Source organism: Streptomyces sp. NPDC037410 (assembly GCF_055602235.1).
This window is the reverse complement of the sequence record NZ_JBVJWR010000035.1, coordinates 1-51,313: the sequence shown is the minus strand read 5'-3', so window position 1 is coordinate 51,313 and position 51,313 is coordinate 1. Positions and strand designations below refer to the sequence as shown.

Here is a 51,313-nt window from a genome sequence, read left to right as displayed (position 1 = left end):
CCCCAAACTCTCAAGAGAGTTTGGGGTAAAGCCCCAAACTCTCATTTTCTTCACCCCAAACTCTCATTGAATTTCAATTTTCCTGTTTTCTCAATTCCCAATCCAGCCCCTTTTTCTAATTCCTCCTCACTCATTTCGTGGGCCCTTCCGAACCTCCGTCACCCCGTTGTTTGTTGGGGGAAAATGAATGGTTAGACTCTTGACGCCCTATTACTTGAATTGCCGTCACCTTCTTCGTTAATGCCTTGCCTGAATCCCCTTCAGCTCATCCCTAGATAACAGGCGTGAAGGTTTCCTGGGGGTTGCTGGGAGGCCGTTGAGCTCACCGTGGGAAGTGTTTTGGGGTGGGTTCTGTCGGGCCTGGCAAGGTGAGTCAGTGGGAAATGGTGGCGCTGTTGTCGGCCCTCCTGGCCGGCTGCGGGGACCAGGGCACCTAGCCAGTGCGGGTTCCGGCCCTCATTGTGCGGAGGGTTATTGTCAGGGACCTGACAAAAATCTTCGGGTGTATCGGGGACCTGAAGGAACGATGCCGGGCTGGCCCTCCCGGGCCCTGGGGTGCTGGCTCTCGCCGCCGGCCCGAACGAGGGCCATCGGCCCCGGCTCAGCTGCTCCGCGACGGCCAGGTGGCGGCGGTAGTGATCTCGTCGGGGCCACGGAGCATGCGGTACGGATCCTCCGGGCCGGGATCGGGGTGGAAGCCGTGTCTCGTGTACCAGGCGCGCAGGTCAGCGTGTGAGAGGCCCGCTTCCCGCCAGGAAGGGAAGGGAGTTGACGCCAGGCCAACCGGGCAGGTGCGCGGCGTGGGCGAGCACGGCGCGCAGCAGCTGGGTGGCGTGTCCGCGGTGCCGGTAGCGCGGATCGACCCCGATGTGGCTGATCCAGAGGGAATCGCCGTTCAGGGCGTCGAGGTATCCGACCCGCTCGGCCCGCGTGTGCAACTCCCACACCAGGTGCGGGGTGTCCGCGCTCATGCGGACCAGATGCACACCGTCGTCCCACCACGTTGCTGCCCCCTCTCTTCGTCTGTCTCTCTTCGTCTGTCGTGCGCATAACTAGGGGTTTCGTTTTCTCTTTTCTTTGGTGGAATTCACGATGCCGCAAAGGGGTATTAATTGAATTCGATAGAGGGGTGACGGGATTCACTTCTGGGGTGAATGGGAATTTCCGGTATGATGTCAGGGGCATGACAAAATTTCGAAAGTTCACACACGCTCGGAATGGGAGTCTGCTCTTCTCGTCAACTCTCCCTGTGTGTAGGTGAGTTGGCTGTTAGAGGGCTCCTCGCTCAGGCCTTGCGGGCGTGCCCGTGACCTGTCGATGCCAGCGCCGTTAAACCATGAGGATCTATCTGCCCGTTCCTCTGCGTGTGGGAGCCGGTCTCGGTCCTGTGACCACGGTGCTGGCGGCCCGATGTGGACCCCGTGGTGGGGTGGTTGGGGTCAGACCCGGCGTCCGCGCATGACTGTCGGAAACCGGCGAGTCTACAACTGGGCCTTCACCGCCGGCCTTTGGGCGGCTGGCAAGGCGATCCGCCACGTGACGAACGCCGTGCGTGGCTGGGAGTACGGCCACCCCGCGGACAGCTTCCTCGAGGAGACCGTACGTCTCTCGTCGCTGCGGCGGTGAACGACGAGGGCAAGCGTGTCAGCGTGCACTGGCTGACCAGGACGGGATGCTCCTCGTCGTCGTCCTCAGCCGCTCCAGGAGTGAAGGCGACGGCACTGTACTGACCTCGCTCTCCACCGTCACAGGCAGGCACGGTGAGCTGCGGCGCCGACGCTTCCGACGAAGGCCGCAGGCTGGGCGCTGCTCTCCACCGAACCTCCTCGCAGCCGCACACCCGCCGCCTGACCCGACTGCCGGCCGGTGCGGGCTTCGCGGGCGGCTGCTGGGGTTACTTCTTGCGCTGTCAGCCCATCAGAAGCTGCTGGAGTCGGCTCGGGTTCGTACGGTCGTCATGGACACCCCACTACAGGACGGGTGCCGCTGGTACCGGTCCCGTCGTGTCCCCGAGCACGCCGGGACCGGCCAATTCTTTGACTGTGTGTGAGGTCTCGACGGACAGCTTCGCGGCTCAGCGGGCCACGCCCTGGTCTGGGGCGGTCAGGCCGGCGTGGGCCAGAAGCGGCTGGGCAGCATCATCGTCATCGCCGTGCGCTCCGGAGCGATGAGCAGGGGGAAGACCGACTCGTTCAGTACTCGGCCCGGCAGATGCCTGCGGGCGACGATGATGTCGGTGCAGTAGACGGTGGCACTGCCGGTCAGCCGCCGGGGGACTTCCAGCCGCATCTCCCGGTCCATCTCGCCGGCGAGCATGCGTGAGAACGCGTCGAGTTCCGGATCATGCTGGCGGGTCCCCTTCAGCCGGTACAGCTCCTGTGCGATGTCGAGGAGCAGGTCGGGGCTGTCGTCGAACACCGCGGTGTCGGGGCTGTAGATCACGGCTGCCGGAAGGTCGTCCCGGCCGCGTTCGAACAGGACGCTGTTCGCCTGCACGAGGGCGCCCCAGACCAGGCGGCCCTCGGCCAGCAAGACGTTCTGGGCCTTCAGGATCTCCGCGAGCGGGTCCTCGCGCTCTACCCAGTCGGACCTGGGTATGCGCAGATACCTGAACTTGTCGAACCAGGAGAAGCGGCGCGGCGCCTCCCCGAGAGCTGCCCTGCACTGGCCGATGGCTGTCGTTGGTCCCGTCACGCCGCAGAGCGTAACCACCGGCCCCAGACAGTCTCGCAGGGGTCTGGCGTCAGCCCGCGCTGGTCGGCCGGCGGAGATCGTCTGGAGCCGGACCTGTGTTCTTGGGCAATGGCGTGGGGCACCTCGGGGTGCGGGCGCGGTAGCGACGCTGTTGCTGGGAGGCCGGCGCCTTGCGTGAATCGGGCTGTTCGCCTCGTATGGCTGTGTCATCCTGATCGGCTGGCCTGCTCAGGACAGGCCCGGGAAGGGTGTGCGATGACCACCGCGAAGAAAACGTTCGATCCCTGGCCCGCTGCCACGGTTACCGCTGTCGCGGACGTCCTCGCTGACACGGTGGACGGCCTGTCCGGTCGCGAGATCGGCCTCCTGCTCGAGCGGATAGGCATCGCGGACACCGACGGGCCGAACAAGCGCGAGCGCCTCGCCCGGGCGCTGCTCGTACGGCAGGACCGCGACCGGGCTTCAAACTGTGTGGTCAGGTTCATCACCGAAGCGATGGCGCCTGTGCGCTACGCGCGACAGCCTGAGGTGTTCTCCCGGCGCCGCGACGACCTCAACGAGGTGCTCGTCCATGTCGGGCTGCGCGTCAACGACGCGGGCAAACTGGCCCGCGGCACGGCCGCCAGCACCCTCGACGAGGCCGCGCAGCACGCCAACTCCCTGCGCGCGGAACTCCGCCGGCGCGGGACACACCCCCAGGTCCTGACGTATTGCACCCAGGAGATCCTGGCCAAGAACGCCTTCCACGCCAGTCTGGAAGCGGCCAAGTCCGTCTTCGACCGCCTGCGGCAGCTCACCGGCGAGCAGCTCGACGGGGCCCGGCTGGTCGACGCCGTCCTGATGCCTGGCGCCGCCGGAACGCCGCGGGTCGCCATCAATACCGGCGTCACGGCGACGGAGAGGGATGAGCAGAAGGGTTTCGCCGCGCTGATCAAGGGGCTGGGGAGCATGTACCGCAATCCAGCGGCTCATGATCCCCGGCTCAACCGCTCGGTCGGCGATGAGGAGTTGCTGGAGCTGCTGACCACCTTGTCGATGGTCCACCGCCGCCTCGACGCTGCCCGTACACAGCCCTGACCGTCCGCGGCAGCTTCGTCGACCGGGCGGAGTCGCTCGATGCTTCCTGGGACTGTGGCGCCGTGTCGAAGGCGCAGCCTGTCCCGTCGGTGCTGTCGCCTGCCTCGCCCTGCCGCTGGCCACTGCGCGTACGGGCACTGTCTGCGCTGACCTCGCTGTCAGGAAGCGGGGGTTGGCAGGGCCGTGCTGAGGAAGGGCTGCACCTCGGCCATGGTCCTCCACTCTCCGTGGAAGACCTGGCCGCTTCCGGTGTGGGCGAAGGGGCGCACCCTGGCGACCGTGTTGCCGAGGGCTTGGAGGGACACGGCGACTTCTGGTGCGTTGGCGAGGGCTTGGCCGGCGCCGTAGGCGGTGAGCTGGAAGGGCAGCTGGGGCCGGTGGGCCGGGCCTCGTGCCGGGAATCGGTACGAGGCGGCCAGGATGCCGTCGGAATGGAGCGCCTCGATGCCGACGGCGGCGATCTGAGGGCCTTGGTCGTTGCGGCTGGCCACGTTCACGGCGAAGTAGTACGGGGCGGTGGGGTCCGGGCTCGGCAGCAGAGCGCCGGCGGCAAGGGGGGTGGCAAGGACGCCTTCGTGGGCCCATCGCGCGGCCAGGAGGTCGACGGTGATGTCGAGGGGGCTCTTGGGTGCGGGAGGGAGGAGATTCTTGCGGTTGAGGAGGTTGATCATCCGGTCGTAAGCGGGGAGGAAGCCGTCTCGGGCCTGGCATACCTGCCGATGGAGGGCGTTGCGTGCGCCAATGGTGCCGGGGTCGCTGATCTCCAGGACGTCTTGTCCTTCGTCGGAGATGTCGGTCATCCCGTTGAACTCGTAGGTCAGGGCTCCGAGGGTTGCGACGAGTTCTTGGTGAGCGGCGTGGAGCTCGGGGTCGACGTAGTCGGGGCGGTCGTTCTCCAGGGGGCGGTGGGCGTCGCACAGGGGGTCGCTGACGATCAGCGGGACCTTGAGCATCGTCTGGGCGTCCTGAAGCCAGCGCAGCCAGTAGCCGTCGAGCGGGAGACGGCTCAGCAGCCTTGCGGCCTTGTCCACGTCCCCCGGGTGCGGGGCGGCTTCGGCCTGGGTGACGGGCGGTGCGGTGCGGGCCGGCGGCTTCGGTGCTCCGGTCGCGGCGCGTTCGCCCGCGGCTTCCTTCTGCAGGGCGCGCCACCAGGGCAGGCCGCGCACGGTCACACCCGGCTTGTTCCGCGCGCGGGCCTCGAGCAGCTGGACCAGCAGTGCGAACGAGGCGTTCGCCTCGGGGACGTTCGTGCCCATGAACCAGTTGCTGAGCTTGCTCTTCGTCAGCCTCAGGCCCTGCTTCGTCGCCTGGCTCTCGATCTGGGTGTACGTCAGGCCTGAGGCAGCCTTCAGCTTCCGCAGCTCTTCGGCCAGCCGATCACGCGCTGACGTCTCCCCCATGGGTCTCCCTGTTCAGTCTGAACCCTCGCTGAACACTATCTTCGCCTGCTCTGGCCTGGCCCGACAGTCGGTTCAGGTGTTCAGGGCCGTCGCTGAACACCCCTGCGTCTTGGCTTCCTTGCGGTCGTCAGCACGACCACGACCGAGGGAGCAGGAGATGACGGACATCACGAAGCAGGCACCGGAGCAGCCGGGGGCCGGACGCCGGATCGGCCGGGTGGCGAAGAAGCTGGGCGAGTGGGTTGTCCAGGGGGCCGCCTCCGGTGTCGTACGAGAGGTGATGCGGTACGCCCTGGACCTGTGGGCCCCGATGTGAACCGCCCCTGAGTGGTCCCTGGCACGCCACAGTGAGGTGGCAGCCCCGGGAGCCCTCGAGGCGAAAGAAACGCGTCATCGTTCTGGCCTTCAGCGGCGTGATGACCGCTTAGGCCCTCATCACCGAGCGACCTTTTGGCCTACTGGGAGCCGTGTTGCCGCGCCGGCCCTCACAGATGCGTGCCTGACCGGTGGGGTCGCATGGCCTACTCCAGACCGAGAGGACGCTCGTGGGACGAAACAAGCCTGGCAAGCCCCGACGCCGCCGCCCCGACGAAGTGCCCGACAGCATCCAGATCAGAGAGACCCGCCCCGGGGAGGGCAAGACGTTCACCGAGCTCGCCGCGCTCGCCATGGAAGGACACGGCGACTTCGACGACCGCGAGGCCATGTGCGAAACCATCGACGCAGCAGGGCCTTTCACCAGCCAGTTCGGCGCCGGACGGTTCGTCTTCCTGGTCGCCGAACACACGCCCACCGCGCGTATCGTCGGCGTCTCCTCCAGCATCCCGCCCCTGTCCGTCCTCGGAGGCATGGAACGGGACGGGGCAGACCCCGTTTCCCTGGGGGCTACCGCTCTGGCTTACGCCAAGCTCCGGGCCCTGGCCGTCGCAGACGACTACCGGCGCCAGGGCATCGCCTCCGCCTTGATCACCAGGGCCATGGCAATCCACCGTGAGCACCGCGCGTTCTTCATGTACGGGCAGTTCACCGCCGAAGATGCCACCCTGGCCCGGTTCTACCGGCGCCACGGCTTCACCATCCACGCCCCGGGCGAGCCGGTGATCCTTCCCGGCAGCTCCAGGTACCGCGACGTCGGCGCGGCGCCGCTCCCCGGCGAGCAGATGTTCTCGCGCGCGATCTGACCCCGAAGGCCCGGCCGCCTCCTGATCCTTCCAGGGGGCGGCCGGCATGTTCTGCTCCGGCCACCGCCCTGGGTACACAGATGTCTGGCGGTCGGTCGCCTCTGCCCGCTCAAGTTGTCGGTCCCTGCTGGCAGGCTCTCCCTGCAGGCCGCCCGTCGGCGGCGTCGGTTCCTGCATCCAGGGGTTGAGACCATGAGCAGCAGCCCGGCAGACGTCCACGCGTGGTGCTTCGACCACGGGCGCGCCCATGTCTTCGCGGCGGGCACGACGCCCTGGTGCAGTGCGGCGTGGGTGGGGTTCGTCGCGGCCTCCGCCGGTCCGGCCCTGGAGGCCAAGCAGGCCGCGTACGGCGACGCGCAGTTCTTCGACCAGCTTTCCGCGGTTCACCAGCTGGAGGTCATCGAGATCTGCGCGGCCGGGACCGAGAAGCCGACGGAGCCGGAGATGTGACACCGGCGACTGCGGCCGGGCGGTCACGGCCCGCCGGGGCGCGGCCGGGCGGTCACCGCCGGCAAGGCGGCCGGCTGAGAGGCGCCAGGAGGCCTGTTCGTTTGCGGGGGCGGGCCTGCTGCGTCTGCGCTGGGAAGAGTGTCAGTCCCAATCGGGCTCGTCGGTGGCCCCCCGTCCGACGTCGCGCTGCTGGGCGCGTCTGCCGTCCGTCGTGGCCCAGCCGGAGTCGATGCTGTGGCCCCAGCCGATGTCCTGGGTCATGGTCTCTCCTCGTGGTGCGCGTGTGGCGCTGCCTTGCACCGGTGAAGTGACCGTATGGGCAGGTCGGGTGCCGGTCCGGACCTGTGGGCCGTGCACACCGGTGCGGCCGGGCCTATTTCCCCCTGGCCGGTGCCGGGTCCGGAAGGTCTGTCAGGCGCGTGAGGATGACACGGCAGGTGTGCTCGACCTCGAGGTCGAAAGCGACGGCGCCTGACCACATGTGGTTGGCGCGATGGGGTTGCTCAAGTGCGGCCTGGATCTGGGGCAGGGCGGGGCGTGCGGCCGGGCCCATGCGGTTGAGGCAGGCGAGGACGTCGCGTGCGGTGGAGTCGTTGTCCTTCCAGGCGGCCAGCAGCGCCGGTACGACGGTGCCGGCCTCGCTCGTGCCGGCGATGTCCCACAGGGCGGATGCGGCGTGGACGAGGGTCCACGAGTCGTTCAGTACGGCCGAGCCGTTCTGCTCGTTGCGCGCGTTCTGCTCGACCCGCTCGTTCAGGATCTGCCGCAGGCGCGGCAGTAGTGCTGCGGCGCCAGGGCCGATGCGGCCGGCGAGGTCGATCGCGTCGAAGTTCCGGTGGCCGTCGAGGAGGCGTTCCACCAGCGGCACGATGTTCTCGGGGCGGCGTTCGAGTTCCCAGACGGCGCCCGCCGTAGCGGTGTGCAGGGAGACATCGTCTGCGTCGGTGAGGGAGCGGACGATGTCCAGGGCGGATGCGGCGCGGGGACCGAACGAGGCGAGTGCCTTCAGGACAGGCTCCGCGGTGCGCCATTGCTTGTGCCGGACGGCTGCTTGGATGGTCTCGGTGAGTGCGGGTACGGCTGCCGGGTCACCGAGCTTGGCGAGGGCGGCGGCGAGCGTCGTAGGGCTGACATCGGGCCACTCGCGGGAGTGGTCGACGTCGGCGAGGCGGCGGATCAGCCGGGGTGTGAGTTCCGCGGCGCACTGGGGCAGATGGCCGACCGCGCCCAGGGCGCGCCAGGCATCGGTGTCGGTGTCCAGCGCGGTCAGCAGGCTGGGCAGGGCCCGCTCGTCTCCGAGGCCGGCCAGCGCTACGACGGCCAGCTGGTGGGCTCGGCGCACGGCACGGTGGGGACTGGCCCACGCATCCGGCCGGTGGGTGGTGACGTAGGCGGCGAGGGCTTCGCGGGCGGGTTCGGCGAGGGTGGCGAGGGAGTCGAGCGCCTCGGCTGCGGCTGCGGCGGTGTAGGCGTCGTCCGGTAGCAGGCAGTCGCCGATGAGCCGCACCAGAGCGGTGCGATCGCCCCGCAAAGAGGTGATCAGACTGCGTGCCATGTCGATGGCGTCGTAGCGGGTGCCCGGGTCCGGGCTGGACAGTTGCTCGGTGAGCAGAGCCGTTCGGTCCTCGGCACGCGTGCCGAGGGCGGTGTGGAAGGCCATCAGCAAGGGGGTGGTGGGGGCGTGGACGCGTCCGTGCCGTTCGAGGTCGGCGAAGGCGGCCGCGATGTGCCCGGGGACGTTCGGGTCGGGCTCGGGCTCGGGCTCTGCCTCGCACGCACACGGACGGGACGGATCCCGTTCCTCCTGTGCCTCGTCCTCCTTGGGCCGGGGTGCGGGGGTGACCTGGCGGAGCAGGTCGATCGCGGTCGGCGCCGTCTGGTCGTCGATGGAATCGGGAGCGCAGCGGGCCCGGTGGACGAGCGCCGCCAGGCGGGTGTCCGGATCGGTCGTATCGTTGTCGGCCAGCGTGTCCAGCCACGCCCGTGCCGGCGCTGCGGCTGCGGGCAGACGGAGCGCCAGGTCGGCCATCGTCCGCACCACCAACAGCCGCTCAGCAGTTCCGCTCTCTTCCCGGAGGCGGCCTCGCAGGAGCGCCACTGCTTGTTCGGCGTCATCCAGGAAGAGCCCCAGGCCCTCGATCGACGCCCTGCGCACCCGCACATCGGGGTCACGGGCGTAGGCGATGAAGGCGTCGGCGTGCTCGCGCATCAGGCGTGCGGTGTCCGGGTAGATGGTGGACTCTTCACCGTCTTCGCCGCAGATGACGGCGTAGATCTCTTCGGCGTCGACCGCTTCGCGCCCGATGTTGAGCAGCAGCGCGACGACTTGCCCGCGGTCAGGAGTCGCAGGGTCGTGGGCCATCGCGAACAGGAACGGCAGGCTGGCCACCGTGCTCGAATAGATGCTCCCTTGATGGAGCGCTGCGCTGTAGAAGCGGGCGAACGCTTCCTTGCGTACGTCAGGGTCGGGCGACACCATGCCGCGCAGCCATCCCGGCACGTCGTCGGCCGCCCCGTAGGCGTGCCCCAGGGACGTCCAGTCGGTCCTGTCCAAGTCGTTGATCATGACCGGCACTATGCAGGGCAGCACTGACACCCGGGACAGGACCGACCCTGACATCGTCCTGCGGCAGGGGCGGCCTCCCTGAGCGGCCTGGAGAGGTCGGGGGCGGGGCGGGACTGCAGGCGCCCGTCCCGTGGTGGGTGCCGTCCACTGTTGCCGTTGCGGAATCGGGCGCCGCAGGGGCGGGGTTGACGTTTCTGCAGTGAAAACCGCCACCCGCCCGGGTGAGTCGGCTCGTAAGCGGCTTCCCAGGGGAAGAAAGCTGCGGCTACAACGCGAAGCATGATCACCACTCTCGTGCGGCGTGCTCTGCCCGCGCTCGTCCTTGCCGCCATTCCTGTCCTGATGCCGCTGTCGGCAACGGCCGCCACCCCGGCTGCGCCGCCGGCATCTTTCACCCCGCGCGCTGCGCTCCCGAACACGGCCGGCTCGCCGGCGCGGGCACGTGTGCTGCTTCCCCTGTTCGAGGCCGTCGGGCAGATTCCCGTCGCCGCCGAGCACCGCGAGGGCTACAGCCGGACCCTCTACAAGCACTGGAACAAGGGCCTGAACGCGACCGACGGCTGCAACACCCGCAAGGAGGTCATCCTCGCCGAAGCTGTCGAGGCGCCCCAGGTCACGGCCGGCTGCCTGCTGAGCGGCGGGTCCTGGCTCAGCAGGTACGACAACGTCGTGGTCACTGACGCGGCCCGCCTCGACGTCGACCACTTCGTGCCGCTCGCCGAGGTCTACGACTCCGAGCAGACTCCCTGGAGCCCGGCGCGGCGCGAGGCGTACGCGAACGACCAGGACAGCCCCGACACCCTCATCGCCGTCACCGCGGCCTCCAACCGGTCCAAGGCCGACAAGGACCCCGCCGAGTGGCTGCCCTCGGACACCTCCTACCACTGCACCTACGCCGCGACCTGGACCGGCACGAAGCTGCGCTGGGACCTGGCCGCCGACGAAGCCGAGCGCCAGGCCCTGCTCGCACTCGCCGAGGACTGCCCCACCACCCTCGTCAACTACGAGCCCGTTCCGTAGCCGCCCAAACGGACTGGAGCAGCCGGATGCAACGGCCGGGACTGGGGCAAGAAGCCGGCGGTCCTGAGCGGAATGTGCAGGGCTGGTGGGGCAAGTTCGTCCCCGTACGCCCCGGCGCTTCGGCTCCGCCGGTTCGGTGAGCGCTTTGTGCCCCCGCACCGGGCCGTCAGGTGCCAGGTACGGGGGCACTTCGGGAGGCGGCACCAACGACCAGTCGACCCACTCCCCGGACTCACCGTAGTGATGCCGCGGGCGCGCCGCAGCGGGGTTCATTTTTAGGGGGCCCGTCACCGGCCCTGTGCCATGCCGACGGGGGACAGCCGTCACATCGGTGGTGACGCGTGTGGTTGACCGCGGGATGAGAGTCGTCCGCTTGGGCCGTGCCGCGTTGGTGCGCCCGGCGCGGGCGCGGCGTCGTAAGCGCGGCCCCGTGGAGTCCTGTCCTTGCGCTGTGTGGTGCTGTCGGCCGCTCGGTGCGGTCCGCAGGGCTCAGCCGGGGGTGATGTCGGCGGGGCGGCTGCGTGGCGGGGTGGTGGTGAAGAAGGCACGCAGGGGGCGGTCGATGTGTTCTTCGCGGCCGGTGCCCTGGGCAGCGGCATCGAGCAAGGGTGCGAGGTCGTCGGTGTCGGAGGGTGTCAGGACGAGCCAGCGCAGCATGATCTGCAGGGTCAGGAGCCTGAGAGTGCGCAGCTCCTCCTGCTTGTCCCTCTCCGTCTGGTTCTTGATCACCTTGCCGTGGACGTAGAGGGAGCGGGCGGTGTAGGCGTCATCGATGACGGTGTGAGCCTGGTCCTGGTGGGCGGGGGTGAGGAACAGCGCGGACGCGCGGGTCCTCAGGCTGCGCACGATCCCGCCGCGGGGGTCGTTGGGGCTGCGGAGCAGGGCTTCCAGGGCGATGACGTAGTCGAGAAGCAGTTCGTCAGCGTCCACTTGCCAGACGCCGTAGTCGTGGTAGGTGCGCTGGTAAGCAGCCAGGAGGTGTCGGGCGGCGCGGTTGAGGCGCCGGGCACGCTCCTTGGGGAGATCATCGTCGTGATTCTCGCCGGCCATGATCGTGTCGATCTTCGCCGAGATCGCGCTGCAGAAGGTGGTCAGGGCCGGAAGGTCGGCGGCCTGAACGTGGAAGTCGCCGGTGGCGTGGACCTCGGCCTCCGTCTCCCTGCCGTGGTGGTCTTCGTAGGTGTGCATCCTGGTGGGGACGGTGAAGGGGTTCAGGGCGAAGCGGCGGCCGCGCTGGACGGTGAAGACCGAGTCCATGCGCAGGAGTTCGGTGTCCCACAGCATCAGCGGGAGGAGGCCCTGCCAGTGCGGGGCTTCCGCTCTCGGGCCGGTGGCGTCGAACCAGGTTGTGCGGCGGGTGACCATGCGGCCGGGGTCGGGCAGGTGGAGGAACGGTGCGCCGGCGATCAGCCCGAGATCGAGACCGTCGGGCGTGAGCCCGTGCAGCACTGGCATCGGAACCCTCTGGAGGAGCTCGTCCTGGGTGAAGGTCTGCAGGGTGTACTGCCCCAACGGAACCCGGCTGCCGTGGGGGAAGGTGGCGTTGAGGAGGAGCCATCGCTCGGGGACCGGCGCCGGGTGGGTACAGAAGGCGACGAAGCTGTCTGCGACTTTGGTCTCGGGCACGGCTGTGTTCTGGGCGATCAGACGCGTCGCCTCGCCCAGTCCCGACTCCCCCAGCAGCGTCCGGTGGTTCGGTTTCCAGTCCCCGTCGACCTTGGCGTAGAGGTCAGGGTGCTCATCCCGTGGTGCCGCTGCGGCCACCGCTTCCTCCAGCGCGTCCCACTCGGGTCCGTCCGCCAGCTCCGCGTCGGTGATCGCCTGAGGGACCGGCGGCAGGGTGCGGGCGTGCTCGAGCCACAACAGGATGGTCTCGCGCAGGGAAGAATGGTTGCTCATACGGCCCGAACGTAGTTGGCCGCCATACCCGTGGGCAGCGGTTTTCCCACACCGAGACCGGCCGGAGACCGTGGCCCCGGCCTGCGGTCTACGGGGTGCGGCGGGCGGGGCGAAAAGCGCAGGACGCCGCGCTCTGGACGGCTGCACACTGGCGGACATGCCTATGGAACCGGCCGGCCTGCCGATCGTCGACGTGGATGTCCCTGCCACCTGGCCCCGTCCGCTCGCCGGCCTTGTCGGCCGGCTCGCTGACGATGCCCGCCGCGCGGGTCACGCCCCGGAGTACTACCAGGACCTCGACCTCCTGTCGCATGAGGACACCGTCCTTGCCCACCTCGAAGGCCACCTCGTCCGGGCCCGCCACCACACCCGTCTGCTGGACCACGAGAAGGACGCGATCCGCGCCCAGGGCCTGCGGCTGCTCAACGCCCAGCTCGTCAACGACCGCCTGGACCAGGCCCACGCGCTCGGATACCTGACCGAGGCGGAGCACGGGGTGCTGCGGTCGGTGAACGAGACGGTCCCCGCACAGCGCGGGTGGGGCAGGCGTGAGGACCAGGTGTGCCTGACCCTGTCGGCCGCGCCCCAGGTCCACCACGTCGGCGGAATCCGCCGGCTGCTGACCTACTGGGGCGGCGAGGCGATCTACTGGCAGCACTGCGAGGGCTCCCCCGCTCTCGCCGCGAAGCTACGCAGCCTGGGAGTCCCATCGGTCGTCACCGCCCTCCTCGACCTCACCACCACCGTGCGGGAGGGGTACAGCGTCTTCCCCTCCGTCGTCCACGTCTTTGCCGGCAAGGCCCTGGGCTACGGACCGGCCGATGCCGACGTCTTCTACAGATCGCCGATCCCGTCCCAGCGGATCGAGTCCATCGCGTCTCCTGGCGATCCCGACTACGACCGGTTCCCCGACCTGCCCCGCAGTTGACACCCCCACCAACGGGGTGAGCGCCATCTGTCGGACCCGTGTGCGAGCGTGTGAAGGCGGGGAAGCGGTGTGGTCGGGCGTTGGAGGGGATCGGTGGCAGCGGTGGATGACGGCTGGAGCGGCATGGGCTGGGACTGGACGAACCAGGACGACGTTCGTCGGCGCCTCGACAAGGGTGCTGATCCGGAAAAGTGGAGCGGGGGCCGGCCGCTGCACCGTGCGGCGTGGTCCGGTTCTCCGGAGGTCGTCGCGGAGCTGGCCGGTCGCGTGGCGGACGTGGACGCGCTGGAGGGCGGGGTGACGGCCCTGTGGGAGGCCGTGCTCTCCAGGAAGCCGGAGAACGCGCGGGCCCTCGCCGCTGCCGGGGCCGATCCTTGGCGGCCGTCGATCGGCGGCTGGTCACCGGGACGGCTGAACCTGGCGGGCCCAACGCCGGATCTCTTCCCGGTGCCGGCGGGCGTGCGCCTGACCGCCACCGAGCAGTCGGCGGCGAATGAGGCCGGCCGGCTCATCGCGGCACTGGGCGAGTTCCACTACGACGGCACGGGGCTGGCCTGCGTGTCCGGGATCGACGCGGCCGAGGCGGTTCACCGTCTGGAGGCGACGTTGGTGGAGGACGAGGTCATCGACGAGCTACTCGAAGACCCGTACGCGTACGACATGGACGAGAGCCTGCGGTTCATCGGCGTGACGTCCGTGCCGGGCGGCTGTGTCGTGACCCAGCCCTGGGGGTACGCGCCGCAGATGCCGGGCGTGCTGACCCGGCTGTCCGCCGGCACCGTCTGCTACGGCCTGTACGCCAATCCCAAGAGCGGCAACCAGGGCAGCATCGCCCGTCACGGGACCCTCGAGAGCTGGGACCTGCACCCGGGCGGCGGACCGTACGAGAACGACACCCCCGAAGAAGTACTGGACTCCTACCTCTACCAGTACAAGGCCGTGGCCTACTCCTGCGCCTTCGCGGGACTGCGTCCCACCGACGCACGCGCCGTGGTCGGACCTCCTGATGTGTGGGTCGAGCTGCCGGACCATGACTACTGGAGTCACTGACCCGGCAGTCCTGACCCGCAGTCCTCAACCACGTGGCCCCCTACGCCTGGGAGGCGGTCTGCAAGCCGCTCAAGGAGAGGGCCGAGGCAGGAGTGGAGGCCGCCGACTCCTGAAGACCGGCGCCTTAGAGGTCATCTCATTTGGTTGCCGGCGATATGGAAAGTCGCTGGTAGGGGCGTCTCGATCGCTGTTCAATGCCCCGATGAGCGACTACTGGACACCAACCCATCACGCGGTCGAGCACGAGGATGTGGAAACCCTGGCCCGTCTGCTCGCCCACGGCGCCGACCCAGATGAGGTCTTCAGCAACATGACGCTGCTGACACACGCGATCGACACCGAGGGGGATGGCGCCCTGCAGAGCGGCCAGCCGTTGACGGTGCACACCACTGCCGTCCTGCTGGCGTTCGGCGCGGACCCTGAACTCGCTGATCCAGACGGTCACACTCCCCTGGACCTGGCCACTTCCTACGATCATGAACTGGCCATACAGCTGCTGCGTACCCACATCAACAAGCGAGCCGTCGGTAGCAGACGAGGACGCAGGCGATGGTGGTGAAGGCGAGGAAGTGGTCGGCCTTGCGTTCGTAGCGTCGGTGGAGCCGGCGGCAGCCGGCGAGCCAGGCCATGGTGCGTTCGATAGCCCAGCGATGGCGGCCCAGCCGCTGCGAGGACTCGACGCCCCCTACGAGCGATGCGGTGGGTGATACCACGTCCGCGTAACCATCGCCGCAGGTGAGAGTAGTCATAGCCCTTGTCGGCATGGAGCTTGCTCGGCCTTCGCCGCCGAGGCCCACGGCGGGACCGGATCGGCGGTATGCCCTTGACCAACGGGATCAGGGCCTGACTGTCGTGCAGATTGGCTGCCGAGATCCCGACAGAAATGGGCAGACCGGTCTGCTCGGTGACCAGGTGGATCTTCGAGCCGTACTCGCCCCGATCGACAGGATTCGGACCTGTCAGGTCCCCCTTTTCATGGCCCGCATGTTCACCGAGTCGATCGCGCAGCGGGACCAGTCCAGCTCACCTCGCGAGCCAAGATCGTCGAGGACCAGGCGGTAGAGCTTGGCCCACACTCTGGCCTTCGTCCACTCAGAGAAGCGTCGGTGGGCTGTCGCTCCCGACGGCCCGAACGACGCGGACGGCAACTGCTGCCACGTGCAGCCCGATGTGGCCACAAACACGATCGCGGCCAACACCTCTCGGTCACCATGCCGACGCCGGCCACCGCCCTGAGGGCGCGATGGAGCCTCCGGCACCACTCGCTGGAACAGCTCCCACAACTCGTCCGGCACCAGCCGCTCAACAATCCCCACCACGGCCGGCAGCCTACCGAACCGGGCCAAATGAGATGACCTCTTAGCCGTCCGAAGGACTCCTCGGGCTTCGTCGTGCTGCCCCGCCGTCCGGTCGTCGAACGGACCTGGGCCTGGATGATGAACGCCCGTCGCCACGCGCGGGACTACGAACGGCTCGTCCAGCCGAATCCGTTCGGACCGGGTACTGCGGCTACCGAAGCCGCCCAGGATACGGGGGACCAACGGCCGGCCTCCCAAGCACGGCCCCGAGTTCGCGCTGAACAAACCGATCACCTGGCCCGAGCCCCAGCACGCCACGACCACCGAGACCAGTCGCTACGGCACCGCCAAGGCCAGCAGCTCCTCGAAGATCCATCAGCAGCCGGGTGCCCTTGGCGCAGTGCCCCGTCCACGTTGCGTACCTCAAGGCTCCTCCTCCGCCGCAGGGTGTGTCGGGGTTGCACTGCACCCGCCCGGTACGTATCTTTGGGGCATAACCCCAAAGATACGTACCGGACTTCCCGACCTGCACCTGCTCGACAAAGCCACCCCGGGCTACCCCTCCCCCAGACGACCTCGACTCGAAGGGCCTCGCCATGCTGACCCCCGCAGACAAAGAGCGGATCGACCGCTTCGTGGCCAAGATCCGTGACATCGGCTCCGCCGAGCAGAAGATGCACATGGCCGTGCTCACCGAACTGTCGGCCATCCACCGGCGCGTCAATCCGAAGACCGGCACGCCCTACGCACCGACCACGAACCGCAGCCTGATTACCGACTACCGCAACGTGATCAAGGCTGAACTGGGCGAGGGGGCCCCCGTCCTCGAGAAGTTCAAGTACTCGGCCCCCCGCGTGACGGAGTACCGCCAGCACCAGCAGGAGCAGCGCGAGGAACGGCACCGCAACCAGCGGCCGCTGAACGCGCAGGAGCACGTCGAGCGGGCCGTGGCGCTGCTGAGCTACAACGCGAAGGTCCGCTGGTCCAATGCCGCGGCCATCGCCGGTGTCGTGGCCCTCACCGGGCGCCGTCCCTACGAGGCCGGCTGCGTGGGCGGCTTCGAACCGGACCCTGCCGGCGCCCCGCGGGTGCTGTTCAGCGGGCAGACCAAGACACGCGAGGCGGAGCGCGCCGCCACCGCCTACTCCATCCCCGTGCTCGCCGAGCGGGACCTCGTTCTCGAGTCCATCGCCCGCATCCGCGAGGAGGTCGATCCCGCTCTGGACAACAAGACTTATTCGCAGCGCTTCGGTAAAGAGGTCGGCATCGTAGCCAAGCGCACGTTCACCGACGCCGACGGAGAGCCGATCACCCCACGTGAACTGCGTGAGGCGTACGCCGCCGTCGCGTACCGCAAGTTCTCCAGCCGGAAGATCTCCGAAGTCCAGTTCTACAACGAGGTCCTGGGCCATCAGGGGACCGACCTGAACACCTCCTTGTTCTACTTCGCCTTCTACGTGATCGACGGCGCCGAATCGCAGTGACTGCACAGCCCTCGCTCGGGCGGCCCGGGATCCCGACGCGGCCTTGCCCAGCGAGGGCCTGTCCGCCGGACGCATCCGCAACCGCCGATGGGCCGGCCGTATCAGCCCGCCCGGATGGCAGTCGGGCGAGCCCGGTGCGCGACGCCGGACCAGGTCGGCCATCAACTCGCCGTCGACGCCGTTTCGGACTTGCGGCGACCGGCCCCGCGTACGGGCGAAGAAATACGGAACCGGCCTACACGGCTCGCCCCCGCCCTTGCGAGGCGGTACTCACACCGACGGTAGGCGGCATGCCTTCATATCGAGCCATCTCCGGTGACGCCTTCTGTTCCCGGGCGAACTAAACCTGAACACTTCGCATGGATCTGATTAGCCCTCAGCTGCCATGCCCCCTGGGCCTCCTGGGACGGTGGCGTGATCGGAGGCCTCCTGCGGCTCTCCGTGGCGGAAAGCCGGTTCCACTCCTACGCCAAGCTCCTAAGACTGCCTTCCTCCGCCCGTGCAACCTCACGTCACCTGTCGTCGTTGGCCTGGTGATAGAAACGAGGGAGGGACGCATGGTCACGATCAAAGTCGCCGGTCGGATCAGGCGGCGGCACAGAGAAGGATTCAGTATTCGCAAGGTCGCCAAGGAGTCGGGGGCATTGACGTACTCCCTGCCCTAAAGGACGGGGAGTACGTCAAGACTCCGGATTCGGATCTTCGCTGGCGAGGTGGTTGGACAGCTCGGCCCGTAGTTCGGGCACCGGGGCCTGGGCACCCAGCAGGGCTGCGAACTCCGCCAGTTCCCAGGTGATCAGTTGTCCGCTGCGGGTGAGGTAGAAGCCGACCCTCTCCAGGCCGTAAAGGTCCTCAAAGTCCAGCAACGCATACCCGGCCAGTTGGTACGCCGCTGCTGGCGGGAGTCGAACTGGATCTTTCAGAGCTTTGAAGTCCAGGAGCAGCCGGCCGGCGATCAGGTCCGCGTCCGCGCCGCCCACCGCGCAGGAGCCGGCGAAGGTAGGCCCCGAATAGCACTCCTCGGGCTTGGTGCTGGCACGCAGCTCGCCCAGGGCATCCTGCGCGAGCCGTACCTGCACGGTGAGGTCGTCCACCGCATAGTCGGGGACGTGGGCGAGCAGCGCGGGCAGCGTGAGCTCGGCAGCCAGATGCGCGATCGCCGACCCTGGGTACAGGATCCCGGTCCGGTAGACCTCCTCGAACCACACCATCGCCACGCACAGGCGGGCCAGTCGTTCCTCGGCCGCGGCAGCGAGCAGTATCGGCCGGGTGCGGGTGTCGGGCTGCTCCTGGCTGAGCAGAAGGTGCAGTTCACGCTCCAGGTCACGGCCGGTTGCCGCGATCGCATCGGCGACGTCGAGACGCTGCATGGCGGCGCACCAGGCCGTCGCGCTCGCAATGCCCTCGCGGACTGCGCCGTCGAACGTCTCTTCGCAGGTGAAGGCGTAGCGCAGTCGGTGATCGATTGCTGCGCCGAGCGTGGTCCATGCCGGCCGTACTCCGGGCTGTGGCGCGGGTGAGGACACAGGCCGGTGCGCGGCGCGGACTGCGGCGCGGTAGGTGTCCATCGCCGGACGGGGACGTGGCAGGTGTGACGCGGTGAAGCGGGTGAATGGGCTGTCGGGTGAACCGATCTGAGACGTCAAAGACAAGGCATGGTTCCTCTCTCCGGGCGGCGTGTATCTGGCCGCGAGACGGTCACGCTGTGTCGGCTACATGGTCTGGGTCCTTCAGAGCAGACGTGGTGACTTTGCCGGTTCCTGCCCCGTCGCGCCGCGACCCGTAGGTGACGACGCCCGGGCGGGTGAATTTCTCTTCGCGTACGCGGGCGCAGACCTAAGCATGCCGCCCAACTTGCTCATTTTTCTTACTTCTTGACATAGTTTTAGGCGTTATGTCACGTTCATTGAGCTTGGTTCGTTGTTAGGCCGAAGGGAATAGTCGTGAGCGAGGTGTCGGCCGCGTCGGAGGTCGTGCGGGACGGTCCGGACGGCGACGCCCCGGGCCGGGTGGCCCGGGGCGAGCCGCTCACGGCACCGGGTGGCCGCGGCTACCCGGTGCACCGAACGGGCCAGCTGCTGGATGGCGGTCGGATGAGACCGGTTCCCCCGACGTACTCGGCCGACCAAAGGAACCGGGATACAGGACGCCGACTGCATGTGCGGAGCACATCGGTATCGCGTAGGGACGTCGCCGTGCCGTACGGCATGCTTCTGGCGACTGCCCATTGGCTTCGTTCACTTCAAGCGGCAGCGTTTGTTGAGCAGTCTGGGAGGCAGGTGGTGATCCGCTGGCTCGCTGATCTTCACGAGAAATGAAGGCAGTCTGATGTCCGAGCGTCCGGGATGATCGGGGAGGAGTTCGGATCCGCGAGGGAAGGAACAGCGCGATGGCGATCAGAGGGCTGAGCCCGGAGAGAACGGCCCGCCTTGAAGTGCTCGTCGACGAGTGCCGGCCACTGTTGGCAGGGGACCGCAGGATGGCTGCTGTGCAGCGGCTGCTGAGTGAGCGCCAGGTCGAGGTGCTTGATGCTGTGGTGATCACGCGTGAACTGCTGGGGGCGGGTCCCACGTCGCTCGCGGAGGCGAAGACTATCGTTCTGACGAGCCCAGGCAGAGGGCGTGAGCTGAGGGTGCACGAGCAGTTCATGGACGGCTTGGAGCAGAACGGCGCCCTCGGCCAGTGAGAACCGGCTGGTCGGCGCCCCGCCACCCATGAAGGGTGGCGGGTTGCAGGGAACCGTCAGACGACCTTGGCTGGCTCTTCGGCTCGCGCCCGTGTGGAGGCGAGGCGGTAGGAGTCGGTGCCGGTCTCGATGATCGTGCCGTTGAAGGTCAGGCGGTCCACGATGGCCGCGCAGAGCCGTGGATCGGTGAAGGTCTTCGTCCAGCCGCCGAACGACTCGTTGGAGGCGATGGCGACGCTGTTCTTCTCCTCGCGTTCGGTCAGGACCTGGAAGAGGAGTTCGGCGCCGTGGCGGTCGAGTTCCATGTGTTGGGTCGGGGACGGGACGCCGTGCACCGTTTCCGGTGTCGGTCTTCCCATCCCCGCCCGCCGAACCGGACGTGCCCGTTGGCCGAGCATCCGGCTCTCCACGTGATCCGATGAATCAGGCGAGGTATTCGCTGACCTGGCCGACGAAGGCCACATCATCGTGGCTGGTCCGGCGAAAGCGTGCTCCGTCCGGATTCACCTCGTCGATGTTGTACGGCGTGCTGATCTTCGCTCCGCGGAAGCGGTAGCGCTCGACCCGCATCTTCGCCGGGTTGTAGAGGACGAGACCGCCCTCGGTGATGCGGTCCGCCCCGTAGTAGCGGCGGCGCAACTGTTTCCAGGTCATGTGAGGATGCTTGTAGCGAATCCAGTGAATCAGCCTCCACCACGCATACCAGCCGAGGTAGGAGAACGTCTTCTTGGATACGCCATAGCGGAAATATGCGGCCCAGCCCCGAAGGACCGGATTGACCGTCCGCAGCACCTCCTCCAACGAGAGCGATGTCGTACTTCGCCCCGTCAGTTTCTTGATCTTGTGCATCACCGACGCCAAGGCTTGCTTGGACGGGATGGTGAGCACGACGCGACGGCCGCCGCCCCAGGACCTCCGCTGGATGTGGAAGCCGAGAAATACGAAACCGTCATCGATGTGGGTGATCTGGGTCTTCTCATCCGAGAGGTTCATCCTCAGTCTGCTGGCCAGCAGACTGCCAATCTCTGCCTTGATGGCTTCTGCTTCTGACCTCGTTCCGTGCACCAGCACGACGAAGTCGTCCGCGTAACGCACCATGCGGAAGTTCGGCAGTCCCCGTCGGCGCCGTTGCTGCTTGCGCCATCCGGGAGTCATCTCCGTGTCCCAGATCCGCGAGAAATGCCGGTCCAGAACCGAGAGATAGATGTTGGCCAACAGAGGAGAGGCAACTCCTCCTTGCGGAGTACCCGTGAGGGTCTCCGCGAATCCACCGTGCGTCTCGACAACCCCGGCCCGCAGAAACGCGCTGACCAGCCGCAGGACCTTGCGGTCCTTGACGCGTTCGGCCACCAGGTCCATCAGGACGTGATGGTCGACGTTGTCGAAGCAAGCCTTGATGTCACCTTCGATGACCCACTCGTAGGTCGACGGCTTGCAGGTGAAGTGGTGGATCTCGGCGATGGCATCCTGAGTCCGACGACCAGGCCGATACCCGTAACTGGACGGATAGAAATCGACCTCGAAGATCGGCTCCAGAACCAGCTTGAGCGCCATCTGCGCAACTCGATCGCGCAAGGTGGGGATGCCCAGGTAACGGACCTTGCCGTTCTTCTTGGGAATCACCGCCTGCTTGACCGGCAACGCAGTGAAGGACCCATCCTTGAGAGAGGAGCGAAGCTCCTCCAGGAACGGAATCACTCCCTGGCGTTCCTCGACGTGGTAGCGGGTGACCGCATCCACGCCTGCTGTCCTGGCACCCCGGTTGCCAGACACCCGCTCCCAAGCCACCACCAAAGTGGCCCGGTCGCAGATCAAGTTGAATACATCATCGAACCGGCGGCCCGGTTCGTTCCTTGCCCATCGGTGCAGTTTGATCTGATGATCGAGTACCCGCCGCTCGGCCGTCATGCTGCCCGGCCAAGTTGTCGGCGGCGCGTCGCTATTCAACAACGTTCCTCCCCGACAGCAGTCCTGCTGCTATCACGCTGTCGCCCTTCCCCATGTGACCGGCTTTCCCGGCCTCCGAGTACTACGGCGACTCCGCCACGATCTGGCTTCATCAGCGGGCATTGCGCCTGCCCGTCGCCCGGCCGGCCGCCGGACGGGAAGGGCGATGCCAGATCGCTTCCCACGTTCACTGAGGATCTCTGTGACGGCTTCGGTGCCCAGCTATACCCCGGCAGCATCGCCACGGACCGCACATCGCAGTCTTGGTCCGGGCCTCCCACAACCCATCGGACAAAGGCGGCGGGAGAGGAGAAGCCATCGGCTACGGCGATCTCCAGCACTGCAAAGCGGCCCATCCACCAGGTTCGGCAGGCCGCTGACGACTCACGGGACGTCAACCACTGGTTCAGTTTCCTTGCACCCATTCCGTCTTCGCTTGCGGGCACGAACCGTCTGGTGGTGTCGGTCCGCCCCTACGTTGTCGAGGCTGCTTCCGGCCTCACCCCCAACCCGGGGATCAGCCTGCCTCCAGCTTCAACCAGTCCCTGCGAGGACCGGCGGCGGGCCTCTCATCCCGCGAGATCCATCAGCGCCTCGTGGCGCACATCCGAGCTCGTCGATGCAGAGCAGGTCGACGCGGCCGTAGCGGGCGATGGTCTTGTTCAGCTGCTTCTCGTCGGCGGCTTCCACCAGCTCGTTCACCAGCTTGGTGGCGAGCGTGTAGCGGACGCGGTAGCCCTGCATCGCGGCCTCGGTGCCCAGGGCGATGAGCATGTGAGACTTGCCGGTGCCGGAGTCGCCGATCAGGCAGAGCGGCTGGCTCTTCTTGATCCACTCGCAGCTGGCGAGGGTGTTGACCACGGCGGGGTCGATGTTGGGGTTGGCGTCGAAGTCGAAGGTCCTCAGCGACTTGTCCCGGGGGAATCCGGCGGCCTTGATCCGACGCTCCGAGCGGCGTCGGGCCCGATCGTCGCACTCGGTCATCAGAAGCTCGGCGAGGAAGCCCCGGTAGGTCATCTGATCCTTCGCCGCCCGGTCGGCGATGTCGGCGAACTCGTTGCGGATCGACGGCAGCCGCAGCAGCCGGCAGGCGGAGTCGATCGCGGCGTCGGCGGCCTGCTCGGTCAGGCTCCGCTGGCGGGGCAGGGTGGTCATGGCGCTTCTCCCTCACGGTGGCCGCTGCCGCTGGTGCGGCGGTGTCGGAGCAACTGGTCGTAGTGGGACACCGAGGGCAGCGGCCTGGTGTCCGGCGGAAGATGGTTGAGCTTCCACTCATGCAGGAACGTCACGCTCGCCCCTCCCGGTCCGACAGTCGGCCGCGGCGTCTGGACCTCGGCGGCAGCGGATTCGTCTTCGGCCTGCGCTGCCTTGCGGGCCTCCAGCGCGACCGCGTCCGCGGTCAGAGCCCCGGCCCGCAGTGCGGTGGCCAGGCCGGCGACGATGTGCTCGTGCGCGAGGTGGCGGCCCAGCAGCAGCACCTCGATCAGAGCCCGGGTGCCCTCGGTGTCGCCGTGGGCCCGGACCGCCGCGGTCCACCAGGCGTCGTGGACCGGGGTGAACTTCCCAGCGGAGCGGGCCTGGTCGAGCGCGGTCGCGCCGGGGAAGGCGCCCGGCTTGCGGATCAGGGTTTCCAGGCAGTGGTCCAGCTCCAGCCGGCAGCTGCCCTTGGCGATCAGCCGCTCGTGCCGGGCAACCTCGACGTTCCTGTCGTAGACCACCAGGTGAGAGGCATGCAGCAGCACCCGGACCGCTTGCCGATCAGGCGGACCGGCACCGAGTAGCGGTTGGTGCGTACCGTGATCTGGCCGTAGCGGTCGACCCGCGGGGTGAACACCCGCCCCGTCTCGAACGGGTCCTCCGGCAGCGGCAGCAGCCGAGGGCGCTCATCCTCGAAGTACTCGTCGATCGTCCGTGCCCTGGACCCGATCCGGCGCCGCCCGTCGTGCCGGTCCCACTGCTCGACCAGCTCGTTCAGCTCCGCCAGCGACTCGACCTCCGGCACCGGGACGAAGTGGTTTCGGCGGAAGTAGCCGATCTGGCCCTCGACGCCGCCCTTCTCGTGGGCGCCCTCGATGCCGGGCCGGCAGTAGAAGCTCTCGATCCCGAAGTGCGACTTGAAGGCGACCCACCGGTCGGCCTCCACCCGGGCCCGGCTCAGCCCCAGCACCCGGGCGACGGCGGCCTTCAGGTTGTCGTAGCGGACCTTGCTCCGCGGAACCCCACCCAAAGTCCGCAGCGCGTGGACGTGACCTTCGAAGAACGCCTCCTGGCCGCAGGAGGCGAAGACGCGGTGGACGGCCTTGCCCGAGTAGGACAGGCGGAAGGAGAACAGGTAGCAGGTCACCAGCTCGCCGGCGAGCTTCACGGTCACGTCGCCGAAGTCGACCTCGGCCTCCATGCCGGGCTGGTGGGTCTGCGGGACGAACGCCTCGATCGGAGCCTTGCCTGACTCCACGAGGATCTGCGGCTTGCGGTCGGCGACGTAGCGGCGGACCTGCTGGTAGGAGACCTCGGCGCCTTGCTCTTCGATCAAGCGGTGAAAGATCCGAGTGACCGTGTGCCGCTGCTTGCGCGGCGCGTCCAAGTCCGCCCGCAGGATCCCGTCGACCGCCGCCCTGTACGGGTCCAGCGCAGTCGCTCGCGGCGGGAGCTTCTTCCTCGGCTCCGGCCAGACCGAGTCCACAGCCTTCCTGATCGTCCGCCACGACACGTTGTACTTGCGCGAGATCTCCCGCATCTTCATGCCGTCTCGGTGGTCGCGCCGGATCGCGGCGTACAGCTCGACCTTCGACATCTGCCGCATGACCAGGGCCTTTCACCAGGAGCACTACTGATGCTGGCCTGGCAAGTACCCCGGTGACGTCGAAACTCGTGAACATCACCCTTCCGTGGTTCCTGGTGACTCCCAAACACGTGAACAACTGACGTCACGACTCGTGATTAAAGCCACATCAGGGCGCCCGGCGGCGGGGGACCATCCCCGCGCGGGCGGGGAACAGAACGGACTGCCGTGGAGGTCCCTCATCAAGCACAAGCTACCCCGCATGAGTGCGGGGAACAGTGCATGATCCGCGCGTACGCGTACTTCTCGACAGGGCCATCCCCACAAGCACGGGGAGCAGCCATGGTAAGTGCAGTGGTGAGCGGCCACGCGCATGGTCAGGCAGCCCCTCCTCGGACGACCTTCGACAACCGCCACTCAGCCCTGCACGCCTAGAACCAGCCTGCACGGCACACGGCGGTGTGCGCGGCTGGCTTCCGCCCCTTCGCCCCTTCAGGTCGGGTCAGGGACGTTCGTAGTACTGGAGGATGCCGCCCGCGGAGAAACAGAGGGCACCGGTGAGAGTGCCCCAGTTGGCGATGTCGGCGTTGATCAGGCTGCCGGTGGCGGGGCGTGTGTAGGCGGCGAGTGCCGAGATCACGAAGAGGACGGAGCCCAGCTGATTCACGGCGACAATCCACCAGCCGAGGTTGCGCTGTCGGATGCACGGCCGACCGTGGCAGATCTCGACGAAAGCAAGGTGGCCGGAGATCAGGAAGAGCACGCAGCCGATCACGTCGGGTGCCCAGATCAGCCGGTTGATCTGGTTGACGCTCAGGCCTTGGAGGAAGGAGTCGAGCAGGTCGACGGCGAACACCAGGGTACCGACGAACAGGACGAAGGCACTCAGCCAGTCGACCCGCATCGGTTCATAGCTCCACCACCGCCACCGTCGGGCGAGCAGGGCGCCCTCCCCGCCGGGTACATGGCGCGGGGCGTTGATGACCTGGAGCAGGGACACGTAGCCGCCGGTGTTGAAGAACAGTCCGCCGGCGAAGTAGACCGAGGCGCAGGTAGTGGCGTCGCCGGAGCCGAATTGGGCGACGGCGGCGCCGGCCGCGAAGAGTGCTCCGCCGATGATGAAGGCGGTGGCAGCCACAGTGTTGAGCCTGCGTAGCCGGGCGAGGGCGGTGTCATCAGCGCCGAAATGACGGACGCCGGCCGCGCCGGGCGGGCTGACAGCGATAAGGCCTCGGCGCCGGGCAGGCCGGGATTCCCAGACGGCCGTGCCACCGCCGGGCACCTGCCAGGTCAGGCGGGTCGTGAACGGTCCCGCGCCTTCGGCGCGCTGATCAGGCTGTCCCACAAGCCGACACTAGACGTCCCGCCAGTCGTCTTGCCGAGCGCAACGCCGTCGGTGGGACGGGCCGAGCCTCGGTCCGACGTTCTGATCAACGCCGAAGACGACCGACCTCGACTGGGTCCTCGCACTGCTCACCATGGTGACCAGCACCCACCACACCCAACGCACCGCCCCTCGCGCACCCCCGCGTGTGCGGGGAGCAGACTGCGTGACCCGCGGTTTGGACTGACCGGATCACTCCGTCACGGGCAGGCACTCGGTGAGCAGGTCGACCACGTCGTGCCAGGCTCGCTGCGCATGCCGTGGGTGGTAGCCGACGCCAGGGACCATGTGATGGTCGACCGGCGGGTGGTGGAAGGCGTGCAAGGCGCCGCCGTAGACCACGAGGCGCCAGTCGACGCCCGCCGCCTGCATCTCGGCCGTGAATGCCTCCCGTTGCGCGGGCGGCATGATCGGGTCTTCCGACCCGACCCCGGCCCACACCGGGCAGCGGATCCGCGCCGCCTCGCCCGGTCGGCCGGTGGTCAGTGCGTTGACGGTCCCGATCGCGCGCAGGTTGACGCCGTCGCGCCCGAGTTCCAGCGCGATCGCGCCACCGGTGCCGTAGCCGACGGCGGCGATCCGGTCGGGGTCGATCCGCGGTTCGGCGCGCAGCACATCGAGCGCCGCGTGGCCGATGCCCCGCATCCGGTCGGGGTCGTCGAGCAGCGGCAGGCAACGGGCCAGCATCTCCTCGGGGTCGCCCAAATAGCGCCCGCCGTGGATGTCGAAGGCAAACGCCACGTACCCCAGTTCAGCGAGGGCGTCGGCCCGGCGGCGCTCGACGTCGCTGAGCCCCGTGCCCTCTGGACCAAGCAGCACTGCGGGCCGGCGGTCGATACCGGCCGGGAGCGCGAGGTGCCCGATCATCGTCAGACCGTCGGCCGGGTACTCGACCGTGCGCGTGGTAATCGTCGTCATGAGACTGGACGGTAGTGATCGTTGGGCCCGGTCGGGCCGGGGTTCACCGCTGGCAGAACAGCGCGGGTGTCCCTCTGGCCGCGCCAGAAACCGCTGCAGATACGGATTCTTTTCTCAGCTGCCGTGTCCGTGGGACGTCAGCTGCTGGAACCGATCGTTGCTGGTGCTGGCTGCCTCGGTAGCCGAGTGACCTTGTCCCCTGCTCCGGTCTGAGCACGCAGGCGCTCGATCTCCTGGTGTTGTACGGCGATATGGGACATTGCTTGCTCGCTGCTTGAACTCGGGCAACTCGGCTATCTGCAGGTTGCATTCGGCGACCCGTTCCTTGAGTTCACCCACGTGAGTTCTGAGTCGATCGATCTACGGGGATCGCGGGTCGATGACCTCGCCGGCCGCTTCCAGAGCTTGCAAGCAGCGGCTCAACCCCTCGGCCAGGTGTTGGTAGAGGCCGGTGCGGGAGGAGCCGTCACGGTTCATCTCCGGGTAGAAGCCAGTACGGGTGACCCCCACCATTGCAGCCAGGCTCTTGATATCGCGTCGGCCGTCCTGTGGGAGGTCCCCGGCCAGTAGCCGCCGCAGTCGATGAGCCCAACCGACTCCGTGCTGCCGACGGAAGCCGTTGGTCCTCCCACGGGGCCACCACCGCAGGAACAGCACGCAGTCCGCCGTGGTGACCTGAGTCTGTGCCGGGGTCCACAGCTGCTCGAAGTGGAAGGAGCGGATGAAGCAGTCTCGCGGTGGCCGATCACGAAAAGGGCGCATTCGAGGACGGATTGGGCGGTCAGCGGGTCGTCTGCGGTCCGGGAGGCGTGGTCCGAGGTAACGCGCGCCTCCTTCGGCCTTCATGTGTTGATCACGGTGAGCGTGACTGTGGCGTCGAACGCGCCATCCCTCCTTCTCGGCCGGTACAGGAGTTGTGTCAGAGCCCTGCGGCGTTCGGGCTGTTCACGTGAGACGGCAGCGCCGGGGGCCGGTGCTCAGTGGCGATACGCGGCTGTCGCGATCTCGACGAAGGACCGGATCAACGGATTGGTGTCAGCGTCGTTCCACGCCACGACCACCCGACTCGGCGCCATGTCGGTGTCGGCCAGCGGTACCACGGTGAGCTCCGGGGGCAGGTCGTGGCCGAGCGGGGCCAGGCCGACGGTGCCGTTCCACAGTACGGCTTGCAGGCATTCGTGGACGGCACGGACCACCGGGCCTTCGCGCGGTCTGCCGCCGTTCCAGTACGACTGCCAGACGGGGTCGGTGCCTTGCGGGAACTGGAACCAGCGGCGGTCGCGCAGCTCGGCCAGCCGCAGCCCATCACGGCGGGCCAGCGGATCATCGGGGCGCAGGACCACGCCGACCGGGTCGGTCCGCAGCGCACGCACCGTCAGGGCTGTCTCGTCGAACGGCGCCCGGGTCAGAGCGACGTCGACCAGACCGGCGCGCAGCCCGCAGGTCGGGTCGGTCAGATCGGTGTCGCGGATGCGGATGTCGATGCCGGGATGCCTTCGGCGGTAGGCGGCAGCCAGCCGGGACACTCCGGGATCGATGCCGTCGCCCAGGATGCCGACGGTGATGGTCGCGACGCCGGCCGCTGCGCTCACGCGCACCCCGACGCGGTCTGCGTGGTCGAGTAGGGCTCGCGCCTCGTCGAGCAGCACCGTGCCCACCGGAGTCAGCTTGACGCCGGTGGTCGAGCGGGTGAAGAGGAGAGTCCCGAGCTCGGCTTCCAGCTGCTTGATCGCCCGGCTCAGCGGCGGCTGACTCATGTGCAGGCGGGTGGCGGCCCGGCCGAAGTGGAGTTCTTCGGCGACCGCCACGAAGTAGCGCAAGGTCCGTAGCTCCACGCTGCAACGATACCCATGAGGCATCGGCCCGGCTGAATGAGTCTTGGACACCGGCGGGGTCCCGGCGGTGCACTCGTGAACATGACCGAAGAAGCGAAGAGCATCGATCCGCAGACCGACCCCGCTCTATCGGTGGTGGGTCCCGAAGACGGCGAGACGATCGTTCTGGGCACCACGCGCATGCGCGTTCTGGAGGACGGCAGCCGCACCGGGCACCGCCTCGCGATCGCCGAGTCCGTCCTCGCCCCGCGCACGCAGGGGCCGCCACAGCACCGCCATGGCCAACACGACGAGGGCTTCTACGTCCTCTCCGGCACCGTGCGCTTCACCGTCGGGGACGAGGACTACGACGCCGCAGGCACGCTCGTCATGGTCCCACCCGGCACTCCGCACACCTTCGCCAACCCCGCCGACCAACCCGCCGTCATGCTCAGCACCTTCACCCCCGACCTGTATGTGCAGTACTTCCGAGACCTCCAGGAGGCACTCGCCGGCGGCCGGCCTCTTACGCCACAGGCCAACATCGACGCGATGAGCCGCTACGCGACCCAGCCCGCCACCGACCTCGCCTGAGGAGGACTCTGCGGAACGGCCCGGCCGCGCTCCTTTCGACCTCTCGGCCGCATGCCCCTGCCCGCCCTCGGGGCGCTTGGGGGCGGTCGACGTACTCGGCGCGACCGGTCTGATCCTGCCGCCGCTGACCGGCACGGCGCCTTGGCCAGCGTCGGCCGCAGCCATCGGCTTCGTACTCCTGCGGGAGACCGTGAGCGCGCCCGTGCAGAGCCTGATCCTGTTGGCCGGGAGGCGTCCTGCCGGGGAGTCATCCCGCGGGGCGCGCCTCCCGACCCTGGTCGGTGTCGCCGTCAACGGCTGTTCGCGGGCACCTCGTTCGTGGCGGTGAGCGCATCTGGGTCGGTGGAAGGGTGCGGCAGCGCCGGGCCTTCCGTGGGCTTGGACCTCGCCAGCCACAGGCCGGTGAACACGGCGGTGGCCACGGTGATGGCGCCAGCGGCGACGAAGGCGCTGTTGAGGCCGGTCTCGAAGGAGGCGCCGTCGGATTGCCGGGTGCGGACGATGGCTCCGAGTACCGCCACGCCGAGCACGGCGCCGATCTGCCGGGTGGTGCTGCTGATGCCCGAGGCGAGGCCGCCCTCCTGCGGGCTGACCGCTTGGATGGCGGCGCCCGTCAGTGGGGACATGGTCAGCGCAAAGCCGATGCCGACGACTCCCAGCCGCCACCACACGTTCCCGTAGCCGGTGTCGGCGTGCACCATGCCGAGCGCAAGGAGGCCCAGGCCGGCCAGGGCCAGGCCGGTGGTGACCACGATTCGGAAGCCGAACCGGGCGGCGAGCCGGCCCGCGTACGGGCTGACGATCACCATGGCGAGGGAGGCGGGGAGGGTCTGCAGGCCGGCGCGCAGGATCGAGCTGCCCTGGACGTACACGAAGAACTGGGAGAAGAAGAACGACGAGCCCATGAGTGCGAACCCCACCACGGTCATGGCGGCGTTGGACACGGTGAACAGCCGCTGCCGGAACAGCCGCAGCGGCAGCATCGGGGCGGGACGACGCGCCTCGACGGCGACGAAGGCGGCGAGGAGCATCGCCGCGGCGGTGAAGCTGCCCAGGATGACGGGTGAGATCCAGCCGCGGGCACCGCCCTCGATCAGCCCGTACGTCAGTGCCCCCACCGCCAGAACGGACAGCACCGTCCCCGGGATGTCGATCGCGGGGGCGTTCGGATTGCGGGACTCGCCAAGGTGACGCAGGCCGACCAGCAGCAGGATCACGCCGATGGGCAGATTGACCAGGAAGATGGCGGGCCAGCCGAAGGCGTCTGTCAGCACGCCGCCGGCCACGGGGCCGGCGGCCAGGCCGATTCCGCTGAGTCCGGCCCACAGCCCGATCGCCTTGATTCGTTCCTGCGGCACGGGATAGGCGGTGGCGAGCAGGGCCAGCGAGGCGGGACTCAGCGCCGCGGCCCCGATGCCCTGCAGCACCCGGCCGGCGACCAGCCAGCCGACCGAGGGCGCGAGGCTGCACAGGACCGACGCGGCGGTGAACACCACCACACCGGTCAGGTACACCCGTTTGCGGCCGAACCGGTCGGCGAAGATGCCGCCGGACAGCAGCAGCATGGCGACCAGCAGTACGTACGCGTCGACGATCCATTGCAGACCGGTCAGCTGAGTGTGCAGCCGGTGCTGCATATCGGGCAGCGCCGCTCCAACAATCGTGTTGTCGAGCAGGACCATGAACTGGCCAAGGCAGGTCACCGTGAGCAGCACGGCCCGGTTCGATCGACCGCCTACGGCCGCATGCGATGCAGCGATGGGGATTCCTCTCAATCGTTGGTTGCGCCCGGCCACGGTCGACGCGGGTGGCGATACGCCCGAGCGCTCTAACGCAGTCAGCGACTGCGTTAGGTGACTCTAGAGAGGGTCGCTCCATAAACGCAAGTCATGACTGCGTTAATGTGGGGGCATGAACGAGCGACAGCCAGCCCGGCGGCCCGGCGGGCGCAGCGCCCGCGTCGGCGCGGAGGTGCACCAGGCCGTCACCGACCTGATCAGCGAGCGCGGCTACGGCAACTTCACCGTCCGCGAGGTCGCAGCCCGCGCGGGCGTGGCCGACAGCAGCATCTACCGCCGGTGGGGCAGCCTGGAAACCCTGCTCACCGAGGTGGCGCTCGCCCGCCTCAACGCGCAGTCGCCGATGCCCGACACCGGGAGCCTGGCCGGTGACCTGCGCACGTACGCGGCCAACGTGGCCCGCGAGATCACCGGACCCGACGGTCTGGCGGTGGTGCGTCTGGCCGTCGCCCTGTCGGGCAGCGGCTCGCAGGGCCTGCGGGCTGGTGACGACCTCCGCGACGAACGCATGCGGCAACTGCAGTCCATGCTCGATCGCGCCCGCGAACGCGGCGAGCACGCACCCGACGCGCTCGGCGTGCTGGACCACGTCCTGGCCCCGATGTACATCCGCGTCCTGTTCGGCATGGGCCCGCTCACCCCGGACTACATCGACGGGCTGGTCGACCGGTTGCTGTGACCTCGACCCGGTCCCCGGGATCACGACTCGGACGCGGTGCCAGGGCTCCGTGAGGTGCTCGCCGGCACGCGCCCGGCCGGCTCAGGCATCCGGCCCTTGGCCGGCTCACGCGGCCTGGCCGAATCCGTCGGCCGGCGGGCCGTCGCCGCGGATCGGGGTGAAGTCGACGTCCAGGTGCGGCTCTCTTCGCCGCAATCGGCCTGGCCGTCTTCACCCGTTCCATGGCCGCAGCCTCCGCAGTCCCCGACCGTCAGCGCCCCACCGCCACTGGCCTGTTCCCACTCGGCTGACTGACATGCCGGACCAGCCCGGCGCGTGATCCGGTGTCCCGGGACGAGTCGGCACCGAGGCCGTGTGCGGCGGGATCGTCGTGCACGGCCTCCCCAGCTCGTGTGCGGCGTCCCCACGGGTCCCAGGGGTGCCGGCGGCGCGGACACGAGCCGAGGAACCCGACAAGGCGGGCTGACGGCTACGCCTTCCCTCTCGACGGCCAGCCGCCCAGAGGGCAGCGGGCCGGATCACTCATCTCAAGTCGGTGCTCTGGGACCAGACGTGCTGGATCGTCCGGTAGTCGATCACGCGTACGTCCTCCTGTTGGAGGACCTCACGGGCCTGCGGCGAGGTCAGGAACTCGTAGTCCGTCCGGCGCACGAGCCAGCCGCCGTCGACAGCCCGCGACGCCTCATCGCCCAGGCTGGGATGCACCGCCCATTCGTTGAGCCCGGCGGGCAGGTCGCGCAGCAGCTGAGCGAATCGGGCCGCCTTTCCCTCGATGTCGAGGGAGAAGCTGTCCAGGAAGTCGTTGTCGGTGACCGGCAGCCCGCGTTGACGCATCGCCCGGCGCGCGGGTTCGAGCCAGACCCGGACCGCGAGGCCGTACTCAGCGGCCAGCGCGACTGTCAGATCGAGGATGTCGTCGCGACCGCCGTCGGCCAGGCAGTGGAAGTCCAGGTGGGTCGGCATGAGCCCGGCATCGGCGACGACATTGATCTGGGCGCGGAACTCGAGTTCGACCTCGTCGGGCCGAGCCTGGTCGAGCAGGGCCGTCCGTCCGGCGGGTGTCGGTGGAAACAACGCGCCCACGGGGTCGAGCAGTGAGGGAACTCTTTCCCGGGCGGATATCGGTTCCCATGGCAGGCTGGGGAAGTCGGACACCAGAGTGAGGTGGATCCCGAACGGGACCTGCGGCCGTCGGATGAGTAGATCCATGGCCTGCTTCGCCGCGGGAGGCAGGACCATCAGGCTGCACGAGCCGGCGATGCCCTCTTCGACCGACTCGATCACCGCGGCGTTGATCGCTGGATACATCCCGAAGTCATCGCAGTTGACGATCAGCAGTCGGGCATCGGGCGGATGTCCCAGTAACTCACTCGACTGCTCTACCGGCGTGACGGTCGTGGGCCCGGTGTTTTCATCCATGCCCGCAGTCTGAGGGGTTTTTGTCTTACCGGGCTTGAGGACTGCGTTCTCGCTGGTCAGGCATAGGGTCGGCGGTCTCGTGGCAGTGGTGACGTGTCGTTGCTTTGGTGGAGGTCGAGGATGCCGTCGGTCGTGGGACTGCCGGAACAGCGTGAGCTCACCGCTCGCCGTCGTGTCGACGATCTGCGGGAGGAGGCCGACCGCCTCCAGGCGGAGCTGGTCGTGGCTGAGCAGGAGTGGAACGAATGGGTCGTCGCCCGCTCACGCGTTGGCGAGGTACTGGCCCCGGGCAACGACGCCGTCGTCGGCCCCGCCGCCTCCGAGGGTCTGCCGGCTCCCGGTGTGCAACCGGCGCGGCCCGAACCCGCGGAGGCGGCGAAGCCGAAAACAGTGGTGCCGGTATGGCGCGCGGGGCTGGCCTGGTCGGCGCTGTCGGTGGACTACCAGCGCATCCTGCAGGCCGCCCTCAGCGACCGTAACCGACTCGGTCAAGGAGCGTTGACGTGCCGGGAGATGGCCGCCTGCTTCGGCCTGGACCCCGTACCGGGAAAGGTGGAGGCACTGCGATCGAAGACCAAGCGGCACTTCGTGCCCTTGTCGACAGGTAGCGGATCGCGTCCAGCATCGCGCGGTGGCAATGAGCCTCCGGTTGCCCGCCCCGGCCCCGAAGCCGGCCCGGCACCGGCAGCAGTGGCCGGACCACCGCCCACTCGGCGTCCGACATGTCGGTGGGATACCGACGCTCGCGCACCCCGTGGTCCTCTGGCGTTCCCGAACCTGTGAGCCAGACAGTCACGGGCGAGAGTGGCCGAAGTGGACCCCACTCCCGCGGTTGCCGTGGAAGTGCGACAACAGGGCCTCCTGGAGCGCACATTGGCTTCGACACCCTTCGGGCTACCAAGAGGCCCTGCTCTCATGCACGGCAGCCGCCGCAGTCACCCGATCGACTGACCTCTCGACGAGATCGGGACGACGGCAGTCGCGTCGCTTCTCGTGATCGCTGGGACGGGCACATTCGCACTGCCCTCCAGGCAGACGGTCGGCTTGGTGACGCCCCGAGGCCGCCTCGCGGGTTTGAGCCCGGTGCCGCGACTGACGAGCCTGGCGAAGAGTCGTGTCTTACCGGCTCGAGGCGCGGCCAACCGCCCACGCTACGTCCTACTTCTCCTCCGGCTCCCAGGCGCGGAGCAGGTCGAGAAGCCCTGCGTCTCCGTCAACGTGCAAGGAGTCGGCCTGGATCCGGTCGTACAGGTAGAGGACCAGCTCACTGGCCGTGCCGTGGACGGAGGCGCCGGCTGCGTCCGAGTCCTCGCCGGTCGCGGCGGCGGGCGCGGGGATGCGGGTGGTGCGTGCGCCGTCGCCGTCGACGGTGAGGCGCCAGGAGGGGCCCTCTGCGGCGTGGAAGTCGAAGGCCGTCGGCTTGTGCGGCCAGGCACTCGGCGTTGCGCAGACGGTGAACAGGAACTCCTCCACACCGTCGAGTGCCAGCTCGACCGGCAGCGGCTGCGGGGCGCCCCCGGCGAGCTGGGCGTCGTAGGTGTGCACCGCGGTCTCCTGGACCCGGTGCCGGGCGGTGCCGCCGGCGGTCTGCGGTGACTGCGACGCGGGCCACCACGTCCAGCAACCGCTCTCCGGTCCCGCCGCGCGCAGGGCGCCCAGCAGAAGCTGCGTCGACGCGTCCAGCCAGGCCAGCAGGGCCTCACGCTCCCGAGGCACTTCCAGCGCGGCGCGCGCGGCGACGGCCTCGGCCGGGGGCGCGTCGGCGAACCCCGCACCGACGATGGCGGCCCAGAAGCGGTCTCCCCCGCCCAGGTGCTTCACCAGATCGAACAGCGTCCACCCAGGGCAGGTCGGCACCTGTGCGTCGAGACCGGGCGCGGCGGCGACCACGGCACGGAAGGCGGTCGACCGTTCATCGATCAGTCGCAACAGGTCGGGGAAGTCAAGATTCTTTTCCACGCCGGATGTCTATCACCGTGCTCCGATGATCGGACAGCGATTTTCACAGCCGCCGCCGGTTCGCCATTGCGGACGTCCTCGCCTCCCACCGCTCCGGTGACAAGCTGCGCACTGCTGCTGCGAGGACGCTGGTGGTGGCGGTGCGCCAGGCGCCGTGCCTGTGGGCGCTCTGGCCTCGCCGCGCGGCCAGGTACCTCGGCGACGTGACGTCCACCTGGTTCGAGCGGTCGTGCTGCCGCTCGATGTGATGGACGCGGAGGTCACGACGGCGGGTGAGGACCGGTCGGGTCGGGAATTCAAGTGACTCCCGTTCGACCAGCACTCCTCAAGTTCGGAACTGCAACAGCCACTCACGCCATCTTTGGAGCGTTCACCTGTCGGCGGACCGTTCCTGGGCTGCGTCTGCTCCCCAGCTGGCGAGCAGACACAGCGCCTGCTCGGACGGTGATCCGGGTTCGGCCGTGGTAGGTGCTCAGGGACTGGTCCTGGTCGCCGGGAAGTGCGAGCGTCTCGTACCGCAGGGTGAGATCTCCCACGAGCGGGTGGGTCAGGCGCATGATGCCGTGGGTCTTCTTCTTGACGTCATGTGCGGCCCACAGCTTGCGGAAGTCCTCGCTCTTCACCGACAGTTCGCCGATCAGTGACGCGAGAAGTGCGTCATCGGGGTGGAGCCCCGCCCACAGCCTCAGTTGTCCCACCACGTCGTGGGCTTTGGTGTCCCAGTCGGTGAAGAGCTTGCGGGACGCGGGGGCGAGGAAGGTGACTCTGGCCCAGTTCCGGTCCTGCGGAGCTCTGGCTGCCCAGTCGCCGAAGACGGCGGAGGCGGTCTGGTTCCACGCCAGCACATCGGATCGGCGGCCCCACACGTAGGCCGGTACGCCTTCCATGGCCGTCAGGAGTTCTCGTACTTCGGGTCTGACCTGCTGGCGTGCAGGTTCCACGTGCTTTTCGGAGTGTCGCTTCGGCTGGGCCAGTCGCAGGAGGTGGGTGTGCTCGGCGTCGGAGAGCTTGAGTGAGCGGGAGATCGCGTCCAGCCCTTCGCGGGAGGCATTGCGGGCGTTGCCTTGTTCGAATCGTGTGTAGTACGCCGCGCTCACTCCGGCGAGCTGTGCAAGTTCCTCGCGGCGCAGGCCCGGGACGCGGCGCCGTCGGCTGTAGTCGGTGAGGCCGACGTCGGCCGGCTTGAGGCGATCACGGCGGGTACGCAGGAACTCGCTCAGTTCCGCACGGGGGTCGAGGTCCTCGCGCGGCTGCTGAGGGTCTGTGATCGGAACGACAACAGTCGAACCGCCTCTCAGAATTGTTGAGATGGGCGAAGTTGCATGACCATACTGGTGCGATGTGCTTCCGAGGGGGGACTCCGAACCGGCATTACGTGTGCTTGCCCTGCCGCTCTTCGTTCAAGAAGCGCGGCACGTCGGCTAGCCGATGCCCGCGCTGCGGTGGAGCGTTGATCGACGCCGGCCCGGATCTCGCTGTGCCGAAGCGGAGCGACTCCGCTGGATGGCGGACTTTGACCGCCCTGCTGAATGCGGGGGTCACGTTCCACTCCGGCTGCCGTGAGGGGCCCGGCTGGCGGCCTCGAACACCGCGCGAGGTACGCGAGCGGCTGGCCGCCGCGGCCGACACCGGCGTGCCGCTGAGCGTGGCGCTGACGACGGTCGACGTCGGCGAGCTCCGTTCCGGGCGAACCTCACGCTGATCCGTCGGCCTGGCACGTCCCGTACCGGGTCAGCCGAACGCCCCAAAGAGACCTTCATTCGCCTGCCACGCGTCGAGATCGGTACCGCATCGGCTTCTGACACAGCTGCCGGCCAACATTCGTGAGACTGCAAAGGGACGTCCAGGTCGCAGCATCGGCACATGACACCAAAAAGCGAGAACCCACAATAGCCACGCCACCACCTCAAGCATGGCGAGCCCCCCACAGGATCGAGCAGGAGGTCCGCGGCGCGTCACGGGTGAAGACGCGGGGACCATCCCCACCGGCGCGGAGAGCAGGCAAGCGGGGCTGCGCACGGTGAGTCGAACTCCTCCCCCCGTCGGTTCCCCCCTCAAGCAACATCCCTGCGTCCACGCGCGCGAAGGCGCGTTCGCCGAGTACCCCTCGCCGGGCTCCCGGAGAGGTGGCGTACCGGATTTCGATGGCGTCCGGCGGAACCGGTCCCTCTCCGTGTACGAGTCGCCGAGCGGTGCGGTCGGTGCGTCGTCTTCGGCGAGGGCCAGGGGGGCGGACAGAGCAGCGTCGTCCAAGGTGAGCCCGAGATGGTCGAGGACGAGAGCGACCACGGGGGCTGTTGTGACGTCGCCGTACTCGGTCAAGGAATCCTGGACCCTGTCCCACCAGGGGCTGGGATATCCGGGTCGGCGGTGCGCCAGACCGGGTTCGAAGTTCTCCAGACACTCGCCGTCGCGCCAGTACTGGAAGACGGCCAGGCCCTCGGTGGACAGGACGCTGTAGGCCTCGGTACGGGGGGACAGCACCGCGAGGGGTCGGGCCAGGAGCCGATGACGCCGTCCTCCTCGGCACAGAACGTCCAGTCGCCGAGCCTTCCGGAGCGTAGGAGCGAGACCGCTCCAGCGGCCAACTGGCCCGTGAGCAGGTCAAATGCGGCGTCCGCATCGAGTAACCGGGCGCAGGCCGGGTCAGCGCCGTAGCGGGTGAACACCTCGGCAGGGTCCAGACCACGCGTGAAGGTGACGCGCCGCATCTGGTCCGCCGCCCAATCGAGCACCGCTGCCTTCATGCTCTGCCTCCGTCGTGTAGACGGCTGCGAACGAGTCGTCCGCCACCAGGAGCTGGTCCTGTCGGAGGGAGCCGAATGCGCCCGCCAACACGCCCTCGCGCTGTCCGGCGAACCGGCCGCCGAGACGGACGTCCCCGCGCGCGCCGCCCCCGATCCGGCCGGCTATGCCAGTGGCGCATGTAGCGGCGAGCACGTTCGCGTGTACCCGCCCGGGCACTTCGACCGACGTGTACGCCGACCCCCCTCGGGTGGGGAACAGGCCCACGTCGACCCGTCGCACCCCGGCCCCCAGCACACGTCCGCTGGGCGATCCGCACACAGTCGAAGAGGAGTGAAGCTGCTGCAAGACACCCCACGTCCTGGCCCGGGAGTCCTGTCCCCTGCGACTCGCGACACCGCGCCGGGAGGCCGACCGGGCACAAGGCAGATTCCAAAACGTGACCCAGGTAACATGTGTCACGACACGCATGTCGTGTAATATGTCCGATATGAACACTTCAGAGAAGATTCCGACCCTGATCTTCATCCCCTGCTTCTCCGGCGCTCCGTGGAGCGCCGATCAGCTCGCCCCCTACGGCGACGTGCCCACGCGGACCCTGCGCCTGCCCGAGGGCGTCGATGACATGGACCGTTACGCCGACTACGTGCAGGAGGTGGTCGGGGACCTGGACGACTGGGTGCTGGTCGGCGACTCGTTCGGCGCGAACATCGCACTCGCGGTCGCCACCCGCCGCCCGAAAGGGCTGCGCGCCCTGGTCGTGTCCGGCGGATTCGCGGCCAACCCGGTCACCTCGAAGCCGTGGAAGGCCCTGATGCGGGCGATCGGCAAGGCCCGCGGCCCGTTCTACCGGCAGCTGACGCTGCGGGCCCACACCCACCGCCTCGCCTCCCCGTTCGACGGCGAAGGACAGGTGCCCTGGAGCGAGGCGCGCAGCCGCGAACTGTTCCTAGAAAACACCCCTGCCGTCTCCTTCGGCGCCCGCGCGCGGGCCGCTATGACCGCCGACTACGTCGACGTGCTCGGCCAGGTCCAGGTCCCGACCCTGATCCTGACCCCGTCGCACGACGTGCTGATCGGCGAGGACGCCTCCAAGGTCATGCTCGCGGGCATCCCCGACGCACGGGAGGTCGTGCTGCCGCGCACCGGCCACATGTTCCGCTTCTCCCACCCGGTCGCCTACGCCGCCGCGGTCGAGGACTTCCTCACCACCGTTCCGGCCACCCGGGCGGGCGTTGGTGCGTAAGGCGGAGCACCTGCGGTTCGCGATCCTGGCGGCCCAGCGCGAGGGCAACCGGCTGCTGATCCAGGCCCTCAAACCCCACGGCATCACCCCGTCGCAGGCCGAGGTCCTGCGCCTGCTCCAGCAGCACGGCACCTTGAGCCTGAGCGGGCTAGGACAGCTCCTGGTGTGCGAGAGCGGCACCAACCCCAGCCGGCTGGTCGACCGCGTCGTCGCCGCCGGACTGGTCGAGCGCCGCACCGACGCCCACGACCGCCGCTACATCCACCTCAGCCTCACCCCCGAAGGCGAACGCCTCGCCACCGAAGTAACCGGCATCGAAGAGTTCCTTTACGCCTCGATGGACGCCGCCTGCGAGGGCCTGGACACCGACGTGATGCTCGCGTTCCTGCACAACTTCATCGACACCCTGCCCTCGGGCGAGGCCCTCAACAAACGCCTCGATCTCGACTGACTCCACGACCGCACGGATCCTGCCGACCAGGTGCCCAGCGAAGGAGCGACCATGCAGGTCGACAACGCCCTGACCATCCCTGCGCCCGTCAGCGAGGTCTTCGCCTAGAGCCCGTCCGGCGGATCACGGCCGGGCCCGCGACGCCGCCACCGCCCAGCGTGCCGGAGCACCGTGCGCTCGGGCGGCCCGCGCCGGCCTCTCACGAAGATCCACCCCCGACAGCCGACGGGCACGGCCCACCGTGTCGGCTGCTGGGGTGGACCTGTCTGCGCGTCGGTGCAGCGCGCGACATCGTGCGCGTGGCGCGGGGACGATCATGGGCAGGTGATCCGTCACGGCTGTTCCGCCCAGCGCCCTCTGCTCGTGCTGTTGCTACTCCTCTGCCTCGTCCTCCCCACCCTGGGTAGGGCCGACGCCGCCGAACGCGACTCGCCCAGTTGCCGAGCCGACCAACTCAAGAAGGCCAAGGTGACGGCGCTGGCGGAGTTCGAGCACCGCGGCAACGACTACAGCATGCTCACGAGCACCATGGATGTCAGCGTGCCCGCCGGTTGGGCTCATGCCTCCGAACTGCTCCTGGACGCCCACTCTCCGGTCTACCGCTCGGCGCTGGCGTGCCTGGTGAGCAAACCCGCGCTGGGGCAGGACGACTTCCGTGATGGCGAGTGGCGGTTCAAGCCGGTGGCCGTGAAGGCCGACGGCCAGTGGGTCAAGATCCACTACGAGGCAAGCGCCTGGGTCCAGAGCGCCTTCTCCGCCGTCGGCCCGTGGGAGCTGGCGGTGACGAAGGACGACTGGCGCATCACGTTGACGCCTTCGCCTGCCCTGAAGAGCGCGAACTGGGAAAGCGTGCAGGTCAACCTGGGCGGACAGGGCGCCCTGACGGCCACGCCTCCGCCTGCCTTCGGCGAAGGCGGAACGAACCTGAGCTGGCGGCACAAACAGCCCGGCCAGGATCCCGAGGTCACGTTCCGCCCACCGGCGGTACAGCAATGGAACTTCATCACCACCTCGCTGGAAGCCCCGTGGGGGGCCTGGGAGACGTGGGGCGCTCTCAGCGCCTCGGGAGCGTTCTGGTACGTCGCCTCGGGCGCGTTGCTGCTGGTCGCGGCTCGGCGACTGAAGCGCAGTCTGGCCGGCAAGACGATGCCGGAGGAGACGAGAGCACTGCGCTTCCTTCGGTGGTGGTCGATCCTCCTGATCTTCCTCGGCCTGCTCGTGTACCTCGGCGACAACCTGTACCGGCTTCTCGCCCGACTGATGGCCTGGGAGTTCGATTACTCGTCGACGCTGTCGGTGTTCAGCCTGGCATTCCTCGGGCTTGCGCTGTGTCTCCTCGGCAGCTGGTCCAAGCCCCTGCGGGTGAGCGTGAGCGTACTCCTCGCGGTGATCCTCGGCTGGTACGTGGTGTCGGAGGTATTCGATTTCACCTTGCTTCCCACAGCCGACCATGAGCTGTCCACGCCGGGCTGGACCGTGGCAGCCCTCGCCTGCTGTGCGCTGATGTCAGTGTGCTGGCTGGGGATGATCGCCGCAGGGCAACGGATCCTACTGATCCGGGAAACACGGATCCCGCCGCGCTTGATGGTCCCCGCCGCCATCACGGCGGCCATGGTCACCGTCCTGTGGAGCTATCTCGCCTTCGAACGCTACTGGGACCGGATCAGCTGGCTCGCCGACCCCGGTCGACCAGAGTTCCAGACCCTTTGGAACGAGACGTTCGACGCATGGTGGTGGGGTTTCCCGGACAGTGTTCTCTTGCCTCTACTGGTGATCGTGGGGATCTTGGCGCCGCTGGCAGTGTTGGGGGTCTTGCGGGTCTGCCGGGTCGAACAGTACGAGAAGTCGGCGTTCACGCCCGCGCCGGCGGAGCAGTTCCTCCTCGTGGTCCTCTTCGCCATCACCCTCGCGCCAGGAGGGAACCACTACGGCCTCTCCGCCTACGCCTTCACCCTGCTGCTGTGCATGTGCACGGCGTGGGGGGTACTGGCCCTGGGCTCTTCCGTCTCCGTACTGGAGCGACCGTTCACCGACAAGGCGCCGCTCGGCATGACGATCTCGCAGACCGAGCGGGCCGACGTGCTGCGTCTGGCGCGCCGGTTCCGGGAGCTCCAGGCGCGCCTGAGTCACCTCGGCACGGCGAACGCGGCGGAGCGTGCCGAGCGGGAGTCGCTCGAGGCCGAGATCGACAGATTGGACCAGTCGTTGCCGGCCGGAGTCAGGCCCGTCGATCTGCCGTTCGCCTGTGGCCCGATGAGCACGTGGTGGGGCAATGCCCGCCGTGGGGCCGTCATCGCTTCTCTCGTCGGGTTGCCCGCGACCGGCCTGCTGTACTGGACCTATGCGGTGAAGGGTGACTCCTGGACGGTGAACGCGGAGGATTCGGCGGGATTCCTCTGGATCACGGTCACCGTCCTCTTCTGGCAGATCGCGTGGATCGTCGCGGGATTCTTCCTCGGGGCGCTGTGGCGTGATCTGCCGGGCCGTCACGGGCCTACGAAGGCGCTCTTCGTCACGCTCGCGTTCGCCATCCCGGAAGCAGCCGACTTCCTCGTCGCCCAGGCCCTCGGAGAGAGCGTGCCCCACTTGATCGGCGAGATCGCGGCATTCGGTTCGGTCATGACGTGCACCGGTCTGGTGATGGACCTGCAGACCTTCCAGAACGAGCGCCGCTACTGGGCAACCAATGCCGGCATGGTCGCGTACATCTACCAGATGCGCTTCGCCTCGGTGGCTTTCTTCGTGGCACAGCTCCTCGCGCTCGCCACGCTCTGGAAGACCCTCTCGGAAGTGACCCCGACGTCACCCACACCCTAGCTCGCGCGGCCCGAGAACCTCCCCCGCTGGAACTACGCCCTCGACCACACCGAGCAGGCCTCCCCAGGACCGATCGGCGTCGGATCGACCTACCGCCAGACCCGCACGCTCCCGCGCCCTGCCGAGGAGCACTTCCGCATCACCCAGTCGAGAACCGCCTGGCCCCCGGGCCGAAGGGGCGGTCCCATCGGGCACGGAGGAGGAGTACTTGGCGACGCCCAACAGGTCGAAAGGCACGAGGCCATCCCCACGCGCGCGGGGAGCAGAGGGTGCCGGCCAAACCACCCTCAAGCGTTCGTCCCGGTGCCGCATCAGGCAACGTTCGCCCTGTTCTTGTCTGGCGGTGTCAGCTCGTGCTGAGTGGATCGGTTTCCTCAGCGTCGAGCTGGTGGTCGGCCCAGATGTAGCTTTCGGGAAGCAGATCGATGATGGAGACGGTCCGGAGCCGCTCGCCTGCCCCGACGATGACTTGCAGGGCCGGGAAGTAGTCGAGAAGGACCTGGCGGCACCGTCCGCACGGGGGAACGACCCCTCGGTCACGGTCGCCCACGGCGACGATCGTCTCCAGCTCGTAGGCGCCCTGGGCGGCTGCCGTGCCGAGGAGAACCAGCTCTGCGCAGGGGCCGCCGGTGAAGTGGTAGGCGTTCACTGCGGTGACGATCCGGCCGTCCTGGGCACGGGCCGCGGCCGCCATCGTGTGGTTGTCACCCCGGCAGCGAGTGCGTGCGACGTGGGCCGCGGCCTCGATCAGTTCGTGGTCTACGTGCGGGGTCTGCATGGTCATCTTCTCTGCCTTCGTGAGGTGTCAGGCGACGGTGACCCGTCTGGCGATGGTGCGCAAGCGAAAATCGACTGGGCGCCTGTTCCGCCAGATGATGGAGCGGCGGATCATGCTGCTGCCCTGCTCTTTGTGGTCGGCGTGGTCGGTGCCGTCCCGGGGTGAAGGAGCGCAGGGCGGTGAACCGGGCCTCGATGCGGTTCAGCCGGGAGGAGTCGGTAAGGTGTGGGCGACCTCGACGCTTTTGGCTGTTGTCCAAGTGCCCACCCGGCGGCACTTCTTCGTGGCCAGCGGTGGTGAGCAGAGCGGTGTCGGCCGCCTTCTGGTGCCGATGCAGCGCCGACAGGTTCCCGCCCGCTTGCACCAGCGCCTTCCAGAATTGGTGGGACGGCTGAGGCCGTGCCCGCAGCCCGCGTTCCACACGGCCCTCGCTCCGCGAAGTCTCCAGCCCACACCGTCCGCACACTCACCCAGCCGGCCTGAGCGGCTGCGTCACTCCCCGCCGTCAGGCCCGGCTCCCGAGCCGCCAGGCTCTCTGCCCCTGCCCAGGCGTGTTCCGGGCTCCGATGCCGTGAGTGGTGGGCCAACAGCGCGGCAGGGAGATGGCCAGGAGATGTAGGTGCGGGCTTCGGTGAGGCGCTCGCCGAGGACCCACAGCGCCGCGGCAGGAGGCCTGCCGTTCGGCCAAGGCTGCGGGGCCGACGTCCGCACCCACTCCCCCTGCCCGTCGGAGCACCCCCGCGCGTGCGCCCAGGCCTTCGGCGCGCCCCACAGTTTCGCGAGCGGCCGGCCTGTCGAGGAGCGGACGGACCCGCTGCACGCAGACTGAGGCACTTCATATGTACCTGTCAGGTCAGGGCGTGTCCGTACGAAGCAGCCAGCGCGTCCAGGGCGGGGTCGCCGAACTGGGCGCGCAACGCTCCGAATGCCTCCACCTTGTCCTGGCCGAAACGGCCTACGTATGCGGCATAGGTTTCCGCCGTAACGAACTTCGGCGGGGTGGTCTTGCTGTGAAATTTGTCTGCGTACATCACCAGACGCTCTTCGGGCGTGACGGCAACATAGTCGGCCGGCGGTAGCGGCAACCCTTGGGCGAGCACGTCCTCTTTGCTCAGCCCGACCCCGGTGTGACACGAGCAGAACCGGCACAATTCCTCAGGCAGCCCCTCGGCTTCAAGGATTTCGTGCCCCAGCAGCCCGTGTCGCACATAGTTCCGCCCGTCGATGCACCCCTCGGCGTCGTAGAGGCGGTACACCCCGATGTCGTGGAGCAGGCATCCCGCCCGCACCAGATCGGCGTTCACGCCCCAATCCGAGAGAGAGATGATGCGTTCGGCCACCTTCCAAACGATTTCGCAATGTGTGAATACGAGATCGAATGCCTCGTCGTTGGGAGAGTGCTTCAGATGCATCGCGCGGATTTCTTCCACCGAAGGGATATCCATCCCGGCAGCATAGCCAACCGGCTGCGGTCGCAGGCGATTCTCCCTGTCCTGGCCTTGCAGGCTCGCGCGCCACAGCTGGGGTGGGGCAATGGTCGGCTCCGCTGCACACCGGCGGAGGAGGCTTGGCGGCCCGTCCGGCCATCGCCTCGAATATGCCTGGGTGTTGAGGGCTGAGCCGTTGTGGGTCGAGACTTTCACGAGTCTGCGGATGCCGCAGTTCGAGCGGTTGCTGAAAGTCGTGCGGGAACGGGCGGGAATGGGCCTGGTGATGGTCGCCCGTGGTGCTTGCCGCTGGCCGGCGGACCGAGTACGAGTGGCGGCCGTCCACTACGGCACGAACCTCACCATGCGGCAGCTCGCGCCGCTGTTCGGCTGCTCGTCGGCGACGGTGTGCCGGGGGATCCAGCGGTTACGGCTGTTGCTCGCGAGCGGGCCGGCCTCACGTCCGGCCGACGCTGGCCGACCGGTTGTGGATCGTGAACGGCACCCTCATCCTGGTCCGTGGCCGGAAGGCCGACGCGCCCTCACGCAACTAGCAGCTCTCCGTGAACGTGCGGGTCATCATCGACGCTGACAGCAACCTCCTGGTAGCGGCGGCCCGTCCGGTGCCGCCAGCACCACCGCAGACGCGAGGGCTTGCGATGCCGAGCAGCGCAGCCAGATTGGCCGCTCCTTCGGCGTCGTCGGCCCAGCGAGTGGTCTGGAACGGGGTGCACCCGGTCGATCACCGCTCCTTCGCGGGCCAGGACAAAGGCCGGCGCCAGCATCGCCGCGTGGGCGTTGCCGTCCTCGAACGGATGAAAGAAGAGGCCGGCAGGTTCGTGCACCGTCCCCCTGTCACGCGCCTTGGGCATGCTGAAGGAATGTTGAACCGCGCAAGCCGCGGGCCTGCGCGGTTGCTATGGGGGCGGACGGCCGGAGCCCGATGGCTTGCGGCCGCGGCGGGGGTCAAAGTCGGACGAGACCCCCGTCCGAGGTCGGTGAACCGCGATGGTCCGCTCTGACGGTTGCCGCGGTGCGTGGCCTCGGGGCCAGCGCCGCGCGGAGCGCCGGGGCGAGCATGCGGCGGGCCTCGGACGGGGTGAGGGCGGCGGGAGTGGGGAGCGGGTTGAGGTAGCGGGTGTAGATGAGGCCGCCGAGGATCGTCACCACGGCCGTGGCTCGGACGGTCGCGTCCCGGCCGCCGAGAAATTCAACGAGCCGGGCCAGCAGCTCCTGTTCCAGGTACTCGCGGATGGCCTCGGCCGCCTCGTTCTCGTCGGCGGTGAGCCGACGGAAGTCGGCGTCCTCCCACAAGTCCGTCACCGTGTCGATGAGGCGGTCGGGGAGGGTGGCCCGGTCGCCGGCGAGGACGTCGTCCACTGTCAGCGCGCGGGCGCACTGAAACTGCATCACGTCCGCGAACAGGGCTTTCTTCGAGCCGAAGTGGTACGCGATCAGTGCCGGGTCGACTCCGGCGGCTCCGGCTACCGCGCGCAAGGTGGTGCGCCGGTAGCCACGTTCCAGGAACAGTGACCGGGCCGCCTCGACGATCGACGCGCGGGTCGGCGGGTTGCCGCGGGGGCGGCCTCGGGTGCGGGCGGGGGCAGGGGCGGCGTTATTCATCAGCATTGAGCCTGTGTTCCGTGATCGGCACAGTCAAGGGCGTTCCGCGATCCACACGAAAGGATGCCCCGACATCATGCGTATCGCAGTCTTCGGCGCCAACGGACCGACCGGCAGCCACCTCACCGACCAGGCCCTCGCCGCCGGGCACGAGGTCGTCGCCGTGACCCGCCGCCCCGGCTCTCTGCCCGCACGGTCCGGCCTGACCGTGGCTGTCGCCGACGCCACCGATCCGGCGGCCGTCGACGCCGCGGTCAGTGGGACGGACGCCGTTCTCTCCGCGCTGGGGGCACGCTTCAGCAAGGAGACCATCACCACGTACTCGGCCGGCGCCACGGCCATCACCGGGGCCATGGCCCGTCACGGCATCACGCGCCTGCTCGCCGTCAGCTCCAGCATCGCCGACCCGACGTGGCGGCCGACCGGCGCGCACTTCTTCAACCACGTACTCGACCCGCTGGTGAACCGACGCCTCGGCCGGACTCTCCATGAGGACATGCGCCGTATGGAGTCCGTGATCCGGGAGACGCACCTCGACTGGACCCTCGTCCGGCCCTCGGGCCTCTTCGAGCACCCGGCCGTCACGGATTACCACACTGCTGAGACCAGTGCGGACGGCGTCTTCACCGCCCGCGTGGATCTCGCCGCGAGCATGCTGCGCGAACTGGAGGAACAGCGGTACGTCCGCACGGCCATGGGTGTCATCACCACTGACGTGAAGCCGAACATCGCCAAGCTGATCTGGAACGAGGGCGTGAAGAAGAAGTGAGTCGAGTGACCGCCGAACTTCCGCTTGCCGCACGGGCGTTCCTCGGAGCCCCTCACGCAGCCACCTTCACCACGATCCGTCTCGACGGCACCCCGCACGTCACCCCTGTCCGCTTCACCTTCGACGCTGCCACGGGCCTGGCCCGCGTGACCACCCGCGCGGGAGCCCGTAAGGCCCGGAACGTCGCCGCGGGCGGCCCCATGGCGCGTGGCGCGCTCTGCCAGGCGGACGGCTTCCGCTGGATCACCCTCGAAGGCACGGCCGTGGTCAGCGACAGCGAGTCGCGCGTCGCCGAAGCGGTGCGCCGCTACACCGACCGCTATCGCGCTCTCCCTCCCGCACCGCCGGATCTGGTCGTCATCGAGATCTCCGTCGACCACGTCCTGAGTCTCAACCTCTGAATTCCGCGCACAGAAAGCGAAGTGACACCGCGATGCCCACCCTTCCTGTTCTCGACTCCCACCTTCACTACCGTGAGAGCGGCGATCCCGACGGGCTGCCGTTCGTCTTCCTCCACGGCAACCCCACCTCCTCCCACCTGTGGCGCAACGTCCTGCCTGGAGTCGCCGCGCCCGGCCGTCGCCTTCTCGCTCCCGATCTCATCGGCATGGGCGACTCCGGCAAGCCCGACCTCGCCTACTCCTTCGACGACCATGCCCGCTACCTCGACGCCTGGTTCGACGCACTCGGCCTCACCGAGGCAGTTCTCGTCGGCCACGACTGGGGCGGCGCGCTCGCCTTCGACCGCGCCGCCCGCCTCCCGGGCAGCGTCCGCGGCATCGCCTTCACCGAGACCATCATCAAGCCGCTGGTAGGCGATGAATTTCCGGCGGCCGGCCGGCAGTTGTTCACCCTTCTGCGCACCCCCGGGGTGGGCGAGGAGATGATCCTTGAGAAGTCGTTGTTCATCGAGGGACTCCCTGACACGCTCGCCACCCCGCTCGACCCCGCCGACCTGGAGGCGTACCGCCGCCCCTTCCCGACCCCGCAGAGCCGCCGACCGGTGCTGGCGTGGACACGCATGATGCCGTTGGACGCCGAACCCGCCGACGTCGTGACCCGTATCGAGCACTACGACGCCTGGCTGGCCGCCAGTCACGACGTCCCCAAGCTGCTGGCCGCGTTCGAGCCGGGCCCGGGAGCGATGACCGACCAAGGAGCCGTGGCCTGGTGCGAGGCGAACATCGCGGGTCTGGAAGTCTCCCGCCACGGCATCGCCGGCCACCACTCCCCGGAAGACCGCCCCGAGGAACTGGCCGCCGCGATCAGCGCATGGGCCGACCGACACGGACTGACACACCAGTAGCCGCGTACTCGATCGCGGTATTCGATCGCGTATTCGCTCGCCCCGGAGTCACGAAGCTGCCCAGGTCAGTGACCTGGGCCTTCGCCGTAGTGCCGACGTGTCAGCTCAATGTCGGCAGTGCGTCCAGCTCGGACAGGGATTCCGCGTCGAGGCGGAGGTCGGACGCCGCGATGTTGTCCTCCACATGGGCTACCGACGAGGTGCCCGGGATGGGGAGGACCACCGGTGACCGGGCCATCGTCCAGGCGAGTTTGACCTGGGCCGGGGTGGCTCCGTGGCGGGCTGCGATCCGGGCGAGGGGTTCGGTCGGCTCGGGGCGGCCCAGGGTTTCCAGGGAGAAGAAGGGCACGAACGCGATGCCCTGCCGGGTGCAGGCGTCGAGGACGTCCGGGTTCTGCCGATGGAAGAGGCCGTACATGTTCTGCACGGCTGCCACCGGAGCGGTCCGCTGCGCCCGGGCGAGCGGGCCGACGGTGGTGTTGCTGAGGCCCAGGTGCCGGATCAGGCCTTCCTGCCGCAGGGCGGCGAGCGCGCCGAAACGCTCGGCCACGGTGTCGTCGTCGTCCTCGTGCAGGCGCAGGTAGACGAGGTCGAGGTGGTCCCGGCCCAGTTCCCGCAGCGTGCGGTGGACTCCGGCGACGAGTTCGCGGGGGGCGGCCGGTGCACCCCAGCTCCCGTCTGGGTGCCGGACCGGGCCGACCTTGGCCGCCAGCACCAGGTCTTGGGGGTACGGGTGCAGGGCTCGGCGGATCAGGCCGTTGGACGAGAGCCCGCCGTGGAAGTAGAACCAGGCGGTGTCGATGTGGTTCACCCCGAGCTCGACGGCCCGCCTCAGCACGGCCGCCGACGTCTCCGGATCGTTCGCCGGACCGGCGATCTCTCGGGCCGTCGGCCGCATGGCGCCGAACCCCATGCGGCCGACGGGGAGGTCCCCGCCGAGGAGGAACGTGGCGGCCGGGTTCTCAAGGGGTGTGGTCATGTCCCCGATCCTCGGGATCGCTCGCAACGGAGGCCAATGGCTGGCAGCTTGGTGCCATGACGACGAAAGGCATCGTGACGCTGCTGGGCGAAGCCGAGCTGGTACGGCGCGCGGGCGCCCTCTTCGACGGTGCGCGGCGGGAGTTCCTCTGCGTCGCCGGCGAACCGGAAACCTGGTCGGCGTCGGCCCGCAACGCCCGCCGCCACCCTGTGCCGGGGCTCGTGGTCCGCAAGTTGTACGGCCCCGGGGTCTTCCGGGACTCCGGTGGAGCGGAGTTGCTCACGCGCCTCGTCGAGGCCGGCGTGGAGATACGGATCTCGCCCGCTCCCCCGGCCCACGAGGCGATCGTCGTCGACCGGCGCCTCGCCGTGCTGGCGGCCCCGCGGTCCGCCTCGGGGGGACCCCGTACGTACAGCGTCGTCCAGGATCCGGACGTCGTGGCCGGCGTGCGCGCTCTGTTCGAGACGGCCTGGGAGACCGCGACGGACCTCGCCACGTACCGCCATGCTCCCTTCCCCCGTCTCGACGACACGGAACGGCCTGTACTGCGGTCCCTGGCGGCCGGCCACACCGACGAGACGGCCGCCCGCCTGCTCGGAGTCTCCCTGCGCACCTACCGACGCCGGGTCGCCGCCCTCATGACCGCCCTGGGCGCCCGCTCCCGCTTCCAGGCCGGGCTGCGAGCCCGCGAGATCCTCGGATGGCACACGGAGGCCTGACCGACCCGCCCAGGTGCCACCACGTGCCACCACGTGCCACCTGACCGACCCGCTCACGTGCCACTACGTGCCGGTAGGTGCGGTCTTCTCGGGGGCGCTTTGCACCGTCTCCGTACCACGGTCGCGTCGTAATCGCTGGCAGCCTCGTTGGCCACTCTGCCTGCGGCAACCGAGCGGCCCGAGCTCTGGCGGCGGGCTCTGGCGGCGGGCTCTGGACGTCATTCGACGTACCGATCACGCTGCACGGATGACCCTCGACCGGATTCCTCAGACCCGATGTGGCTGAAGCCGAGCGGCCAGGGCGCGGCGCCCTTCCCCGCCGACGGCGCGATGCGCTATGCCTGCCTCACCGCCTAAGGAGGCCCTGGTGACCACGGCTCGGAACCCTGACGCATCGGGTACACCCGCGCAGATGACCCGCTTCGACGACATCTACAGCCGACCGGACCCACGCTCGTACTTCGCGACCCTGGGACCATTGGACTATCAGGCACCCCATCACGCCCAGCGTCTCTTCCGCCGCCTTCTGCCTTTCGCCGGCTTTCCCGAGGACCACGGTCGCCCGGCCGGCCAGGGCGGCGTGCCGCGGGCCACGGTGCTGGACATCTGCTGCTCGTACGGCATCAACGCGGCCTTGCTCAACCACCACGTGACGCTCCAGGAGCTGTACGACCACTACACCTCACCACAGGTCGCCACGCTGACGACCGCCGAGCTGATCAACGAGGACCGCGGGTTCTACGCGGCACGTCGCCGCACCGACGCCGTGCCCGTCATCGGCCTCGACATCTCCGCGCCGGCCATCGCCTACGCCCGCGCGGTCGGCCTGCTCGACGACGGGTTCGCCGAGAACCTGGAGACCGCCCCGCCCAGCCCGGCGCTGCGCCAGGCAACCCGCGACACCCGCCTGATCACCGTGACCGGCGGCGCGAGCTTCCTGTCCGCCCGCACGTTCCGGGCGCTCCTGAACGGCATGCAGGAGCCACCCTGGGTGGCCGCCCTCGTCCTGCGGACCGTTCGCTACCAGGACATCTCCGACGGCCTGGCCGAATTCGGCCTGACCACCGAGAAGGACACGTCCCGCACGTACCCGCAGAGGCGCTTCACCGACGCCGACGAACAGCGCTACGCCATCGCCGCGGTGACCGCGGCCGGCGACGACCCCCGCGGCAAGGAGACCGACGGCCACTTCCACACGGCCCTGCACCTGTCGCGTCCTGTCGCGCACGCAGCCGCTCATCCGCTGCACACCCTGCTGCAAGACCCATAAGCCTCCGCCGCTCGCTTCGGGGTGGTGTGCAGGCACCCCTGTGGCGTCCTGCAGCCACCGCTAGCTTGATCTTTAACATCTGGGCCGTTGGTCAGCTGCTGAACCGGGCCGAGGTGACCTCAGGCTGCGTGGGACCATTTCGGCATGCGCCTGGT

The 51,313-nt window shown here is 68.5% G+C and carries 40 protein-coding genes and 9 pseudogenes; 25 read left to right on the top strand and 24 right to left on the bottom strand.

The genetic code is table 11. From position 1 onward, the window contains the following. Positions 1-725 precede the first annotated feature (725 nt). Positions 726-971, bottom strand: coding sequence for a GNAT family N-acetyltransferase (locus ACZ7HT_RS35790; protein WP_471173727.1), 246 nt, complete (start codon positions 969-971; stop codon positions 726-728). A 1,132-nt stretch (positions 972-2,103) separates the two neighbouring features. Then, positions 2,104-2,694: a hypothetical protein gene (locus ACZ7HT_RS35785; RefSeq protein ID WP_471173726.1), complete on the bottom strand. Its 591-nt coding sequence runs from the start codon at positions 2,692-2,694 to the stop codon at positions 2,104-2,106. 255 nt (positions 2,695-2,949) lie between these two features. Between ACZ7HT_RS35785 and ACZ7HT_RS35780 the strand changes: the two genes are divergently transcribed. Continuing rightward, positions 2,950-3,771: a TIGR02391 family protein gene (locus tag ACZ7HT_RS35780; RefSeq protein WP_471173724.1), complete on the top strand. Its 822-nt coding sequence runs from the start codon at positions 2,950-2,952 to the stop codon at positions 3,769-3,771. A 158-nt stretch (positions 3,772-3,929) separates the two neighbouring features. On the opposite strand, the gene ACZ7HT_RS35775 is transcribed toward ACZ7HT_RS35780, so the two are convergent. Continuing rightward, on the bottom strand, positions 3,930-5,171 hold the full coding sequence (locus ACZ7HT_RS35775) for a hypothetical protein (protein WP_471173720.1): 1,242 nt from the start codon (positions 5,169-5,171) through the stop codon (positions 3,930-3,932). A 157-nt stretch (positions 5,172-5,328) separates the two neighbouring features. On the opposite strand from ACZ7HT_RS35775, the gene ACZ7HT_RS35770 reads away from it, so the two are divergent. From ACZ7HT_RS35770 to ACZ7HT_RS35760, 3 genes are all read left to right on the top strand, one after another. After that, positions 5,329-5,487, top strand: a complete 159-nt coding sequence (locus ACZ7HT_RS35770) for a hypothetical protein (protein ID WP_471173717.1) — start codon at positions 5,329-5,331, stop codon at positions 5,485-5,487. A 229-nt stretch (positions 5,488-5,716) separates the two neighbouring features. Beyond that, entirely contained in the window at positions 5,717-6,352 is a 636-nt protein-coding gene (locus ACZ7HT_RS35765; RefSeq protein WP_471173713.1) for a GNAT family N-acetyltransferase, read from the top strand. Positions 6,353-6,544: 192 nt separating this feature from the next. Then, positions 6,545-6,802: a hypothetical protein gene (locus ACZ7HT_RS35760; RefSeq protein ID WP_471173711.1), complete on the top strand. Its 258-nt coding sequence runs from the start codon at positions 6,545-6,547 to the stop codon at positions 6,800-6,802. 373 nt (positions 6,803-7,175) lie between these two features. Here the strand turns inward: ACZ7HT_RS35760 and ACZ7HT_RS35755 are convergent, their stop codons facing one another. Beyond that, complete coding sequence (locus tag ACZ7HT_RS35755) at positions 7,176-9,368, bottom strand: HEAT repeat domain-containing protein (protein WP_471173709.1); 2,193 nt, start codon at positions 9,366-9,368, stop codon at positions 7,176-7,178. 279 nt (positions 9,369-9,647) lie between these two features. On the opposite strand from ACZ7HT_RS35755, the gene ACZ7HT_RS35750 reads away from it, so the two are divergent. Beyond that, the gene (locus ACZ7HT_RS35750) at positions 9,648-10,388 is read left to right on the top strand and encodes an HNH endonuclease family protein (RefSeq protein ID WP_471173708.1); all 741 of its coding nucleotides are present in this window, start codon (positions 9,648-9,650) and stop codon (positions 10,386-10,388) included. A 489-nt stretch (positions 10,389-10,877) separates the two neighbouring features. On the opposite strand, the gene ACZ7HT_RS35745 is transcribed toward ACZ7HT_RS35750, so the two are convergent. Beyond that, complete coding sequence (locus ACZ7HT_RS35745; protein ID WP_471173706.1) at positions 10,878-12,287, bottom strand: hypothetical protein; 1,410 nt, start codon at positions 12,285-12,287, stop codon at positions 10,878-10,880. A 157-nt stretch (positions 12,288-12,444) separates the two neighbouring features. Between ACZ7HT_RS35745 and ACZ7HT_RS35740 the strand changes: the two genes are divergently transcribed. The 3 genes from ACZ7HT_RS35740 to ACZ7HT_RS35730 all read left to right on the top strand — a co-directional run bounded on the left by ACZ7HT_RS35740 (position 12,445) and on the right by ACZ7HT_RS35730 (position 14,824). Beyond that, entirely contained in the window at positions 12,445-13,215 is a 771-nt protein-coding gene (locus tag ACZ7HT_RS35740; protein ID WP_471173704.1) for a hypothetical protein, read from the top strand. 93 nt (positions 13,216-13,308) lie between these two features. Next, a complete protein-coding gene (locus ACZ7HT_RS35735) occupies positions 13,309-14,265 on the top strand; it encodes an ankyrin repeat domain-containing protein (protein WP_471173702.1) in 957 nt (318 codons plus the stop codon). Between the two features lie 202 nt (positions 14,266-14,467). Further along, entirely contained in the window at positions 14,468-14,824 is a 357-nt protein-coding gene (locus ACZ7HT_RS35730) for an ankyrin repeat domain-containing protein (protein ID WP_471173701.1), read from the top strand. Here the strand turns inward: ACZ7HT_RS35730 and ACZ7HT_RS35725 are convergent. Then, positions 14,775-15,575, bottom strand: a pseudogene (locus ACZ7HT_RS35725) (IS5 family transposase). The gene ACZ7HT_RS35730 and the pseudogene ACZ7HT_RS35725 sit on opposite strands and share 50 nt — an antisense overlap. 175 nt (positions 15,576-15,750) lie before the next feature. Between ACZ7HT_RS35725 and ACZ7HT_RS35720 the strand changes: the two are divergent. Next, positions 15,751-16,215, top strand: coding sequence for a transposase (locus tag ACZ7HT_RS35720; protein ID WP_471173739.1), 465 nt, complete (start codon positions 15,751-15,753; stop codon positions 16,213-16,215). After that, positions 16,160-17,047, top strand: a complete 888-nt coding sequence (locus ACZ7HT_RS35715; RefSeq protein ID WP_471173700.1) for a protelomerase family protein — start codon at positions 16,160-16,162, stop codon at positions 17,045-17,047. The genes ACZ7HT_RS35720 and ACZ7HT_RS35715 overlap by 56 nt, the downstream gene beginning before the upstream one ends. Before the next feature lie 680 nt (positions 17,048-17,727). Here ACZ7HT_RS35715 and ACZ7HT_RS35710 read toward each other — a convergent pair. Beyond that, positions 17,728-18,615 (bottom strand): hypothetical protein, encoded by an 888-nt coding sequence (locus ACZ7HT_RS35710; RefSeq protein ID WP_471173698.1) that lies wholly within the window; start codon positions 18,613-18,615, stop codon positions 17,728-17,730. Between the two features lie 821 nt (positions 18,616-19,436). On the opposite strand from ACZ7HT_RS35710, the gene ACZ7HT_RS35705 reads away from it, so the two are divergent. Then, positions 19,437-19,733, top strand: coding sequence for a hypothetical protein (locus tag ACZ7HT_RS35705; protein WP_471173697.1), 297 nt, complete (start codon positions 19,437-19,439; stop codon positions 19,731-19,733). 56 nt (positions 19,734-19,789) lie between these two features. Here the strand turns inward: ACZ7HT_RS35705 and ACZ7HT_RS35700 are convergent. From ACZ7HT_RS35700 to ACZ7HT_RS35670, 7 genes and pseudogenes are all read right to left on the bottom strand, one after another. Further along, positions 19,790-20,041 (bottom strand): annotated as a pseudogene (locus ACZ7HT_RS35700) (ATP-binding protein); the annotation flags it as partial. A gap of 115 nt (positions 20,042-20,156) precedes the next feature. Continuing rightward, a complete protein-coding gene (gene ltrA, locus ACZ7HT_RS35695) occupies positions 20,157-21,680 on the bottom strand; it encodes a group II intron reverse transcriptase/maturase (protein WP_471173695.1) in 1,524 nt (507 codons plus the stop codon). 606 nt (positions 21,681-22,286) lie between these two features. Then, positions 22,287-22,835 (bottom strand): annotated as a pseudogene (locus tag ACZ7HT_RS35690) (ATP-binding protein); the annotation flags it as partial. After that, positions 22,832-24,474, bottom strand: a pseudogene (gene istA / locus ACZ7HT_RS35685) (IS21 family transposase). The pseudogenes istA and ACZ7HT_RS35690, both read right to left, overlap by 4 nt. Positions 24,475-24,964: 490 nt before the next feature. Continuing rightward, positions 24,965-25,807 carry a hypothetical protein gene (locus ACZ7HT_RS35680; RefSeq protein ID WP_471173693.1) on the bottom strand — a complete coding sequence of 281 codons (843 nt, stop codon included), beginning with the start codon at positions 25,805-25,807 and terminating at the stop codon, positions 24,965-24,967. Positions 25,808-26,038: 231 nt separating this feature from the next. Next, positions 26,039-26,764: a dienelactone hydrolase family protein gene (locus tag ACZ7HT_RS35675; RefSeq protein WP_471173691.1), complete on the bottom strand. Its 726-nt coding sequence runs from the start codon at positions 26,762-26,764 to the stop codon at positions 26,039-26,041. Between the two features lie 977 nt (positions 26,765-27,741). Further along, entirely contained in the window at positions 27,742-28,623 is an 882-nt protein-coding gene (locus ACZ7HT_RS35670) for a LysR family transcriptional regulator (protein WP_471173737.1), read from the bottom strand. A 57-nt stretch (positions 28,624-28,680) separates the two neighbouring features. Here ACZ7HT_RS35670 and ACZ7HT_RS35665 point away from each other — a divergent pair, with 57 nt between their 5' ends. Both ACZ7HT_RS35665 and ACZ7HT_RS35660 read left to right on the top strand, forming a co-directional pair. Beyond that, positions 28,681-29,172 (top strand): cupin domain-containing protein, encoded by a 492-nt coding sequence (locus ACZ7HT_RS35665; RefSeq protein ID WP_471173690.1) that lies wholly within the window; start codon positions 28,681-28,683, stop codon positions 29,170-29,172. Positions 29,173-29,248: 76 nt separating this feature from the next. Next, positions 29,249-29,356: pseudogene (locus ACZ7HT_RS35660) on the top strand (DoxX family protein); the annotation flags it as partial. A 106-nt stretch (positions 29,357-29,462) separates the two neighbouring features. On the opposite strand, the gene ACZ7HT_RS35655 reads toward ACZ7HT_RS35660, so the two are convergent. Next, positions 29,463-30,932: an MFS transporter gene (locus tag ACZ7HT_RS35655; RefSeq protein ID WP_471173734.1), complete on the bottom strand. Its 1,470-nt coding sequence runs from the start codon at positions 30,930-30,932 to the stop codon at positions 29,463-29,465. A gap of 151 nt (positions 30,933-31,083) precedes the next feature. On the opposite strand from ACZ7HT_RS35655, the gene ACZ7HT_RS35650 reads away from it, so the two are divergent. Continuing rightward, positions 31,084-31,650, top strand: a complete 567-nt coding sequence (locus tag ACZ7HT_RS35650; RefSeq protein ID WP_471173689.1) for a TetR/AcrR family transcriptional regulator — start codon at positions 31,084-31,086, stop codon at positions 31,648-31,650. A 522-nt stretch (positions 31,651-32,172) separates the two neighbouring features. On the opposite strand, the gene ACZ7HT_RS35645 is transcribed toward ACZ7HT_RS35650, so the two are convergent. Further along, positions 32,173-33,069 (bottom strand): polysaccharide deacetylase family protein, encoded by an 897-nt coding sequence (locus ACZ7HT_RS35645; protein ID WP_471173688.1) that lies wholly within the window; start codon positions 33,067-33,069, stop codon positions 32,173-32,175. Between the two features lie 120 nt (positions 33,070-33,189). Between ACZ7HT_RS35645 and ACZ7HT_RS35640 the strand changes: the two are divergent. Continuing rightward, positions 33,190-33,651 (top strand): annotated as a pseudogene (locus ACZ7HT_RS35640) (hypothetical protein); the annotation flags it as partial. Here the strand turns inward: ACZ7HT_RS35640 and ACZ7HT_RS35635 are convergent. The 3 genes and pseudogenes from ACZ7HT_RS35635 to ACZ7HT_RS35625 all read right to left on the bottom strand — a co-directional run bounded on the left by ACZ7HT_RS35635 (position 33,536) and on the right by ACZ7HT_RS35625 (position 36,296). Continuing rightward, positions 33,536-33,793, bottom strand: coding sequence for a transposase (locus tag ACZ7HT_RS35635; RefSeq protein ID WP_471173732.1), 258 nt, complete (start codon positions 33,791-33,793; stop codon positions 33,536-33,538). The pseudogene ACZ7HT_RS35640 and the gene ACZ7HT_RS35635 sit on opposite strands and share 116 nt — an antisense overlap. Positions 33,794-34,227: 434 nt before the next feature. Then, entirely contained in the window at positions 34,228-35,028 is an 801-nt protein-coding gene (locus ACZ7HT_RS35630; protein WP_471173686.1) for a maleylpyruvate isomerase family mycothiol-dependent enzyme, read from the bottom strand. A 370-nt stretch (positions 35,029-35,398) separates the two neighbouring features. Next, a pseudogene (locus tag ACZ7HT_RS35625) lies at positions 35,399-36,296 on the bottom strand (helix-turn-helix domain-containing protein). A 245-nt stretch (positions 36,297-36,541) separates the two neighbouring features. Here ACZ7HT_RS35625 and ACZ7HT_RS35620 point away from each other — a divergent pair. The 4 genes from ACZ7HT_RS35620 (at position 36,542) to ACZ7HT_RS35605 (ending at position 42,287) form a co-directional block, all read left to right on the top strand. After that, the gene (locus tag ACZ7HT_RS35620; RefSeq protein WP_471173683.1) at positions 36,542-36,730 is read left to right on the top strand and encodes a hypothetical protein; all 189 of its coding nucleotides are present in this window, start codon (positions 36,542-36,544) and stop codon (positions 36,728-36,730) included. Between the two features lie 1,533 nt (positions 36,731-38,263). After that, positions 38,264-39,019, top strand: a complete 756-nt coding sequence (locus ACZ7HT_RS35615; protein WP_471173681.1) for an alpha/beta fold hydrolase — start codon at positions 38,264-38,266, stop codon at positions 39,017-39,019. Continuing rightward, the gene (locus ACZ7HT_RS35610; protein WP_471173679.1) at positions 39,012-39,470 is read left to right on the top strand and encodes a MarR family winged helix-turn-helix transcriptional regulator; all 459 of its coding nucleotides are present in this window, start codon (positions 39,012-39,014) and stop codon (positions 39,468-39,470) included. The genes ACZ7HT_RS35615 and ACZ7HT_RS35610 overlap by 8 nt, the downstream gene beginning before the upstream one ends. A 324-nt stretch (positions 39,471-39,794) precedes the next feature. Continuing rightward, entirely contained in the window at positions 39,795-42,287 is a 2,493-nt protein-coding gene (locus ACZ7HT_RS35605; RefSeq protein ID WP_471173678.1) for a DUF6185 family protein, read from the top strand. Positions 42,288-42,633: 346 nt separating this feature from the next. Here ACZ7HT_RS35605 and ACZ7HT_RS35600 read toward each other — a convergent pair whose 3' ends face one another. The 3 genes and pseudogenes from ACZ7HT_RS35600 to ACZ7HT_RS35590 all read right to left on the bottom strand — a co-directional run bounded on the left by ACZ7HT_RS35600 (position 42,634) and on the right by ACZ7HT_RS35590 (position 44,510). Beyond that, complete coding sequence (locus ACZ7HT_RS35600) at positions 42,634-43,071, bottom strand: cytidine deaminase family protein (protein WP_471173676.1); 438 nt, start codon at positions 43,069-43,071, stop codon at positions 42,634-42,636. Positions 43,072-43,092: 21 nt separating this feature from the next. Next, positions 43,093-43,365 (bottom strand): annotated as a pseudogene (locus ACZ7HT_RS35595) (IS630 family transposase); the annotation flags it as partial. Between the two features lie 548 nt (positions 43,366-43,913). Next, on the bottom strand, positions 43,914-44,510 hold the full coding sequence (locus ACZ7HT_RS35590; RefSeq protein ID WP_471173674.1) for an HD domain-containing protein: 597 nt from the start codon (positions 44,508-44,510) through the stop codon (positions 43,914-43,916). A 208-nt stretch (positions 44,511-44,718) separates the two neighbouring features. Here ACZ7HT_RS35590 and ACZ7HT_RS35585 point away from each other — a divergent pair. Beyond that, positions 44,719-45,122, top strand: a pseudogene (locus ACZ7HT_RS35585) (transposase family protein); the annotation flags it as partial. A 336-nt stretch (positions 45,123-45,458) separates the two neighbouring features. Here the strand turns inward: ACZ7HT_RS35585 and ACZ7HT_RS35580 are convergent. Further along, complete coding sequence (locus ACZ7HT_RS35580; RefSeq protein ID WP_471173673.1) at positions 45,459-46,115, bottom strand: TetR/AcrR family transcriptional regulator; 657 nt, start codon at positions 46,113-46,115, stop codon at positions 45,459-45,461. Positions 46,116-46,191: 76 nt separating this feature from the next. On the opposite strand from ACZ7HT_RS35580, the gene ACZ7HT_RS35575 reads away from it, so the two are divergent. Genes ACZ7HT_RS35575 through ACZ7HT_RS35565 form a run of 3 tightly spaced genes read left to right on the top strand, consistent with a single transcriptional unit; the run spans position 46,192 to position 48,190 of the window. Continuing rightward, positions 46,192-46,884, top strand: a complete 693-nt coding sequence (locus ACZ7HT_RS35575; protein ID WP_471173671.1) for an NAD(P)-dependent oxidoreductase — start codon at positions 46,192-46,194, stop codon at positions 46,882-46,884. Continuing rightward, positions 46,881-47,285, top strand: a complete 405-nt coding sequence (locus ACZ7HT_RS35570; protein WP_471173669.1) for a pyridoxamine 5'-phosphate oxidase family protein — start codon at positions 46,881-46,883, stop codon at positions 47,283-47,285. The genes ACZ7HT_RS35575 and ACZ7HT_RS35570 overlap by 4 nt, the downstream gene beginning before the upstream one ends. After that, complete coding sequence (locus tag ACZ7HT_RS35565; RefSeq protein WP_471173729.1) at positions 47,282-48,190, top strand: haloalkane dehalogenase; 909 nt, start codon at positions 47,282-47,284, stop codon at positions 48,188-48,190. The genes ACZ7HT_RS35570 and ACZ7HT_RS35565 overlap by 4 nt, the downstream gene beginning before the upstream one ends. A 100-nt stretch (positions 48,191-48,290) precedes the next feature. Here the strand turns inward: ACZ7HT_RS35565 and ACZ7HT_RS35560 are convergent, their stop codons facing one another. Further along, positions 48,291-49,169 carry an aldo/keto reductase gene (locus ACZ7HT_RS35560; RefSeq protein ID WP_471173667.1) on the bottom strand — a complete coding sequence of 293 codons (879 nt, stop codon included), beginning with the start codon at positions 49,167-49,169 and terminating at the stop codon, positions 48,291-48,293. 56 nt (positions 49,170-49,225) lie between these two features. Between ACZ7HT_RS35560 and ACZ7HT_RS35555 the strand changes: the two genes are divergently transcribed. Both ACZ7HT_RS35555 and ACZ7HT_RS35550 read left to right on the top strand, forming a co-directional pair. After that, a complete protein-coding gene (locus ACZ7HT_RS35555; protein WP_471173665.1) occupies positions 49,226-49,888 on the top strand; it encodes a helix-turn-helix transcriptional regulator in 663 nt (220 codons plus the stop codon). Positions 49,889-50,300: 412 nt separating this feature from the next. Further along, on the top strand, positions 50,301-51,158 hold the full coding sequence (locus ACZ7HT_RS35550) for a hypothetical protein (RefSeq protein WP_471173663.1): 858 nt from the start codon (positions 50,301-50,303) through the stop codon (positions 51,156-51,158). The last annotated feature ends 155 nt before the right edge of the window (positions 51,159-51,313 follow it).

What these genes read in the sequence shown, in the direction of transcription:
- ACZ7HT_RS35730 (WP_471173701.1), top strand. Translation starts at nt 14,468, where the DNA reads ATGAGCGACTACTGGACACCAACCCATCACGCGGTCGAGCACGAGGAT.
- ACZ7HT_RS35710 (WP_471173698.1), bottom strand. Translation starts at nt 18,615, where the DNA reads ATGGACACCTACCGCGCCGCAGTCCGCGCCGCGCACCGGCCTGTGTCC.
- ACZ7HT_RS35590 (WP_471173674.1), bottom strand. Translation starts at nt 44,510, where the DNA reads ATGGATATCCCTTCGGTGGAAGAAATCCGCGCGATGCATCTGAAGCAC.
- ACZ7HT_RS35705 (WP_471173697.1), top strand. Translation starts at nt 19,437, where the DNA reads ATGGCGATCAGAGGGCTGAGCCCGGAGAGAACGGCCCGCCTTGAAGTG.
- ACZ7HT_RS35790 (WP_471173727.1), bottom strand. Translation starts at nt 971, where the DNA reads ATGAGCGCGGACACCCCGCACCTGGTGTGGGAGTTGCACACGCGGGCC.
- ACZ7HT_RS35775 (WP_471173720.1), bottom strand. Translation starts at nt 5,171, where the DNA reads ATGGGGGAGACGTCAGCGCGTGATCGGCTGGCCGAAGAGCTGCGGAAG.
- ACZ7HT_RS35760 (WP_471173711.1), top strand. Translation starts at nt 6,545, where the DNA reads ATGAGCAGCAGCCCGGCAGACGTCCACGCGTGGTGCTTCGACCACGGG.
- ACZ7HT_RS35670 (WP_471173737.1), bottom strand. Translation starts at nt 28,623, where the DNA reads ATGCCTCATGGGTATCGTTGCAGCGTGGAGCTACGGACCTTGCGCTAC.
- ACZ7HT_RS35745 (WP_471173706.1), bottom strand. Translation starts at nt 12,287, where the DNA reads ATGAGCAACCATTCTTCCCTGCGCGAGACCATCCTGTTGTGGCTCGAG.
- ACZ7HT_RS35550 (WP_471173663.1), top strand. Translation starts at nt 50,301, where the DNA reads ATGACCCGCTTCGACGACATCTACAGCCGACCGGACCCACGCTCGTAC.
- ACZ7HT_RS35560 (WP_471173667.1), bottom strand. Translation starts at nt 49,169, where the DNA reads ATGACCACACCCCTTGAGAACCCGGCCGCCACGTTCCTCCTCGGCGGG.
- ACZ7HT_RS35650 (WP_471173689.1), top strand. Translation starts at nt 31,084, where the DNA reads ATGAACGAGCGACAGCCAGCCCGGCGGCCCGGCGGGCGCAGCGCCCGC.
- ACZ7HT_RS35580 (WP_471173673.1), bottom strand. Translation starts at nt 46,115, where the DNA reads ATGAATAACGCCGCCCCTGCCCCCGCCCGCACCCGAGGCCGCCCCCGC.
- ACZ7HT_RS35770 (WP_471173717.1), top strand. Translation starts at nt 5,329, where the DNA reads ATGACGGACATCACGAAGCAGGCACCGGAGCAGCCGGGGGCCGGACGC.
- ACZ7HT_RS35715 (WP_471173700.1), top strand. Translation starts at nt 16,160, where the DNA reads ATGCTGACCCCCGCAGACAAAGAGCGGATCGACCGCTTCGTGGCCAAG.
- ACZ7HT_RS35555 (WP_471173665.1), top strand. Translation starts at nt 49,226, where the DNA reads ATGACGACGAAAGGCATCGTGACGCTGCTGGGCGAAGCCGAGCTGGTA.
- ACZ7HT_RS35575 (WP_471173671.1), top strand. Translation starts at nt 46,192, where the DNA reads ATGCGTATCGCAGTCTTCGGCGCCAACGGACCGACCGGCAGCCACCTC.
- ACZ7HT_RS35645 (WP_471173688.1), bottom strand. Translation starts at nt 33,069, where the DNA reads ATGGATGAAAACACCGGGCCCACGACCGTCACGCCGGTAGAGCAGTCG.
- ACZ7HT_RS35615 (WP_471173681.1), top strand. Translation starts at nt 38,264, where the DNA reads ATGAACACTTCAGAGAAGATTCCGACCCTGATCTTCATCCCCTGCTTC.
- ACZ7HT_RS35750 (WP_471173708.1), top strand. Translation starts at nt 9,648, where the DNA reads ATGATCACCACTCTCGTGCGGCGTGCTCTGCCCGCGCTCGTCCTTGCC.
- ACZ7HT_RS35740 (WP_471173704.1), top strand. Translation starts at nt 12,445, where the DNA reads ATGCCTATGGAACCGGCCGGCCTGCCGATCGTCGACGTGGATGTCCCT.
- ACZ7HT_RS35755 (WP_471173709.1), bottom strand. Translation starts at nt 9,368, where the DNA reads ATGATCAACGACTTGGACAGGACCGACTGGACGTCCCTGGGGCACGCC.
- ACZ7HT_RS35675 (WP_471173691.1), bottom strand. Translation starts at nt 26,764, where the DNA reads ATGACGACGATTACCACGCGCACGGTCGAGTACCCGGCCGACGGTCTG.
- ACZ7HT_RS35780 (WP_471173724.1), top strand. Translation starts at nt 2,950, where the DNA reads ATGACCACCGCGAAGAAAACGTTCGATCCCTGGCCCGCTGCCACGGTT.
- ACZ7HT_RS35665 (WP_471173690.1), top strand. Translation starts at nt 28,681, where the DNA reads ATGACCGAAGAAGCGAAGAGCATCGATCCGCAGACCGACCCCGCTCTA.
- ACZ7HT_RS35600 (WP_471173676.1), bottom strand. Translation starts at nt 43,071, where the DNA reads ATGACCATGCAGACCCCGCACGTAGACCACGAACTGATCGAGGCCGCG.
- ACZ7HT_RS35635 (WP_471173732.1), bottom strand. Translation starts at nt 33,793, where the DNA reads ATGTCGGACGCCGAGTGGGCGGTGGTCCGGCCACTGCTGCCGGTGCCG.